The 54,705-nt window shown below is 36.3% G+C and carries 66 protein-coding genes and 1 other RNA gene (2 of these 67 only partly in view); 31 read left to right on the top strand and 36 right to left on the bottom strand.

Going from position 1 to position 54,705, the window contains the following annotated elements:
• The 3 genes from VMY36_01735 to VMY36_01745 form a co-directional block, all read left to right on the top strand.
• Positions 1-401, top strand: the final stretch of a protein-coding gene (locus VMY36_01735; protein ID HUV42606.1) for a hypothetical protein. It extends 1,513 nt beyond the left edge of the window; only the last 401 of its 1,914 coding nucleotides appear in the window; its start codon lies off the left edge, out of view; it ends in the stop codon at positions 399-401.
• Between the two features lie 209 nt (positions 402-610).
• Positions 611-1,042, top strand: coding sequence for a hypothetical protein (locus VMY36_01740; protein HUV42607.1), 432 nt, complete (start codon positions 611-613; stop codon positions 1,040-1,042).
• 208 nt (positions 1,043-1,250) lie between these two features.
• A complete protein-coding gene (locus VMY36_01745; protein ID HUV42608.1) occupies positions 1,251-1,712 on the top strand; it encodes an HIT family protein in 462 nt (153 codons plus the stop codon).
• A 50-nt stretch (positions 1,713-1,762) separates the two neighbouring features.
• On the opposite strand, the gene VMY36_01750 is transcribed toward VMY36_01745, so the two are convergent.
• Positions 1,763-2,425, bottom strand: a complete 663-nt coding sequence (locus VMY36_01750) for a thermonuclease family protein (protein HUV42609.1) — start codon at positions 2,423-2,425, stop codon at positions 1,763-1,765.
• 174 nt (positions 2,426-2,599) lie between these two features.
• Here VMY36_01750 and VMY36_01755 point away from each other — a divergent pair, with 174 nt between their 5' ends.
• The gene (locus VMY36_01755; protein HUV42610.1) at positions 2,600-3,223 is read left to right on the top strand and encodes a class I SAM-dependent methyltransferase; all 624 of its coding nucleotides are present in this window, start codon (positions 2,600-2,602) and stop codon (positions 3,221-3,223) included.
• 34 nt (positions 3,224-3,257) lie between these two features.
• Complete coding sequence (locus VMY36_01760) at positions 3,258-3,725, top strand: GNAT family N-acetyltransferase (GenBank protein HUV42611.1); 468 nt, start codon at positions 3,258-3,260, stop codon at positions 3,723-3,725.
• A gap of 57 nt (positions 3,726-3,782) precedes the next feature.
• On the opposite strand, the gene VMY36_01765 is transcribed toward VMY36_01760, so the two are convergent.
• The gene (locus VMY36_01765) at positions 3,783-4,067 is read right to left on the bottom strand and encodes a hypothetical protein (GenBank protein ID HUV42612.1); all 285 of its coding nucleotides are present in this window, start codon (positions 4,065-4,067) and stop codon (positions 3,783-3,785) included.
• A gap of 399 nt (positions 4,068-4,466) precedes the next feature.
• Here VMY36_01765 and VMY36_01770 point away from each other — a divergent pair, with 399 nt between their 5' ends.
• From VMY36_01770 to VMY36_01780, 3 genes are all read left to right on the top strand, one after another.
• Positions 4,467-5,492: a pesticidal protein Cry7Aa gene (locus tag VMY36_01770; protein HUV42613.1), complete on the top strand. Its 1,026-nt coding sequence runs from the start codon at positions 4,467-4,469 to the stop codon at positions 5,490-5,492.
• A gap of 143 nt (positions 5,493-5,635) precedes the next feature.
• Positions 5,636-7,705: a glycosyltransferase gene (locus VMY36_01775; protein ID HUV42614.1), complete on the top strand. Its 2,070-nt coding sequence runs from the start codon at positions 5,636-5,638 to the stop codon at positions 7,703-7,705.
• 170 nt (positions 7,706-7,875) lie between these two features.
• Positions 7,876-8,235, top strand: a complete 360-nt coding sequence (locus tag VMY36_01780; protein HUV42615.1) for an HIT domain-containing protein — start codon at positions 7,876-7,878, stop codon at positions 8,233-8,235.
• A 171-nt stretch (positions 8,236-8,406) separates the two neighbouring features.
• On the opposite strand, the gene VMY36_01785 is transcribed toward VMY36_01780, so the two are convergent.
• Entirely contained in the window at positions 8,407-9,138 is a 732-nt protein-coding gene (locus VMY36_01785) for a hypothetical protein (GenBank protein ID HUV42616.1), read from the bottom strand.
• Between the two features lie 77 nt (positions 9,139-9,215).
• Here VMY36_01785 and VMY36_01790 point away from each other — a divergent pair, with 77 nt between their 5' ends.
• The gene (locus tag VMY36_01790) at positions 9,216-10,052 is read left to right on the top strand and encodes a hypothetical protein (protein HUV42617.1); all 837 of its coding nucleotides are present in this window, start codon (positions 9,216-9,218) and stop codon (positions 10,050-10,052) included.
• Positions 10,053-10,091: 39 nt separating this feature from the next.
• Entirely contained in the window at positions 10,092-10,670 is a 579-nt protein-coding gene (locus VMY36_01795; GenBank protein ID HUV42618.1) for an alpha/beta hydrolase, read from the top strand.
• 65 nt (positions 10,671-10,735) lie between these two features.
• Here the strand turns inward: VMY36_01795 and obgE are convergent, their stop codons facing one another.
• Complete coding sequence (gene obgE, locus VMY36_01800) at positions 10,736-11,698, bottom strand: GTPase ObgE (GenBank protein HUV42619.1); 963 nt, start codon at positions 11,696-11,698, stop codon at positions 10,736-10,738.
• Positions 11,699-11,821: 123 nt separating this feature from the next.
• Here obgE and VMY36_01805 point away from each other — a divergent pair, with 123 nt between their 5' ends.
• From VMY36_01805 to VMY36_01815, 3 genes are all read left to right on the top strand, one after another.
• Complete coding sequence (locus VMY36_01805) at positions 11,822-12,028, top strand: hypothetical protein (protein HUV42620.1); 207 nt, start codon at positions 11,822-11,824, stop codon at positions 12,026-12,028.
• Positions 12,029-12,110: 82 nt separating this feature from the next.
• The gene (locus VMY36_01810; GenBank protein ID HUV42621.1) at positions 12,111-12,440 is read left to right on the top strand and encodes a DUF5674 family protein; all 330 of its coding nucleotides are present in this window, start codon (positions 12,111-12,113) and stop codon (positions 12,438-12,440) included.
• A gap of 5 nt (positions 12,441-12,445) precedes the next feature.
• A complete protein-coding gene (locus VMY36_01815) occupies positions 12,446-12,751 on the top strand; it encodes a hypothetical protein (protein HUV42622.1) in 306 nt (101 codons plus the stop codon).
• 107 nt (positions 12,752-12,858) lie between these two features.
• Here VMY36_01815 and typA read toward each other — a convergent pair whose 3' ends face one another.
• A complete protein-coding gene (gene typA, locus VMY36_01820) occupies positions 12,859-14,667 on the bottom strand; it encodes a translational GTPase TypA (GenBank protein HUV42623.1) in 1,809 nt (602 codons plus the stop codon).
• A 279-nt stretch (positions 14,668-14,946) separates the two neighbouring features.
• Between typA and VMY36_01825 the strand changes: the two genes are divergently transcribed.
• Together VMY36_01825 and VMY36_01830 are read left to right on the top strand one after the other, a co-directional pair.
• On the top strand, positions 14,947-16,107 hold the full coding sequence (locus VMY36_01825; protein ID HUV42624.1) for an ATP-grasp domain-containing protein: 1,161 nt from the start codon (positions 14,947-14,949) through the stop codon (positions 16,105-16,107).
• A 166-nt stretch (positions 16,108-16,273) separates the two neighbouring features.
• Positions 16,274-16,819, top strand: coding sequence for a GNAT family protein (locus VMY36_01830; GenBank protein HUV42625.1), 546 nt, complete (start codon positions 16,274-16,276; stop codon positions 16,817-16,819).
• A 108-nt stretch (positions 16,820-16,927) separates the two neighbouring features.
• Here VMY36_01830 and VMY36_01835 read toward each other — a convergent pair whose 3' ends face one another.
• Complete coding sequence (locus VMY36_01835) at positions 16,928-17,311, bottom strand: hypothetical protein (protein ID HUV42626.1); 384 nt, start codon at positions 17,309-17,311, stop codon at positions 16,928-16,930.
• 221 nt (positions 17,312-17,532) lie between these two features.
• Here VMY36_01835 and VMY36_01840 point away from each other — a divergent pair, with 221 nt between their 5' ends.
• The 3 genes from VMY36_01840 (at position 17,533) to fabD (ending at position 19,892) form a co-directional block, all read left to right on the top strand.
• The gene (locus VMY36_01840; GenBank protein ID HUV42627.1) at positions 17,533-18,162 is read left to right on the top strand and encodes a methyltransferase domain-containing protein; all 630 of its coding nucleotides are present in this window, start codon (positions 17,533-17,535) and stop codon (positions 18,160-18,162) included.
• 96 nt (positions 18,163-18,258) lie between these two features.
• Complete coding sequence (locus tag VMY36_01845; protein ID HUV42628.1) at positions 18,259-18,798, top strand: GNAT family N-acetyltransferase; 540 nt, start codon at positions 18,259-18,261, stop codon at positions 18,796-18,798.
• A 173-nt stretch (positions 18,799-18,971) separates the two neighbouring features.
• Positions 18,972-19,892, top strand: coding sequence for an ACP S-malonyltransferase (gene fabD / locus VMY36_01850; protein ID HUV42629.1), 921 nt, complete (start codon positions 18,972-18,974; stop codon positions 19,890-19,892).
• 172 nt (positions 19,893-20,064) lie between these two features.
• Here the strand turns inward: fabD and VMY36_01855 are convergent, their stop codons facing one another.
• The 4 genes from VMY36_01855 to VMY36_01870 all read right to left on the bottom strand — a co-directional run bounded on the left by VMY36_01855 (position 20,065) and on the right by VMY36_01870 (position 24,742).
• The gene (locus VMY36_01855) at positions 20,065-20,856 is read right to left on the bottom strand and encodes an ABC transporter permease (GenBank protein ID HUV42630.1); all 792 of its coding nucleotides are present in this window, start codon (positions 20,854-20,856) and stop codon (positions 20,065-20,067) included.
• Complete coding sequence (locus VMY36_01860; protein ID HUV42631.1) at positions 20,828-21,889, bottom strand: ABC transporter substrate-binding protein; 1,062 nt, start codon at positions 21,887-21,889, stop codon at positions 20,828-20,830. The genes VMY36_01855 and VMY36_01860 overlap by 29 nt, the downstream gene beginning before the upstream one ends.
• 4 nt (positions 21,890-21,893) lie before the next feature.
• The gene (locus tag VMY36_01865; protein ID HUV42632.1) at positions 21,894-22,709 is read right to left on the bottom strand and encodes an ABC transporter ATP-binding protein; all 816 of its coding nucleotides are present in this window, start codon (positions 22,707-22,709) and stop codon (positions 21,894-21,896) included.
• 443 nt (positions 22,710-23,152) lie between these two features.
• Entirely contained in the window at positions 23,153-24,742 is a 1,590-nt protein-coding gene (locus VMY36_01870) for a phospholipid carrier-dependent glycosyltransferase (GenBank protein ID HUV42633.1), read from the bottom strand.
• A 134-nt stretch (positions 24,743-24,876) separates the two neighbouring features.
• Here VMY36_01870 and VMY36_01875 point away from each other — a divergent pair, with 134 nt between their 5' ends.
• Positions 24,877-25,209, top strand: a complete 333-nt coding sequence (locus VMY36_01875) for a YkgJ family cysteine cluster protein (GenBank protein HUV42634.1) — start codon at positions 24,877-24,879, stop codon at positions 25,207-25,209.
• Between the two features lie 348 nt (positions 25,210-25,557).
• On the opposite strand, the gene VMY36_01880 is transcribed toward VMY36_01875, so the two are convergent.
• Positions 25,558-25,881 (bottom strand): RNA-binding protein, encoded by a 324-nt coding sequence (locus VMY36_01880; GenBank protein HUV42635.1) that lies wholly within the window; start codon positions 25,879-25,881, stop codon positions 25,558-25,560.
• 384 nt (positions 25,882-26,265) lie between these two features.
• Between VMY36_01880 and pyrF the strand changes: the two genes are divergently transcribed.
• Complete coding sequence (gene pyrF / locus VMY36_01885; GenBank protein ID HUV42636.1) at positions 26,266-27,132, top strand: orotidine-5'-phosphate decarboxylase; 867 nt, start codon at positions 26,266-26,268, stop codon at positions 27,130-27,132.
• 9 nt (positions 27,133-27,141) lie between these two features.
• Positions 27,142-27,822 (top strand): phosphoribosyltransferase family protein, encoded by a 681-nt coding sequence (locus tag VMY36_01890; protein ID HUV42637.1) that lies wholly within the window; start codon positions 27,142-27,144, stop codon positions 27,820-27,822.
• A 29-nt stretch (positions 27,823-27,851) separates the two neighbouring features.
• On the opposite strand, the gene VMY36_01895 is transcribed toward VMY36_01890, so the two are convergent.
• Together VMY36_01895 and gltX are read right to left on the bottom strand one after the other, a co-directional pair.
• Complete coding sequence (locus VMY36_01895; protein ID HUV42638.1) at positions 27,852-29,069, bottom strand: glycoside hydrolase family 1 protein; 1,218 nt, start codon at positions 29,067-29,069, stop codon at positions 27,852-27,854.
• Positions 29,066-30,367, bottom strand: a complete 1,302-nt coding sequence (gene gltX / locus VMY36_01900) for a glutamate--tRNA ligase (GenBank protein HUV42639.1) — start codon at positions 30,365-30,367, stop codon at positions 29,066-29,068. Before gltX ends, VMY36_01895 begins: the two co-directional genes overlap by 4 nt.
• Positions 30,368-30,400: 33 nt before the next feature.
• Here gltX and VMY36_01905 point away from each other — a divergent pair, with 33 nt between their 5' ends.
• Complete coding sequence (locus tag VMY36_01905; protein HUV42640.1) at positions 30,401-31,453, top strand: hypothetical protein; 1,053 nt, start codon at positions 30,401-30,403, stop codon at positions 31,451-31,453.
• Here VMY36_01905 and VMY36_01910 read toward each other — a convergent pair.
• The 3 genes from VMY36_01910 to recJ are packed head-to-tail and all read right to left on the bottom strand — an operon-like array spanning position 31,434 to position 35,463.
• On the bottom strand, positions 31,434-32,420 hold the full coding sequence (locus VMY36_01910; GenBank protein HUV42641.1) for a hypothetical protein: 987 nt from the start codon (positions 32,418-32,420) through the stop codon (positions 31,434-31,436). The genes VMY36_01905 and VMY36_01910 overlap by 20 nt on opposite strands.
• Positions 32,417-33,781, bottom strand: coding sequence for an aspartate--tRNA ligase (gene aspS / locus VMY36_01915; GenBank protein ID HUV42642.1), 1,365 nt, complete (start codon positions 33,779-33,781; stop codon positions 32,417-32,419). The genes VMY36_01910 and aspS overlap by 4 nt, the downstream gene beginning before the upstream one ends.
• A gap of 38 nt (positions 33,782-33,819) precedes the next feature.
• A complete protein-coding gene (gene recJ, locus VMY36_01920; protein HUV42643.1) occupies positions 33,820-35,463 on the bottom strand; it encodes a single-stranded-DNA-specific exonuclease RecJ in 1,644 nt (547 codons plus the stop codon).
• A gap of 23 nt (positions 35,464-35,486) precedes the next feature.
• Here recJ and VMY36_01925 point away from each other — a divergent pair, with 23 nt between their 5' ends.
• Both VMY36_01925 and VMY36_01930 read left to right on the top strand, forming a co-directional pair.
• Positions 35,487-36,896, top strand: a complete 1,410-nt coding sequence (locus tag VMY36_01925; GenBank protein ID HUV42644.1) for a CCA tRNA nucleotidyltransferase — start codon at positions 35,487-35,489, stop codon at positions 36,894-36,896.
• A gap of 11 nt (positions 36,897-36,907) precedes the next feature.
• A complete protein-coding gene (locus VMY36_01930) occupies positions 36,908-37,222 on the top strand; it encodes an RNHCP domain-containing protein (GenBank protein HUV42645.1) in 315 nt (104 codons plus the stop codon).
• A 2-nt stretch (positions 37,223-37,224) separates the two neighbouring features.
• On the opposite strand, the gene secF is transcribed toward VMY36_01930, so the two are convergent.
• The 6 genes from secF to VMY36_01960 are packed head-to-tail and all read right to left on the bottom strand — an operon-like array spanning position 37,225 to position 41,881.
• Positions 37,225-38,097, bottom strand: a complete 873-nt coding sequence (gene secF, locus VMY36_01935; GenBank protein ID HUV42646.1) for a protein translocase subunit SecF — start codon at positions 38,095-38,097, stop codon at positions 37,225-37,227.
• Complete coding sequence (secD, locus tag VMY36_01940; GenBank protein ID HUV42647.1) at positions 38,094-39,440, bottom strand: protein translocase subunit SecD; 1,347 nt, start codon at positions 39,438-39,440, stop codon at positions 38,094-38,096. Before secD ends, secF begins: the two co-directional genes overlap by 4 nt.
• A complete protein-coding gene (locus VMY36_01945) occupies positions 39,437-39,640 on the bottom strand; it encodes an AbrB/MazE/SpoVT family DNA-binding domain-containing protein (GenBank protein HUV42648.1) in 204 nt (67 codons plus the stop codon). Before VMY36_01945 ends, secD begins: the two co-directional genes overlap by 4 nt.
• Entirely contained in the window at positions 39,640-40,230 is a 591-nt protein-coding gene (locus tag VMY36_01950; GenBank protein ID HUV42649.1) for a hypothetical protein, read from the bottom strand. The genes VMY36_01945 and VMY36_01950 overlap by 1 nt, the downstream gene beginning before the upstream one ends.
• 20 nt (positions 40,231-40,250) lie before the next feature.
• Entirely contained in the window at positions 40,251-41,411 is a 1,161-nt protein-coding gene (locus tag VMY36_01955) for a DUF3048 domain-containing protein (protein ID HUV42650.1), read from the bottom strand.
• Positions 41,408-41,881, bottom strand: coding sequence for a DUF4446 family protein (locus VMY36_01960; GenBank protein HUV42651.1), 474 nt, complete (start codon positions 41,879-41,881; stop codon positions 41,408-41,410). The genes VMY36_01955 and VMY36_01960 overlap by 4 nt, the downstream gene beginning before the upstream one ends.
• A gap of 57 nt (positions 41,882-41,938) precedes the next feature.
• On the opposite strand from VMY36_01960, the gene VMY36_01965 reads away from it, so the two are divergent.
• Entirely contained in the window at positions 41,939-42,229 is a 291-nt protein-coding gene (locus tag VMY36_01965) for a hypothetical protein (protein ID HUV42652.1), read from the top strand.
• 68 nt (positions 42,230-42,297) lie between these two features.
• Complete coding sequence (locus VMY36_01970) at positions 42,298-42,438, top strand: DUF5679 domain-containing protein (protein ID HUV42653.1); 141 nt, start codon at positions 42,298-42,300, stop codon at positions 42,436-42,438.
• A 110-nt stretch (positions 42,439-42,548) separates the two neighbouring features.
• Here VMY36_01970 and VMY36_01975 read toward each other — a convergent pair whose 3' ends face one another.
• The 7 genes from VMY36_01975 to miaA form a co-directional block, all read right to left on the bottom strand.
• On the bottom strand, positions 42,549-42,968 hold the full coding sequence (locus VMY36_01975) for a hypothetical protein (GenBank protein ID HUV42654.1): 420 nt from the start codon (positions 42,966-42,968) through the stop codon (positions 42,549-42,551).
• 39 nt (positions 42,969-43,007) lie between these two features.
• Positions 43,008-43,544: a cytidylate kinase family protein gene (locus tag VMY36_01980; protein HUV42655.1), complete on the bottom strand. Its 537-nt coding sequence runs from the start codon at positions 43,542-43,544 to the stop codon at positions 43,008-43,010.
• Entirely contained in the window at positions 43,544-44,035 is a 492-nt protein-coding gene (locus VMY36_01985) for a hypothetical protein (protein ID HUV42656.1), read from the bottom strand. Before VMY36_01985 ends, VMY36_01980 begins: the two co-directional genes overlap by 1 nt.
• A gap of 26 nt (positions 44,036-44,061) precedes the next feature.
• Positions 44,062-44,805, bottom strand: a complete 744-nt coding sequence (locus VMY36_01990) for an undecaprenyl-diphosphate phosphatase (GenBank protein HUV42657.1) — start codon at positions 44,803-44,805, stop codon at positions 44,062-44,064.
• Between the two features lie 65 nt (positions 44,806-44,870).
• An RNA gene (rnpB, locus tag VMY36_01995) (RNase P RNA component class A) lies at positions 44,871-45,164 on the bottom strand.
• 48 nt (positions 45,165-45,212) lie between these two features.
• Positions 45,213-46,199, bottom strand: coding sequence for an AI-2E family transporter (locus VMY36_02000; protein ID HUV42658.1), 987 nt, complete (start codon positions 46,197-46,199; stop codon positions 45,213-45,215).
• Entirely contained in the window at positions 46,192-47,103 is a 912-nt protein-coding gene (miaA, locus tag VMY36_02005) for a tRNA (adenosine(37)-N6)-dimethylallyltransferase MiaA (GenBank protein HUV42659.1), read from the bottom strand. Before miaA ends, VMY36_02000 begins: the two co-directional genes overlap by 8 nt.
• Positions 47,104-47,122: 19 nt before the next feature.
• On the opposite strand from miaA, the gene VMY36_02010 reads away from it, so the two are divergent.
• Genes VMY36_02010 through VMY36_02020 form a run of 3 tightly spaced genes read left to right on the top strand, consistent with a single transcriptional unit; the run spans position 47,123 to position 48,227 of the window.
• Positions 47,123-47,314, top strand: coding sequence for a hypothetical protein (locus VMY36_02010; protein HUV42660.1), 192 nt, complete (start codon positions 47,123-47,125; stop codon positions 47,312-47,314).
• Positions 47,223-47,807: a DNA alkylation repair protein gene (locus tag VMY36_02015; protein HUV42661.1), complete on the top strand. Its 585-nt coding sequence runs from the start codon at positions 47,223-47,225 to the stop codon at positions 47,805-47,807. The genes VMY36_02010 and VMY36_02015 overlap by 92 nt, the downstream gene beginning before the upstream one ends.
• 36 nt (positions 47,808-47,843) lie before the next feature.
• The gene (locus tag VMY36_02020) at positions 47,844-48,227 is read left to right on the top strand and encodes a cupin domain-containing protein (GenBank protein HUV42662.1); all 384 of its coding nucleotides are present in this window, start codon (positions 47,844-47,846) and stop codon (positions 48,225-48,227) included.
• Between the two features lie 9 nt (positions 48,228-48,236).
• Here the strand turns inward: VMY36_02020 and miaB are convergent, their stop codons facing one another.
• The 3 genes from miaB to VMY36_02035 form a co-directional block, all read right to left on the bottom strand.
• Complete coding sequence (miaB, locus tag VMY36_02025) at positions 48,237-49,295, bottom strand: tRNA (N6-isopentenyl adenosine(37)-C2)-methylthiotransferase MiaB (protein ID HUV42663.1); 1,059 nt, start codon at positions 49,293-49,295, stop codon at positions 48,237-48,239.
• Positions 49,296-49,381: 86 nt separating this feature from the next.
• A complete protein-coding gene (locus tag VMY36_02030; protein ID HUV42664.1) occupies positions 49,382-49,774 on the bottom strand; it encodes a hypothetical protein in 393 nt (130 codons plus the stop codon).
• 171 nt (positions 49,775-49,945) lie between these two features.
• Positions 49,946-50,539: a CPBP family intramembrane glutamic endopeptidase gene (locus tag VMY36_02035; GenBank protein ID HUV42665.1), complete on the bottom strand. Its 594-nt coding sequence runs from the start codon at positions 50,537-50,539 to the stop codon at positions 49,946-49,948.
• 57 nt (positions 50,540-50,596) lie between these two features.
• Here VMY36_02035 and VMY36_02040 point away from each other — a divergent pair, with 57 nt between their 5' ends.
• Positions 50,597-50,992 carry a nucleoside triphosphate pyrophosphohydrolase gene (locus tag VMY36_02040; GenBank protein ID HUV42666.1) on the top strand — a complete coding sequence of 132 codons (396 nt, stop codon included), beginning with the start codon at positions 50,597-50,599 and terminating at the stop codon, positions 50,990-50,992.
• Positions 50,993-51,042: 50 nt separating this feature from the next.
• Positions 51,043-51,936 carry a hypothetical protein gene (locus tag VMY36_02045; protein HUV42667.1) on the top strand — a complete coding sequence of 298 codons (894 nt, stop codon included), beginning with the start codon at positions 51,043-51,045 and terminating at the stop codon, positions 51,934-51,936.
• Positions 51,937-51,938: 2 nt separating this feature from the next.
• Here VMY36_02045 and VMY36_02050 read toward each other — a convergent pair whose 3' ends face one another.
• The 4 genes in view from VMY36_02050 to VMY36_02065 are tightly spaced (at most 36 nt apart) and all read right to left on the bottom strand, a layout consistent with a single transcriptional unit that may run on beyond the window.
• A complete protein-coding gene (locus VMY36_02050) occupies positions 51,939-52,724 on the bottom strand; it encodes an ABC-2 family transporter protein (protein HUV42668.1) in 786 nt (261 codons plus the stop codon).
• A 4-nt stretch (positions 52,725-52,728) separates the two neighbouring features.
• On the bottom strand, positions 52,729-53,526 hold the full coding sequence (locus VMY36_02055; protein ID HUV42669.1) for an ABC-2 family transporter protein: 798 nt from the start codon (positions 53,524-53,526) through the stop codon (positions 52,729-52,731).
• Positions 53,519-54,502: an ATP-binding cassette domain-containing protein gene (locus VMY36_02060; protein HUV42670.1), complete on the bottom strand. Its 984-nt coding sequence runs from the start codon at positions 54,500-54,502 to the stop codon at positions 53,519-53,521. Before VMY36_02060 ends, VMY36_02055 begins: the two co-directional genes overlap by 8 nt.
• A gap of 36 nt (positions 54,503-54,538) precedes the next feature.
• Positions 54,539-54,705: the 3' portion of an HU family DNA-binding protein gene (locus VMY36_02065; protein HUV42671.1), read on the bottom strand. 106 nt of this gene lie beyond the right edge of the window; the window shows 167 of its 273 coding nt (coding positions 107-273); its start codon lies beyond the right edge, outside the window — the gene reads right to left on this strand; the stop codon is at positions 54,539-54,541.

The following is a 54,705-nucleotide window of genomic DNA, read 5'->3' on the forward strand; positions in this document are numbered from 1 at the left end:
AACTCAAAGAAAAAGAAATAGAACACCTGAAAAAGAAAGAACAAGGGATAAGACAAGAATTAAATAGCTTGAGGAAACAAATAGAAAAATATGAAAATATCAAGAAGTCAATTAGGAGTCATTGTGAAAAAAAATGGAATTTTATTCTAAATTTCCTAATTTGCTTGATTGCAATAGTAATTTCTAGATTATTGATCTTGTTTATTTTAAAAGTTGGCTTGGGTTTATTTGAGAGCTTAACGTCTCTAACAGTATTTTTAGTCATTTTGTGGTCTACTATTTCTCTCATATCGGAAAAAGATTTCAAATTTTTAAGCTTTATGGTCTCTTTTAAAAAAAAATTAAAACAAAAACTGATTAAAAATTCTATCGATAAAAATTATAAAAAGTTTGGCTTGTAATTTAAAAATACAGAAGCGGTTCTAGACCGACCTGCTCAGCTAGGAAAAGCTCGATTTAACAAACTTTTCCGATTTGTAGTAGAACTTTTGACATGAGAACTAGGTCCCAAATTTTTAGTTTTTTAGAAAGGCATTGTTGACAAATTAAAAAGATAATGTTATAAAAGTTTTACTGCTCCAAAGGCAGTTATTTTTTTAAGAGAAATATCATGTCTGAAACACTGAAACCACCCTCTCAAGAATTCAGTCTACCTAGTACAGAAGAGGTAATAGACTTAATCCATAAACTACGGGATCTAATACTAACTGACTGTAGCGTTCATTATAAACATATACGTGGTTATGGTGACGGTCAGGCTCTAGACGTTGATTTTCCTGACGGTAGCCAAAGAGAATTAGTCTGGATAGACCGTGGAGACGAGGAGGGAATATTAGCGTGGAACGATAGGAAAAAACCTTCTGTTTTTAGTGAAAGAGATAATTATAATTTGATTCATGTTGATCCTGATAAACCTGCCGTTCAAATTGCGGGAATTAGGCCTAATAAAAGTAATCCAATTGGTTTTGCTTGGGTTAAATTTGTAGACTGGGGTGATTTTTGCAATCTTCTTTCCCTAGCACAAAAAATTGAAGAGGCTTAACTTTTTCTTTCATTAAATATTATTATTGTTCAAAAAGTTTTTATAATTTCAGTTAAATTAACCTCAGAATAAGAAAACAAGCCTCAGAAGGTCCTTAGGAAGTACAAAAGTGTAAAAACTTCATCGATTTTTGATAAACTATTCTTGGAAAGATAAATTTATAAGTTCGGAAATCATCAACAAGTGCCAGCCAAGAACCAGAATATTTATGAAACACACAAAGAAAGATCGACCAAATTTTCTATTTGAAACTAAACATTGGAAAGTCTATTTAAATCCAGATCAGTATTATTTAGGCAGGTCTGTCGTGGTAGCAAAAAGAGATGTAGGCAGCCTTTCTGACTTAACCAAAGATGAATGGTTAGATTTTACGGAACTTATTAAAAAAATTGAAGCTACCTATAAAAAATCATTTGGCGCAACAATGTTTAACTGGACTTGTCTCATGAACAATGCATATAAGAACGATCCTCCCAACCCCCATGTTCACTGGCATCTTCTCCCCAGATATAAAAAAGCCGTAACGTTTAAAGGAATTGATTTTGGAGACAATGAATTCGGCAGTCATTATGCTCGAAAAATTGACCGGGCTGTACCAGATGAGGTTTTCAGTGAAATTGTCAAAGTAATAAAAAAATTCTCAAGACAATATAGGACCAAAAAGGCCTAGACCGACCTACTCAGCCAACCCCAACCACCCGTCACTTCAATAATCTTCTCTTAATCACAATTCTTTGACTTTTTAAAACCAGCCTTCAAAGCTTCTTTTTCAGTGCAAAACCATTGTTCCCCTAAACTTTTTTCAACAATTGTCTGTTCATATTGACGACAACCCGGGAAATGATAAATTTTATCACCTGAGTTTTTGTCAATGTTTCCTTTGATTTGGCAATCTGGGTCTTCAGGATTTTCCTTTTGGTAGCATCGGGGGCTAAAAACACCCTTCTCCTCTTCCTGGGCCAAATGAGCGGTTGTTTTTAAAACTTCTCTTTGGGAATTTTTATCACTGGTGTAATAACCCCAGCCTTCCTTTAAAACCTCTTCATTTATAAATTGATTGCCTACATAAACCAAGGCGATGATTCGACCCCAATTATCAACAACAGGTTCTCGAAGAATAACTCTTTTTTCCATTACTAAAGACTCAAGTTTTTCCTTAGCTTCCTGCCCACCACAAAAATCGACCTCTGGGGCGTTAAGGCCAGCCAATCTTACTCGCTGGCTCGTTTCCAAAACAAAAGTGTCTCCGTCAAGAACATTAACCACCAATGATCCCGATTCTGATCCGGCTGTTTTTTGCCACAAGTAATAATTCAATAATAAGGAAGGAATTAAGATCAAAAAACCAAGCCAAACTCGCCAATTCTTCACCATCTTTCTCATAGATATCTATCTTACGTTAAAACAAAATTACTCACAATCTAGAAGACATGTTTTTACTGTCTCATTTGTCTCATCTAGCTTTGAGATGGTAAACTAGGAAAGACTAAGTTATAAGGACTGAAAGATCCCAGACCAGCATTCACAACAAATTTAGAATTTTTCTAGAATATGACCATGAACTACTCTAATTGGGAAAAATATTATCAGAAAACTCCTTTAGAAAAGATTCCTTGGCAAAAAACTCAAGCTAGTTTTTTCACTGAAGTAATAGAATCAGGCAAAATTAATCCCTGTTCAACCTTGGATTTAGGCTGTGGCACCGGAGCAAAATCAATTTACCTTGCCAAAAAAGGCTTTAAGGTCACCGGAGTTGATATTTCTAAAACAGCTATCGAGCATGCAAAAGCAAATGCCGAAAAGGCAAAAGTCAAAGTCGAATTTATAGTCGCCGACGTGACTGATTTGAGTTTTCTTGATGATAAAAAATTTGACTTTGTTTTGGATTGGGCTAATCTTCACGGTATTCCTAAAAACAAACGAAAGAAGTATGTTGATGGAATTATTAGACACACCAAAAAAGGAAGTAAATTACTTTTAAGATGTTTTAGCAAGCGCGGGATTGAAAAAGAATTTACTCACCGTCCCATGGGGACAATCTATCTGTTTTCTAAGAAAGATATTGAAGAGCTTTTCGAAAAGCATTTTAGAATTTTAGAAACTCATAAAAGCAAACCATTTGTGAGAAAAGAAAAAGAACCTCCGGCAAAGTGGCTTGATGAATATTTAATGGAGAAATAGAAAATTTTTAAACTTCTTTTGGTATAATTCAATTATGATAACTATTCGGAAAGCAACAATTAACGATTTACCAGCTATAAAAGAATTGAATAAACAAATCTTCATAAATAATCCTAAATATGACAATGATGCTGTTGAAGACTTTGCTCATACTCCACAGGGAGAAAAGTATTTTAAAGAAGCAATCAGAAGTAAAAAAGGGTGTTTTTTAATCGCTGAAGAAAATGAACAGATGATCGGATATGCAAACGGTGAAGAAAAAGAAGCTTCATATCGCAAAAGCAAGTATTTTGAAATTGATAACTTAGGAGTGATACTTGAAAAAAAGAAACAAGGAATAGGTAAAAAGATATTAAATGCCATAACAAACTGGGCAAAGAAAAAAGGTTTTCAAAAAATATACCTCAATTGTTATGTGAAGAACGAAAAGGCTTTGAATTTTTATCGTAGTAATGGGTATTCAGAAATAGACATTTGTCTAGAAAAGAAAATTAGTGAGTGAACCCTAACCTCCTCCACGAGGTAAGGAAGGAATTTATTTATTCTGTAATATTTCCTATTATTTACCTGTTATACAACTCTCGTCAATTTCAGAAGTGCGGCAAATCAACAACTCACCATCTTCTTCAATAATGTTTCCAATAAGATCACTGCCGCATTTGCACATTTCAATATCTCTTCCTCCATGTCCATCATCACAAAATTCCTTTCTAACCTTGCCTGGTTTAAAGACGGTATCACAACCAATACAAACCCGTCGGTATCCTTGATCGAAAGCCTCTCTTAAAGTTAAACCATTTCCATCTGCTGAATTGTCTTCAAACTTGGAATCTTTTTCGCTCATTTTTAGGTAATTAAAAACTGCCCCTTCGGACAGTGAATGTATTATAACACCTTTCTTCAAATAAATAAATAAAATAGCTCAAGTGATTTTTGATAAACTAACTCGGGAATAAGATATAATATCAACTAATTTTGAGGTTCGGAAATCATCCACGAGTCCCAGCAAGATTGGACACAAAGCGACCGTAAACTCTCAAATAGGTCGATAACACTTGCTAAACCTCTACTTTGTTTTTAGGAGTTTCGGACCGTATCCTTGTTATTTAGGAGATTTTGTTTTTGTTATAATTTCCTTTCTAACCATAAACCGAGGCTCAACAGATTGTATTGGTCTTTTTTGATACAATGTCAGTGTCCTCATGCTCCTTTTGAAATAACGTAAGTTTAAAAGAGTTTAATAATGTTAAAAATTAAAGACGAGGGAATAATTTTAGAGAAAACAAATCTGGAATTTGAAAATAAGGCCGTTTTGAACCCGGCCTGCATCCAAGTGGATGACATTACCCATATGTTCTATCGGGCAGTTAACCATAATGATATTTCTTCCATAGGTTACTGCCAGCTGAAAGATAATAAAGTTGTAAAAAGACTTAAGGAGCCAGTTCTTTTCCCAGAATATGATTACGAGAAAAAGGGCGTAGAAGATCCAAAGATTACTTTTTTAGAGGGAACATACTATCTTTTCTACACTGCCTATAATGGTAAAAATGCTCTCATTGCCTACGCCACAAGCAAGGATCTTGTTCATTTCACCAAACAAGGCCTTATCTCGCCGAAAATCTCCTACGATGAAGCGGAGGACATTTTTCGCGAGTCAAAAGTCAGAGAGAGATACACTATGTTTGAGATGTTCTACAAAGAAAGAGGAGGGAAGGACATTTTGCTATGGGAAAAAGACGCCTCTCTTTTTTCCCAAAAATTCAACCATAAATTTGCTCTTCTCCACCGCATTCTGCCGGGAATCCAAATAATTTACTTTAACAATTTCTCCGAACTTACTGCTGTTCGCTGGCACCATCATCTTAAGAACTTAGGTGATTTTATCGTGCTTGATCCTCTTTTTTGGTTTGAAAACCGCAATGTAGGCGGCGGTTGTCCCCCAATTGAAACAGAAGACGGATGGCTTATTATCTATCATGCGGTGGAGGATACCCCTTTTGGGAAAATCTATCATGCTGCTGCTGCCCTTCTTGATCTCAAAAACCCTCTAAAAGTTTTGGGGCGATTAATAGAACCCTTGTTTTCCCCAAAGGCTCCCTGGGAAAAAAGTGGCGTTACGAATAATGTCGTCTTTCCTACCGGAGCAATAGTAAGAGATAAAAGGCTTTATATTTATTATGGGGCTGCCGATAAGTTAATCGCCGCGAAATCTATTAACCTCACAGAGTTATTGACTAAACTCAAGAAAAGTCCCCTAAAGCTATGAGCACTAACCAGCAAAGTAAATCTTGGATAGTCTGTCTTTCCACCTTCCCGCCACGACAATGCGGTATAGCCACCTTTACTGCTGACCTTACTAATGCTATTGACCAAATATTTGGATCGTCGGTTAAGTCAAAGATTGTCGCGATGAATCTTACTGAAATAAGTCATTTACCCTATTCTGACAAAGTAATTTTCCAGATAAGCCAGCCTCGTGAAGAGGACTATGTTAACGCTGCCTACAAACTCAACCATCTCGAAAAGGTAAGACTTGTCAACATTCAACATGAATTCGGTATTTTCGGAGGGAAATATGGTTCACACCTGCTTCTACTTCTGAAAAAACTTCAGAAACCGGTTGTTACCACATTTCACACCGTTCTTCCCGCTCCAGACGAAAAAATGCGCAACGTTGTTCAAACTATAATGAAATATTCTAAAGGGATAATCGTTATGACTAATTATTCAAAGGAACTTCTCAAGAAGGATTACGGATTAGATCCTGACCGCATCCAAGTCATTCCTCACGGAATTCATCGCGTTTCCTATAGAACCAGTGAACATGCCAAGTCTGTTTTCGGCTTTTCTGGCAAACTAATCCTTTCAACCTTTGGGTTACTTAATCCCAGCAAGGGAATCGAGTATGTAATCGAGGCCCTACCACCGGTAGTAGAAAAGTTCCCTAATGTTCGATTCCTTGTCGCCGGGGTCACTCATCCTAATATTCTGGAACAGGAAGGAGAAAACTACCGTAATTTTCTTATTAAAAAAGTTTATGAACTTGGCCTAAACGACTACGTTCTATTTTATAATACCTATTTTAATATAAATAAACTCCTTAGATTTTTAGAGTCTACCGATGTCTATCTTTCCCCCTCCTTAAACCCAAAACAAACTGTCTCCGGCACTTTGTCTTATGCCCTTGGCAGCGGTCGTCCGATCATATCCACAGCCTTTGCCCAAGCCAAACAAGACATCACGAGTGAGGTCGGCATATTGATTGACTTCAAAAACCCGCAGGCTTTTACCAATGCCATCATTAAATTAATAAGTAATAATGAATTATGTTTACAGATGGGTAAAAACGCTTATTTCCGCACCAGGCATATGACCTGGGAAAATGTTGCCCATTCCTACATGAAATATTTCTCGCAATTTGTGCCGGAGCTAACCCTGGGACAAAGAAAAATTCCATCCATAAAACTTGAACATTTGGCTAAATTGACTGATAATTTTGGCATTATTCAGTTTGCCAAGCTGACCGAACCAGATCTTTCTTCCGGATATACCTTAGATGATAATGCCCGAGCCTTAATCGCGGCCGCTCTTCATTATAAAAAATTTAGGACTCACTCTGCGCTAAAACTTGCCTCCATATATCTCAACTTTCTTTATCGGGTAGCTAAACCTGATGGTTATTTTGATAATTATGTCAATTCAAACCGCGCTATTGATAAGCAAAGAAATGTCCAGGAAAATTCAGAAGATCCCAGTGCCAGGGCCCTATATGCTCTTGCCTTAGTTTCAACTACCAAACAAATCCCCAAACGCTTTAGAAAACAAGCCCATTCTCTTTTTGAACAAAGTTTCCAGAAAAACATTGCTTTCTCCTCGCCTCGCGCTATCGCTTTTTACATTAAGGCTCTCAATTGTTTGCTCTCAAAATGGAAAGAACCCAAGACTCTCGCTGTATTAAGGTCTTACTGTGAACAACTCATGACTCTATATGAAAAAAGTCACCGGCCGGACTGGGAGTGGTTTGAGCATTATTTAACATATTCAAATGCCATCCTGCCAGAAGCACTCATCCTCGGTTACAAAATAACCGGAGAGAGAAGATATCTCGAAGTGTCTGAAAAAACCCTTAACTTCTTAATTAAACATACCTTTAAGGACAGTATCTACATTCCTGTCGGCCAAAGTGGCTGGTTTCCCAAGGAAGGGATAAGACAGTATTTTGACCAACAGCCCGAAGATGTTGCTGCCACCGTAGAAGTTCTTAACATAATGTTTCAGGTAACAAACAGGAAGCATTACAAGGAATTAGCGAACATCGCATTTAACTGGTTTCTAGGGGATAATGTTCTTGGGCAGGTTGTATATGATCGGACCACTGGAGGATGCCATGATGGGATTGGGGAAAAATTTATTAATCTTAACCAGGGTGCCGAATCTACAATCTCTTACCTCTTAGCTCGCCTTTCTTTCGGGGGCTAAAACCAGCACTTGGGTGTCGAACGAAGCCCTTTTTTTATACTGTCTCATTTGTCTCATTTTTTCTAAAATTAGGTTGAGTTATAAGGATAGAAAATTGCTAGACCGAGCTGCCCAAACACATTAAACAAATCTCAAAATTTTATACCATGTGTTTTTGATATACTCTACATATGGAAGGTTGTATTTTTTGTAAAATTGTGAATAAACAGGCTCCCGCAAAAATAGTTTTTGAGGATGAGTTTGTTTTAGCGCTTGTTCCCAAAGGTGAAGTATCAAAGGGTCATACTCTTCTAATTCCCAAATTACATTTTGAAAATATTTTTGATGTTGATGAAAAATTATTTGCTCATTTTGCCAAGATAATGAAAAATTTATCAAAGAAACTGGTAAGAGAAAATAACGCGACTGGAATAAATATCCTTAATGCTAATGGAAGAGACGCACAACAATCAGTCCTTCATTTACACTTCCATTTAGTTCCTCGTTATCCCAATGATGGACTAGATATGTGGATTAAGCAGAAACTATAATATTATCAAAAGCAAGAATAATTATTTGATCAGAAGCTAATATAGTAAGTCCAAATTCAGTTCACGGTTCGCTGCCAAGCACTTTTTTACATTATCTCATTCGTCTCATTTACCCTTGAGTTATAATGACATGAAGGTTCTAGACCAACCGGCTCAGCGAGTCACCCGCTTTCATGTTTGCTTCTCAATTCTCTCAAAGAATTTATCTATATCTGCATCAACATCTTTCCATATTCTTAGACATTTCTTATAATAATCTTTATGTTCTGGATAGGGGTTTGTTTTGATAGAAAAAAGCTTTTGATATTCTTCTGAGTTTAAGAGAATGACATCATGAACTTCTGATAAATCCCAAAGGGGGACTTTGAATTTATTATGTAATTTCTTATTCATTTCCTTTTCTATGGTTCTTTTAAATTTAGGTAAGTATTTTCTTCTAACATATTCAAAGAAAATAAAATGAATCATCTCGTGGGCTGTAATAACTTTCCAATGATCATCATTTCCTAAATCGACCTGAAAAATTTTTTTGTCTAAAAATCTTGGATAAGGAAGAGAGACTGAAAGGATAGCCTTGTATTCCCCTTCAGGCCAGGGAGTATCTCTAAAAATATTATTTGTAATCTTAAAAAAACTTCCACTAATCTTGTCCCAATCTTTTTGCATTCTTTTACTTTTTTTAATTAAGGCATTGCCAAACGAATCATAAAGTTTATTTATATATTTAGTAATTTCTTTTTCTCTTTCCTCCTTTGAAAGATTAATAACAATCTTTAAATCAGGATGCACCCCGAAAATCTTTTTTCTGAAATAATCTTGTTGCCATTCTTTATTTAAAAACTCGTTTATTTTCCAAATATCAAATTCACGATCAACATGGAAGGTAACTTTAGGATTTCCCATATCTTCTTATTATAATGATTAGAAGTATTGAATTACAGGTTATAATAAAAAAGGCTCTAGACCAGCCCGCTTAGCAAATGAATATTTTATTTAATAGGAAATTCCTAAATTATAATCAAAGCAGTAATTATGAAGGTGCATATAGAGTAAGGGGTTTTGAGAACCAATACCCGGACATAACCGTAGATTTTGATCCTGTTTCATACATTATAGAAACCCATTCTAAAAGATACTTTGAAAAGATAAAAAAATCTTGCGAGAAGGAGATTGAACTGGTTGGGCTACATCTTACTAAAGAATGCTTTGAAGCAGCAATATTAGCGGTTGGGCTCACTATTAAAGCTTCAGAAAAGGGAGACTTTGCCGTTGTTAGACCTCCAGGACATCATGCCGGTAGAGAGAAGGCATCAGGCTTTTGTTTATTTAATAACATTGCAATCTCAGCCAATAAACTTCTGGGCGAAGGGAAAAGAATAGGTCTATTAGATATAGATGGTCATCACGGAGACGGCACACAAGCACTATTGGAAAACCAAGAAAATGTTTTCTTTTATTCAATCCATGAATCAGGGGTTTTTCCTGGAACGGGAATAGATTCCAAGAACAACTACTATAATATTCCTCTCCAGCCACCCATTTCCGAGGAGGTATATCTAGAGGCTTTGGAAGATTGTATTCAAAAATTAACGATATTCAACCCAGATATTTTAGGAGTTTCAGTGGGTTTCGATACTTTTGAAAAAGACAAACTTCTTGATTTTAAGCTCAGTTGCAACACATATAGGCAAATCGGATATGAATTAAAACTAAATTTCACAAACATCTATGCAGTGCTAGAAGGAGGTTACCACGATAAAATCAAAGATTGCGCCGAAAGTTTTGTGGTTGGAGTAAATTCTGCTATTAACCAATAGGTTTGAACTCTATCCACGGTTCGCAGTAGAATTGAAATTATGAAAACTAAAAAAGTCAACTGTATTATTATTCATGGATGTCCTTGGGATATTAAAAAGGCAATGGATGCCAAAACTAGAACTTATGATAAACGTTGGATTCCTTGGCTAAAAAAAGAATTAACTTCTCGAGGAATAAAAACCAAAGCTCCCCTAATGCCTAAACCCTGGTATCCAGACTACCAAGCCTTTAAAAAGAAATTCGAAAGATATGAAGTCACCAATAACTCTATTCTAATTGGTCATAGCTGTAGTTGTGCCTTCTTAGTTCGCTGGTTAGGAGAAACAAAAAGGAAAGTAAAAAAACTTATCTTGGTTGCTCCTTGGAAAATTCCGGATAAGAATAATCAATTAGAAAAATTACTCTATGAATACCCTATTGATAAAAAGATTAAGGCAAGAGTAAAAGAAATTGTCATGTTTACCGCCGATAACGAGGAAAAAGATGGTAAAAAGAGTTTAAAAATTTTCCACAAAGTCTTAGGAGGAAAAATAATTGAACTTAAAGGAAGAGGTCATTACACCCTAGAATATATGAAAAATCAAGAATTTCCTGAATTATTAAAGGAAATAGTTTAAGTTATAAGGATAAAAAGAGCCTAGACTGGCCTGCTCAGTAACGAACCACTCGCTATCGCTCGGGTTCATCTCTTCGCCGAGGCAAAAGATTTTAAAATAAGGGTTCTTAGTTTTCCCAAACTATCCCGATCATGAATAGAAACGGGTAATATTTGTTTTTTCAGTTTTTTTAATGCCTTAAACTTTTGTTTTACTTCTTTCTCTGATTTTAAATCTGTTTTGGTAAGAAGAATAATTTCCGGTATCTTTAATAATTTTGGATTATAACTTTTTAGTTCGTTCCTGATTTGTTGATAGTTTTTTTCGGGCTCTTTAAGTTCACAAGAAAGACAATGAAATAAGAGTGAAACTTTTTCAATATGTTTTAAAAATTTGATCCCTAAACCTTTTCCTTTAGAAGCTCCTTCTATAAGTCCTGGAATATCAGCAATAATTTTACCATCCAATTCTCCCAAGTTAGGCTCAAGAGTAGTAAAAGGGTAATCGCCGATTTTTGGATTAGCGTTTGTTATCTCTTTAAGCAAACTGCTTTTACCGGCATTAGGAAAGCCAATAAGCCCATAATCAGCTACAAGCTTAAGATTAATATATAAATCTCTTTCCTGACCTTTAAAACCACTTTGGGCATACATTGGCGTCACATTTCTAGAAGAACGATATTCCCAGTTGCCTTTACCTCCCCAGCCTCCCTGACACAAAAGAAGACGACAGTCTTTGTCAGTCACTTCAAAAACTTCTTTAGAATTCTTATCAGTAATAATAGTCCCAATTGGAAGTTTAACTTCTAAATCCTCAGCAAACTTGCCGTCTTTTTTATTTAACATCCCATGCTGACCATTTTTTGCTTCGATTTTGACGCTTTTTGAAAGATTAGAAAGAGCGTAAATATCTGAAGTAGAGGTAATAAAAATACTGCCACCCTTTCCCCCATTGCCTCCATCTGGACCTCTTCTTCCTTTATAAAAAGAAACTTTTCCATTTCCGCCATCCCCCGCCTTAAACTTAATATTTATTTCTGTAATTAACATTGTTTTCTTCATTATATCAGGCAGGTTGAAATCTGTGAATTCAACCTTCAAAGTGCTTTAGTTATTACACCTTGAAAGTGCTAGAAAAAGGCTGGGTAGATTTAGTGGGAGATAAAGTAGGGTGTGCGAGGTTTTACTCAAGCTCTTACTAAAGAGTATCCGAATCTTAAAGTTTATAATTTTGTTTCTGGTGGTGTAGCCACACGGATGAAAAATTTTAAAGACATCGCATCTGATAAAATTGCCCAATTAATCTTAGATTTTGCTAAAGAAAAGGACACTTTGAAATCAGGTTCAGACATCAACGCGAGAGACTTCATTAAATATTAATACAAAAGCCACACCCAATGACTTTCCTTCTTCAAAATTAGAACTTCAAATAACTTATGAAAATGTTAAAATGGCCTAAATCATGAATATTATAATTAAGAAGAAGGTAACAAAGAAGCAACTCCACGAATTAGGCAGACATTTTGATGGATATATAAAAGTTGTTGTTGACGTTGAAAGAGAAATTCTTGCCGGCGGAGCAGGTAGACATTTCGAAGAAGAGAAAATACTACTAACAAATGGATCAAAGCAGAAAGATTTATGGGGAGGCGGTTTTGATGCTAAAACTAAAGAGATTGATTATAATTCAGTTATAAATTTAAGACCCAATCAGGAAAATCCCAGTAGAGACATTCTTTCTTTAGATATAAGAAAAAAGTTTGATGATATCATTAAAAAACTTTTTCTTTAATATATATGGATAATCGAGCTAAAGTATTAGATATTGCCATGAACTTGAACCGTATAGGTAATTGGGCCGCCGATGATTATTCCGGTAAAAAAGAAAGAATAAAGACTTTTTTGAGAAATACTTCTTCTTATATTCAAGATTTAGACAAAAATTCCTTACCTAGTGCCTTTATGAGTACTTTTAATAATTTTGTGAAGGAATATCACTCTCTTGAAAAAGAGGGTATCAAAAAACCCAAGAATCCGGTTTTTTGGGCAGAGGATATGATGACTTGGGGAAATATTCTCACCCACCGCTCCAAACTTATTTAAAATAAAATCTAGACTTTTTGGACTCGAATATAGGGCTAGAATGGGGCTAGACCGGCCTGCTCAACATAAGAATTTTAACTTTAGAATAAATTTTAAAAAAGGCAGATCTATTTAAGACCTTTTGCTTGGCGTTTGGCTTCATTTAAATCCAAAATTATTTTTCTGATTCTTACTGCCTTGGGAGTAACGTCAACCAGCTCCGTATTATCAATATAATCCAGGGCGGCATCCAAATCCATAATTTTTGGTGTATTTAAATGTCTGGTAACCCCCTCACCTTTGGAACGCATATTGGATAATTGTTTTTCTTTGCAGACATTAACAGACAAATCACCCAGCCGGGAGTTTTGACCAACTACCTGGCCTTTATAAACTTCCACATTTTGACCGATAAATAATTCTCCCTGATCCTGAACATTAGTTAAACCATAAATCCTGGTCAGACTTGACTCATGGGCAACCAAGGAGCCATGCTCTCTTTCTTTCAAGGTGCCTTTTTGGGGTATATATTTATAAAACACGGTATTTAAAATACCTAAGCCATGGGTGTCGATCATAAATTTAGTCCGGTAACCGAATAGTCCCTGAGTAGGAATAATAAATTCAAGATAAACGATATTGTTATTGGTTTGCATTTGTCTTATTTCGCCAAAACGGCTGTTTAATTTTTGGATAACCGCACCAGAATATTCTTCCGGTACTTCGATAAAAACCTCATCACAAGGAATCATTTTTTGGCCGCCAATATTTTTCACAATAACTTGCGGTTGGGAAACTTGCAAAGAAAAACCTTCACGGCGAAGGCGTTCGATAAAAATCGCCAGATGTAGTTCGCCTCTGCCGGAAACAATCCAGCCGCCTTGTGGGCTATCTTCAATACGCAAGGCCACATCATTATCCAGTTCTTTATATAATCTTTCCCTGATTTGACGGGAGGTCGTGTATAAACCTTCCCTGCCGCCAAATGGTGAAGAGTTAACTTCGAAAGTCATCTTTACTGTCGGTTCTTCTATTTGTAAAAGAGGCAGTGCTTGAGGTTTTAGAACGTCAGTAATTGTCTCGCCGATAGTGATATCAGGAATCCCGGCAATGGCGACAATTTCTCCGGCTTGAGCCTGGGGTGTTTCCACTTGTTCCAAACCCTGAAATGTCATTAAAGAAGTTAAACAATATTTTTTCATTATCCCTATGCGATTAATATGCATCACTTCCTGGTTAGCTTTTAGACTGCCATTATAAATTCTACCCCGGGCCACTCGGCCTTTAAAATTATCCCGGCTAATAGAAGTAACCAGCATTTGTAAGGGTTTGCTCAAGTCAGCTTTCGGAGCAGGCACCTGTTTAATAATTTCTTCAAACAAAATCGAAATATCAGTCATTTTACTAAGATCCGGGTCCAGTCCGGCTTTACCAAATTTTGCCGATGCATAAACAATGGGAAACTCAGCCGTTTGCTCATCAACCCCTAAGTTAATAAACAAATCAAAAGTTTTGTTTAAAGCTTTACTGATATTGACATTAGATTGATCAATTTTATTGATGACCACAATAATTTTATGTTTTAACTCCAAAGCTTTTTTCAAAACAAATCTGGTTTGAGGCATGGGGCCGTCATGAGCATCAATTAACAAAAGCGAGCCGTCAGCCATTTGCAAAACCCGTTCGACTTCACCCCCGAAGTCGGCGTGTCCCGGCGTATCAATAATATTAATTTTGACACCACGCCACATAATCGAGGCATTTTTAGAAAAAATAGTGATGCCTCGTTCGCGCTCCAATTCGTTACTGTCCATAATACAGACGGTATCGGTCATTTCTTTGCCAAGATGGGTGGCAGATTGGCGAAGTAAAGCATCCACTAAAGTGGTTTTACCGTGATCTACATGAGCGATAATGGCTATATTGCGAATTTCCATAAAATTAACTCCTATTAATAAAAAATACCTATTTCTAGGCATTTCAACCCGACGCCTATTATACTTCATTTCCGTGTCAAAATAAATTATCTGGATATTTGGCAAACTGTGGAAGGGATTGCTCTTATTTTTATCGACCAAAATTCTGCGAGGACGAATCAAAATTAGAATCACCTATCCCTAGGCTCTAATAAGATGTATAATTAAGAGTATTAACCACATAAAAATATTTCTTCTCCCTTAAGATTTATTTTGTGCTTTATTAGTAAAAACTTTTTTATGAACCAAATTACCACCTTTGACGTTTTGATTGTCTACTCTAAAAGACTCGCCATCAGTGCCAATTCTGTATCCGAAGACGTTACTGCCCCATTTGCCAAAGGGTCTGATAGTGAAAGCTACAACCTAGTTTATGGCTACTTTTTGAAAACCTGCCGAAAAAACAATTTAAAAGCGGCTTTTACAACATCTGCTGATATTGTGGGTGCAGGAAAATGTCGAAGTTATTGGCTCTTCGAAAATGAAACTTGGATAAAGATCCGAAAAACAGGCTTTTCAAAACTGATTTTTGACAAATTCTCTCCGACGAGTAAAAGCATAAAAATAAATCGTAATTTACTTTTTTCTTCAGGAAGAATCAGACCTTTTAATAATCCCTGCCTTTTTAATCTTTGTTTTGACAAACAAAAAACTTACAACAAGCTCCATAAATTTTCTATTCCCACAGTAACTATTGATGATCGTACCAGAAAAGGAGTTGATAAAGAGTGTAAGGCGCTAAAAGAGAAAATAGCCAGACATCCGTACAAAGACGATTTTTCCGAGGAAATTATAATGAAAAACAGATTCGGAGCTGGCGGGAGAAATGTCTACAAATTTAAAGCCAATCAATCCAATATGATGATGGCATCAATGAAAAAGCATAAAAAAATATCATTTGTTATTCAACCATTTGTAAAATTTGATAAAGGCTTCAGTTATCAAAACTCTTCAGTTTCAACCGATATCAGGTTAATATACCTCGGAAAAAAGATTGTTCAAACATACATAAGAATGGCTAAGAAAGGAGACTTTAGATGTAATGAGCACAAAGGTGGATTACTAAAATATATACCAAAGAATGAAGTGCCTTCGAAAGTAGTAGCAGTTTCTAGAAATATTGCTAAGATTTTAGATAAAAGATCTTCTCTATTTGCTCTTGACTTTATTATTAGCAATAACGGTAATGTCTATCTTCTCGAAGCGAATACCGGACCAGGATTGGATTGGAATTTATCAATCAAGGAAAACGAAATTGAAGCCAAGAAACTAATAAGGATTATTATAAAAGAAATAGTTAGACGGATTAGCTCACCAAAAAATACTTCTAAAAGAAAAGCTGTAGTCGCTACAGTAAAGACTCCAATGATTAGCAAGCACCCAGTATCTCCAATAACCTGAATTATTTAATTTTTTTAGTAATTTAAAATTTCCCCTTTTTCATTCTGTTTCATTTGTCTCATTTAGCCTCGGAATGATACAATTAGAGTGTTTAGTTATAAGGATAGAAAGGTTCTAGACCGATCCGCTCAGCTTGAAAACTTAATGTGTAATTATAAGGTTTGATATGTCAAAAATTCTAATTAAAGTTGATAAGGATTTATATCTTAAGACATGGAGTTTAAAAAACTCTGCCGAGTTATTTGCGCTTACTGATAAAAACAGGGCATATTTACAGCCTTGGTTACCATGGGTTCCAAATGTTAAAACTGAAGCAGATTCAAAAAAGTTTATTCGTGAATCACTTCAAGAAATGAAAGACGATAAGGGAATAGAAATGGGAATTTGGTTAGCAGATAAGTTAGTTGGATGTATCGGCTTACACGGATTAAGTAAACCAAATCGTAGGGCAAGCCTGGGATATTGGTTAAGTAAGAATCAACAAAAGAAAGGAATAATGACACGGTCGGTCAAGGCATTGGTTGATTATTCCTTTAAGATACTTAATCTTAATCGTATTGGCTTAGAAGCTTCCACTGAAAATGTTTCAAGTTGTGCTATCGCCAAAAAATTGGGCTTTGTTAAAGAAGGCGTTGTTCGACAATTCGAGTTTGTTGACGGGAGATTTTTGGATTGCCAAGTGTGCAGTGTGTTAAAGTCTGAATGGAAATAAAACTTAACACTGTACTAGTAGTTATAGGATCGGAAGGTCCTAGACCACACTGCTCAGCTTAAAATTTTAAATCATTGAAATTTTGTTTGAAAAAAGAGAATTAGTTTTTTATTTTGGATTGATTATCGATTTAGTTCCTATTTTCTCTCTTAAAAGTTCTTCAAGATCTTCCACAGTAATTGGTTTATCAATATAAAAATCAACCAAACCTTCAAGTATCGGATGAACTATATTAGTTTCTAAACCTATTTTTATTTCTGGGTTTCCAGCTCTAATTTCTTGTAATAAACCTTTTAAGCCAGCCATAGGTCTTAAAGTTCCACTATGAATGATTACTGCATTTTTTCCTTCGCAGTTTTTTAAAATCTCTTCGTCTTCAATTGAATCTAATTTGGTAATTTGAAATTTTCCACTTTGTTCAAGACATTTAAAATGGTCTCCCCACACACTTATATGATCTTGATCTGCCCAAAGCAATTCCATTTCTTTCATACTTGAAATTTTAATATATTATGCCCTATAAGGCAAACTAAACTTTATATTTTAAAAAATTGTAAATTATAGAAATTTAGCTGTCATTTGATAAACTATTCTTGGAAAGATAAATTTATAAGTTCGGAAATCATCAACGACTCCCAGCTAGAAAAAGACCTATTTGTTGGGCTTTTTTGTTTGTGGTTTTGTTAAAAGGCGTGTTTTGGTAAAATAAAAACATGGATGAAATCAGCAAAGACGAATTTCGGGTAAAGCAGATAGATGTAAAAGCCAAAGAAGCAGGCAGGGGAAGATTAGTTTCTACATATAGACCAGTGGAGATAATGTTTGCTGCGACAGGGAAAGAGCCTACAGACTTAAGAGGAAAAGAGATTCTAAACCTAGGGGCAGGAAGAACTCATTGGGGTTTTGAGTTAACGAGTAAGTATAAAGTGGTTGCCAAAAAATTTGAAAATTTTGATATTAGTTATGCCGAGCAATCTGGCCCAAGGAGGTTAGCGGGAAAGATATTTATGGCAGAGTCTATTGGTGATATAAAAAACGAACTACCTTATAGAGATAACTCCTTTGATGTTCTCTGGTGTTCATACGCTCCTACAAATTGGCAAGAATTTGTAAGGATAACTAAGCCAGGAGGAGAAATTTTTGTTTTAGGAGGAAATTATGACGAAGAATTTACAGAAAGATTAAGTCATCAGCTTGGCATTCCAGTAACTTGCCAGAAGATAGACGAAAGGAAAATAGATAAATGGGCAAGCCTAGCTGGGCGTCATAGAAACGCCGTGTCGTCTTTATTAGGTAAAAATGTTCTGGTAGTTAAAAAACCCAAAGAAGAGATTAGAGAGTAGAAATTTAAACTAGTTATAACTTCGTCCACAAGGAAAACCTAAATCTGTAGAAATTTGATTGACTTCTGATAAACTAAGGCAGGATGGTCCAAGTTGATGGTTCGGAAATCATCAACGACTCCCAGCCAAAAAGGTTTTATGTTACAAATTAGAACAAGTCAATCTAAAGATATAATTTTTAGCTCTGAAATTTCTAATATAACCAAATCTGACCAGCACCTTTCATTTAGATCAGTTAAGCAAATTGATAAATCAATTAGAGAAGGTAACTTCTTATTTGCTCTTAGGGGAAAAGAGCTTGCTGGTTTTGCAGAAGTCGTAAGAATTTGGCGGAATTGGTATGCAATTTTTTCTTTCTTTGTAAGACCTAAATATCGTCGTCAAGGAATTTCTAAACTTCTTCTTCATAAAATTATTACATCCAACCAAGACGATTACTTGTACGCCGCTACTTCTAATAAAATTATGTTAAACATTTTAGAGATAAATAGATTTGAGCGATATAAATTTAAATGTTTACCCGTTCTTTTCCTAACTGATTACTTCATTAAAAGATTTCTAAATTTACAATTATTTGGTAATATAGGTCTTCTAGACCAATATTGGTACTACCTAGTTCGATCACCTAATAATTAAGTTATTAGTTCCAGTTATTATTTGTATTTAAAACGGTTATAAGGATAGAAAGGTTCTAGACCGATCCGCTTAGCCAAGCTTTCGCTAAAGCTACAAAATGGCAAGTAAAATTATCAAAACCGAGATTAAAAGAAAACAGTCCCCTTAACGCAAAGCGTTAGGAGTAATGAAATATGAAAGAGGTTTATATATTCCCAGGCCAAGGAAGTCAGAGACTTGGAATGGCAAAAGAACTTCTAGAGCAAAGTGAAGTTGCCAAGGATGTTTTTAGCCAAGCCGAAGTAGTTCTTTCTAAATTAGGTTGGAAGCAAAATTTACAAAGTCTTTGTCTTGAAGGGCCCGTAGATATTTTAAATGAAACTGAAATAGCTCAACCAGCAATCTTAACTGTAAGTATTGCTGGCTTTAAGGATAGAATAATTAAAGGTAGTAAATTATGTGGATTAGTTACAGGTCATAGTTTGGGTGAATACTCAGCACTGACAGCCGCAGGAGCTTTCACTTTTGAGGATGCTGTAGAATTGGTGGCAGAAAGAGGAAGATTGATGAAGGAAGCTGGTAAGCAAAGACCTGGGAAAATGGCTGCAGTTATTGGGTTAGGAGTGGAAACAGTAGAAATGCTTTGTGAAAGACTCTCTAGCGAATATGGTAATGCTCATGTAACCATTGCCAACATTAACTCTCCAGACCAGATAGTTATTTCTGGCGACCAAAAAGCCATAGAAAATGCGGGAGAATTTGCCAAAGAGCTTGGAGCTAAAATGACAAAAGTTTTACCGATAAGTATTGCCGCTCATAGTGGTTTAATGGAAAGTATTCGGCAAGGAATGGCAATTGCTTTAAAATCAACAACCATAAAAAAACCTGAGATTAATTTTATTTCTCCTACTACAAGAAAATATGAAAACGATCCTCAGGTAATTAGAGAGTTGCTTATAGCTCAACTGACTGGGAGAGTGTTATGGCTAGATACTGTAAAACGAATGGTTGAAGACGGGTATGATTTGTTTTTGGAAGTAGGGCCGGGAGAAGCGCTGACAAGACTATTTAAAAGAATTGATAAAAATGTTGAAGCTAGTTCTTTGAATCTTTGACTTTATGGAAAGATTACCAAAACGACTGGCCTATGTCTCTTTTTTAATACTGTTTCGTTTGTCTCACTTCGACTGCGCTCAGTGTAAACTTTTTTGGTAAAATATATTCAGTTATAAGGATAGTAAGGGCCTAGACCGGCCTGCTCAGCCAAACCCAATATAATTTCAAAACTCACGCTTCTTGACTCACGATACCCCATTTTTCTAGAGTAATCGCTTCTATTTTTTTGAAAACAATCGTTTCTATCGTTAGCCCAATGATTGCGATTAATAAAATACCAACTAAAACTTTGTCGAAGCTATATGTCCATTGAGCTGTCCAGATAAATTTTCCTAACCCTCCAGCACCGATCACAAGCATCTCCGCACCGATCACAGATCTCCAAATCGAACCAAAACCAATTCTCATAGCTGTTATGATGTTTGGGAAGGCACCTGGAATAATTACCTTAAAAATAGTTTGCCATCTATTTAGGCCCAAATTCTTAGCAACTAGTATCCAAATGGTATTAATATTGCGTACTCCTGCTATCATGTTGTAAATCATCTTTAAGAAACTGGAGATAAATAACAAGACCCATACTGACAGCCTGGTAAAACCGAATATGATGATGATAAATGGCAACCAAGCCAATGAAGGAATGGGATAAAGAGTAGATATAAGCGGAAAGAATATTTTTCTTATAGTCGCATTAGTTCCAATTAATATTCCAAATACAATTGAAACAACGACTGCAACTAAATAAGGGGGAACAAGATTTGACACTGTATCAATAATAATTTTTACTATCGTACCGTCTTTTATCAATTCTCTAAACGTTAGTATTACCTTCAAAGGAGATGGTAAAAACCAATTAGGCATCCAATTAAAATAAACAACAAGATTCCACAAAAAAAGTATAAAAAGGAATGGAATGGATGCTAGAAGTATTTCTTTAATTTGTCGCGGAGCTATAGATCTCATTTTGAGCTGATTCTAGCAATTCTTTGAATCTCAAGTCATATAAATCATCTAGAGATAGAACACGCTCTGAGAAACCCAAGTCATAATTAATTCGCGCCATTTCTACTATAGAACTCGGGTCTTGCCAAAGGATATATCTTACTGCTTCATCGTTTACTTGCCTCACAAACTCCTCTGGTTTTATATCCATTGCTCCGCTAGTGTTTTCTCTAATATAGTCAGTGATAATAATTGAGGAATCGTTAAGATTATCTCTAAGATAACGATGAGCCTGAATCATTGCTCTATAGAACTTATTAACATTTTCTACATTGTTCTTTAAGAAATCGGTATTGATTGACACTGAAGAACCAGTTGGCACTTTTTGCAGATCTTTCTCATACCAATATGGCAAAACAACAGCGCCTTGTTCCTTAGCTTTATCGACGTAAGCAGGCTCATCAATTAAGGCAGCATCTATCGCCTTCTTGTCCATGAGAGCCATGGGTAAATAGAGTTTTTCAATATCTATAAATTCAATTTTATTAATATCTACTCCTTCAAGCTCTAAAACATATATTATTCTTAATTTTTGGGAGCCAGCGGGGCCAACTGAAATCTTCTTTCCCTCTAAATCCTTAATAGTTACGATATCTGAGTCAGGACGAACAAATAAGTGTGATGGCATATCACTCATTATAGATAATAACTTTACTGGTGCTCCTTTCTCTATTGGACCAAAAAGTCGTCGTGCTCCAGTGATAGTAATATCTACTTGACCAGTACCAACTGCTAAGGCTCCTTCTGAAGATTGTAAATGCACTAAACTGACATCAATTCCCTGCTCACGAAAAAAACCTTTTTGATAAGCTAATATTATCGGGGTTGCATCGAGAGATTGAATGGGAAAGCCAACTATTACTTTTGGTAAAGACGCAGTTTTTTCGTCTATTTTAGGTTTGGAATAATACCTTACCATAAACATAGTTGCTGCAATAGCAACTACCAAAATTACACTCACTGCGATTAAAATCCTTTTAAACTTTTTTGTCATTGGCTCACCTATTGCCTGCTATTATATCATTAATGTCCACTTGTGGTTCCATACGGTTTCTATCGAGGTCAAATTCCATCTGAACATCGTCTTCCACTCTCCTGAGTAATTTAGTAAACCTGGGATTAGACATATCGCGTGGACGAAGAAATTTAATCGAACAAGACTTTTTGATAGTTGTGGGTCTGGAACTCATAACATAAATTGTATCGGCCATATATATCGCTTCATTTATACTGTGAGTAACAAATAATATAGTTTTTTGTGTCTTCTGCCATATTTTAATTAGGCTCTTTCTTAAATGTCTTCTAGTGATAGAGTCTAAGGATGAAAATGGTTCGTCCATAAGTAATATCTCGGGATCGGTTACTAATGCTCTTGCAAAAGCTACTCGCTGTTTCATTCCCCCAGATAACTTATGAATCGGCCAATCTTTGAATTTCAAAAGATCAACAAGATCCAAATATTTTTCAGCCAAAGCAAGTTTTTCATGTTTGTCCAAATTACTGTTAGATAAACCGAATAAGACATTTCCCAATACCGTTTTCCACGGAAAAAGCATGTGATCTTGAAACACCATAATACGATCTAGCCCAACAGAATTAACTTCTAGTCCCTTCGCTAAAATTTTACCGGATGAAGGGGATAAAAACCCTGCAATCGTGTAAAGAAGAACTGTTTTTCCACAACCGGAGGGACCGATAAAGCAAACAAACTCTCCCTTTTTAACCTTTAAATTTATATCTTTAATAACCTTAAAGTTATTATCAAAGGTTTTACTTAAATTTCTTAATTCTAAAATGCAATCACCTGATTCCATAAACTGTTTGTTCCTTTCTTTAGAACTCGATTCATTTATTAATCTATACTAACAGTTACTGCTATTGTCTCATTTTCATCCTAAAGAATAAAGTTTGATGTAAAACCCCATGTCCATTCGAAGGTACTCCTTGCTTTAATGCATTAGACTAAGCAAACAGTTCGAACTTGTTTCTTTTTATGGCCAGTCATTTTTCGACCAGTTTGGAAAGATTAAAATAATACAATAGAAGCAAAACCAGAAAATACAACTGAATCACTGCTACAACAAATTAAAACATTTTAATAACCCCTTTTCCGCGCGCGATTTTAACGAAATCTATCAAGAAGATGCATTTAACATCTTTTTAGGTTAAATAGTTAGCTGGTTAAATTTTGCAACTAAACTAAAGCCTTTTACCTAAATAATTACTAGTTTAGACGCGTTTTGAAGATCCCTTTCTACTAGAATTGCTTTAAGGTAAAAGTCTCTGGAAGATTGCCCCAGTTTTCAATTATAAAAAGTATTGCTCTTGTTGACCATTGATAAGTTTTCAAAAGAAAAACGGCAACAAAGGTAAACCATAAAAAACTTAAAGCTTTCGAAAGATAAACAGGTTTTGTTAGCAACTTAATTCTGTTTTTGGCAATTTTAAAAACAAAATCTGAGATTTTAACTCTCTGTCTATAAATTCCAAAAATAATAACAAACAGGGCGATACAAAACCGATAAAGAGCGATCTGATTTTTTTCTGGGTTAAGACTAAAGTATCCCCAATAAAGTGCCGTGGAGAATGGCAAGGTAAAAAAGACAATCAAGGAAATAATGGTTGGTGATTTTATAAATTTATATAATTCATAACCAGCCGCAATTGAAAAAAACGGAATAAAGGGAAGATAGTACCAAGGATAATTTGCTCCTCCAAAAAACAAAAGGGTTAAAAGATAACTACCGGCGGCCACAAAAACATAATTTAATTTAATTCTTTTCTTTAATTTAATAAAAGCAGTTGAGATAATTCCCCAAAGCCAAAAACCATCCACGGGGAAGTTATTGAAATTTAATCCTTTAGTTATAACCAAAAGGTTCAGCGGTCCAAAAAACTCTCTTGAAGTCTGGCTAAAAAACAAATCATTGAAAAGCGTCGGCGAAAGCCAGAAAGCATAAACATAAAAAGAAGACCCAAGAATAACTGTCGGTGTCAGGAAATAAATAATCTTTTTTATTTTTGCCCTGGAAGAAACCAGGATATAAAGATTAGCAATTAGCAAAAATATTCCCAGTTCCTTAACCATTAAGGCCAGGCCGCTAAAAACCCCGGCAAGAATAATAAATGCTTCCTGTTGCCTTTTTGATCTCACTTTTTGAGACAAAAATAGAAAAATTAAATTGGCCAAAGATATTGGAATTAGAATGTTTTCTAATAAAGCGAATCTTGAGGAGAGGATAAAACTAGGAGCAATTGAATAGATAATAAAAGCAAAGAAAGAAGGTAAGACTTCATTGGTTAAAAGAAATGTTAGGATAAATATTAAAAATCCGCTTACTAATGAGATTGTTAAAGCGACAGCCCTGTAGTCTTCTGATTTAAATTGCTCAAAACTTTCATATTTTTCTTTGATTCCTAGAGAATAGATTAAACTTCCCAAAATGGGGTGATCTAAAAACGGCTGGACAAAGAGAATGTGCTCTTGCCCTTTACCCCTGTCAATTTCTTTAACAACCGAAAAAGGATAATTATATTTTTTGGCATTGATTATATTAGGGACTTGGCCGTTGACTCTTATATTGATTCCATCAAAACCAAATATTTGTTTGGTTTTTCCTGGGCTTTTTAGATAACAACCAAGATTAGACCAAGCAGTTGGAATGCCTGTTTGTCTAAATGAATAACCAGCGTGAATATAATTGAGTTCGTCATAGATATCAGTAGTTGAAGGAATGCTTTCGTAACCAATATATCTGTTAAATTTCAAATCAGACTTGGTAAAAAATATAAAAAGAAGTGCCGTTAAAAGGAAAATTTTTATAACCGCTGTTTTCTTTATAAACATGACAGATAATTAAACATGACAGGTAATTTTATTAATTTTCCGTGCCTTCGCCAGCTGCTAGTCCTACTTGGTGATTTCCAAACTTATGAATTTACCAATCCTGTATAATTATAACAAATTTATCAGTTCTATTTATGATAAACAAATGTTCTCAGTGTGGCCTTTGCTGTTATTTATTCTTAGTGAATTTAACCGAAGAAGAATACCAGTCAGGCAAATACAAAACTCAGTTTGAGGAGTTTGGCTTGATTGATGACTTTCACCAGGCAGCCGCGTGTGGAGCAAACATTCTCAAGCAAAAAGAAGATGGCAATTGCCTCTATCTTCAGGGAAACAAATGTTCTATTCATAGAATCAGACCCCAAGTTTGCAGAGAGTTTTTCTGTACCTCGAAGTTGAAAAAGTTCAAAAAAATGGTTAAGCAGATTGAAAAGAAACGAGCTAATCTGGAAAAGAGAAAGAAGTAAAAGGCTCTAGACCAGCCTACTTAGCAGTTTTAGAATTTCGGTCTCAGATACATGTGCTATAATGAATTTATCAATAATAACAAAGAGACAATCGACAATTTAATAGTTATTTTCTTCGAAGAAGGTGGTCGTATTGACAAATTCTACCTCCAAAAGAGAAAAAGAAACCCCTCGCTGGTTTACTTGAATGGTTGGTTTCGCGGTCGCAATATCCGTGAAGCAATATTAAGAGCGCTTGCGGACCAGTAAACAATTTTATTCCACGCAAAATATAACTACCTTTCTAATACTTTCCAGGTAAAATTTGGCCTTTTATGGTTTTCTTTCTATAAGAAATTAGACCAGGAGTTAACGATAACCTCCCCCTCTTGGTCCTCGACTGTCTCTTGGACCTTCCCTTCTGTTGTCAAAACTCGGTCTTTCTTCTCTTGGTTTTGCAACATTGACAGCAATCTTTCTTCCTCCCATCTCAGTGTCATTTAACTTCTTAATAGCTTCATCTGCTTCCTCGTCGTTTTCCATATCAACAAAAGCAAATCCCTTGCTTTGACCACTATATCTGTCAGTGATTAGATCACAAGAAACAATCTTGCCAAATTTGGAGAATATTTCTTCTATTTGGGAGCTCGTTACAGTATAAGGAAGCCCTCCAACGAATAGTTTTTTGGACATTTATTTTTCACCACCCTTCTGTTTTAAAATACTGTCTCTATCTGGCGACCAGAAAAAACCTTTGGAGGATATCTTCTTATCTGACTAGAAGAAACAGGTGTTAATATATCCCTCCTTAAGGGATACGTTTGTATTATAACACATTATCTTTTCAACTGCATCATTTTCTCAAATATAAGGTAATTAGGTTCTAGACCGACCTGTATGGTTAATTATAAGGCAAGAAAATTTTTAGAATAATTCACTCAGCCATTTCAAAATTACTAACTAAGGTAAAATTCTCTATATTGTTTTTTTACCTCTTGACTTTTTGTGAAAAAGATTTTATTGTCAATTCAATATTCAGTCTGCCCCCTAAAAGTTTAATACGATAAACTAAATAAGATGCCAAGAGAAATTCCTCAATCTGAAACTCTAAAAACCCCTAAATCTGAATTTGTTGCCAAATTAGAAAATCGTTGGCAACAAGGCAATTTTGTTTGTGTTGGCCTTGACTCAGATTTTTCTAAAATTCCCCTGGGAATAAGAACCGACTCCATAGAACGTACAATGACTGTTTTTAATAGAGCAATTATTGAGGCGACTTATGATTTAGTTTGTGCTTATAAACCTAATATTGCTTTTTACGAAGCTCAAGGTGAACAAGGAATGAGAGCTTTAGCGAGAACCATAAATTTTATTAAAGATTTTCATCCTGATATTCCTGTTATTCTTGATGCTAAACGAGGTGATATTGGTAACACTAACCTTGGTTATATCAAGGCCGCTTTTGATGAATTAAGAGCAGATGCAGTCACTGTTCATCCCTATCTTGGTAGAGAAGCCTTAAAACCATTCTTAGACCGTCAAGATAAAGGTATTATAGTTTTAGCCAGAACTTCCAATCCTGGTGCCGGTGAATTTCAAGATCTCCTAGTTGGCGAAAACCCACTCTATCAGATTGTGGCTAGAAATATAGCTGAATCTTGGAATGAAAATGGTAATTGTGCTATCGTTGCTGGTGCCACTTATCCTCAAGAACTAGCTGGAATCAGAGCTGTTGTTGGCGACTTACCAATTCTCATTCCTGGTATCGGCGCCCAAAAAGGTGATGTTGAAGCCAGTATTAAAGCAGGCAAAGATAGCCGCAATTTGGGAATGATTGTCAATTCTTCACGAGGGATTATCTTTGCTTCAGGCGGAGCAGATTTTGCTGAGGCAGCCAGACAAGAGACTGAAAAATTAAGAGAAGAAATTAATAGATATAGATAAGCTACGGATATGGAAAGAAGAGGAAATCAACCTTTAAATCCAGAAAATTTAACAGCAGAGTCACAGTTATGTCTTCAACTATTTGTTATTGGTGCAATTAAATTCGGCGATTTTAGATTAAAAGTACATGATAAACATCCAGAAGCACCCCCGTCACCTGTTTACATTGACCTCAGACTTCTTCGAAGAGAACCTGAAGCTAAAGTTGCAGCAGTTGATGTTTATCAAGAGCTACTCAAACCCCTAAAATTTGACTTATTAGCTGATGTACCTACAGCCGCAACACCGTTAGTCTCTTCTCTTTCAGACAGATTAGGTGTTGGTATGATTACACCCCGAACTGATATAAAAACTCATGGTGCAGGAGTAAAAATAGATGGAATGAGAACGTTTGATAAAGGTAAGACTGTAGTTTTAGTTGACGATCTAATCACCCATGCAGATTCTAAATTAGAAGCGGTCAGGATTCTTAGAGACGAAGGGTTAAGAGTAAGAGACGTTGTTGTCTTAGTTGATAGAAAACAAGGAGGCGAAGAACAACTTGCTGCCGAAGGAATTAAACTTCATGCCGCTCTAACAATGGATAAAATGTTAGCTTTTTATAACGGAATGGGAATGATTACTAATCCAGAATATGTAAGAATAAACCAAGGATTAGCAGATTTAAATGACTTCCTAGCAGGCCTCTAATTTTCTCTTTTCTAAAACTTCTTAAAAAATTACAAAATGATGGCATTTTCCTTGCAAATTTTTGCGTAAGCATAAGCACTCTTTCTTATTTTTCTTTCTTGGTTTTTATAATTAATTTCAATTAAGCCAAATCGGGGTTTAAAACCAAAAGACCATTCAAAATTATCTATTAAAGACCAATAAAGGTAACCACGAACATCCACTCCTTCCTGGATTGCCTGATGAACCCATTGAAGATGATTGATAATAAATTTTTCTCTGTATTTGTCTTTGGCATCAGCCACACCATTTTCAGTGATATAGATTGGGAGATTATATTTCTTTAAACTCGTCAAAACTTCGTAAATCCCTTGGGGGTAAAATTGCCAACCCAAGTCCGAACTTTCGAGGAGAATGGTTTTTTCAAGTTTCTTTTTGTTGACTTTCGTTTTCAAATCCTGAAAGCGAAGTTGGTGAAAAAGGTAGTAGTTTAAACCTAAAAAATCATGGGTTTTTCCGGTCAAACGATAAAAAGAATGATTCAGGAATATTTTGATGAATGAAGGCACCGCTCGGCTTAAAAAATGGTTACCATAATAATGTAAAGCCGGCATATTAATCACGGCCCCCACTTGAGCATTGGGAAATTCATTTTTTATGGCTTGGTAAACTTCTTTGTGGGCTAAAGCAAGATTGCGGTAAACTCGAAGGGCTAGCAACCTATTTTTCTTTTGTGGTGGCCAAAATCCTTGTAGGTAACCGGCGGCCACGATGGTTTTAGGTTCGTTAATGGTGACCCAAAAGTCGACCTTATCAGCCAAGGCCTTAACCGCAAACAGACAAAAGCGTTTGAAATATTCAATGTTCTCTTTTTTTTCAAAACCACCTTTTTTGGCAAACCATAAAGGCAAAGTAACATGATATAAAGAAACAAAAGTCTTTAGCTTTTCCTCTTTAAGAGTTTGAAGGACATTTTGATAGTGTTTTACTGCTTCATCATTCCATTTACCCTCCTCTGGCTCAATTCTTGACCATTCGATGGAAAAGCGATGAGCATTGTGATTGAGTTTTTTTGCCAAGGCAAAATCTTCTTTGAAGCGACGATAGTGATCACAGGCAATCCCTGAAGCCTTGATGTCTTTTCTTTTCTCCCATTCCCACCAATCATTACCTTTATTATTACCTTCAACTTGATGAGCAGCGGTGGCGGCTCCCCAAAGAAAATCTTTTGGAAAGACTAGCTTTTGGCTCTGATTGTCTCTTCTCATATTTGTTTTAATCTCTTAAGGGTCTTCTCTTTACCGATCAGGGCCATAGTTTCAAAGAGAGGCGGAGTGGCGGTTTTACCAGTAAGGGTAATTCTGGTCGCCATAAAATATTTGCCGGTATGCCAATTGTTTTTTCTGACTAAGTCTCTGAACAATTTTTCTAATCTTTTTGCCTCCCAAACTTTGTTTTTTTCTAATTCAATGATTGATTTTTCGAATTGTTCTTTGAGTAATTTTTCTCCCTGACTTTTTTTAATGAGTAATTTTCTATCAACTTTTGGTTCTTTAATAAAAAAATCAATTAAATCAGGATAATCAGAGAGTTTAATCAATCTGTCTTTAATCAAAGGAACAGTTTGTTTGATTAAAGTATCACTCATTCCCTTAGGTGCATATTGTTTAATTAATTGAAGTAGTTCTTTATCTGTCTTTTCCCTAAGGTAAACACCATTCAACCAATCCAATTTTCTTAAATCAAAAACTGGTGCCGAAGTTGAAACTCGCTTAAAAGAAAAGTATTTAATAAATTCATCTAAACTAAAAACCGTTTTGTCTTTGGGATGAGACCAGCCCATTAAACCAAAAAAGTTAACCATTGCCTCAGGTAAATAACCTTGTTTCTGATACCAAGAAAGGGCGACAAGATTTTTCCTTTTTGAAATTTTTGACTGGTCAGGATTTCTTAAAAGAGGCAGATGAGCGAATTCTGGCACCTTAGCCCCCAAAACCTGGTAAAGCATTATTTGCCTAGGCGTATTAGAAATATGATCTTCACCTCGAATCACATGGGAAATTTTCATTAACCAATCATCAATCACCACGGCAAAATTGTAAACAGGATAGCCATTTGACCTTAAGATAACAAAATCTTCGATTTGCCCATTATCGAAACTTATTTCTCCACGAATAAGGTCTTGCCAAGAGGTTTTTCCTTGAGGAACTTTGAATCGAATTGCCCCTTCGTCTTGGTAAGCGAGTTTTTTTTCTAGCAATTCTTGGGCATATTTTTGATAAAGATTAGTTCTTTCTGATTGCCGATAAGGCCCAAACTTACCCCCAACGTCCGGACCCTCATCGTAATTTAAACCCAGCCAGTGCAAACCAGCAAAAATTGCTTTTTCCGCTTTAGGTACATGTCGTTTTATGTCTGTATCTTCGATTCGAAGAATAAATTTGCCTTTGTTTTTTTTGGCAAAAGCATAATTAAAAAGAGAGATGTAGGCGGTGCCAACATGGGCAAAGCCGGTTGACGAAGGCGAAATTCTGACTCGGATACTCATTTGCCTTGATTTTAGCATAGCATCACTTTATACTCAAAATAGATTTTCCAGATGGCAACCCTAACTCAAACTGCCCAAACGACTCGGAAAGCGCTTAAATACGGCGTCATTGCCCTAGTCGCTATCTTTGTTCTGAAAATTGCCTGGGGGGTTGGAACTGATATCTGGAAAAAAATTCACCCACCCCCGCCACCACCACCAACCATGGCTTTTGGTCCTTTACCAAAATTAAAATTTCCAGAAAAACAAACGCCTGAATTATCTTACCGTTTAGAAACTATCCAGGGAGCTCTACCCCAATTTGATAATATTGGTCGAGTTTACCTTTCACCTCAAAACCCGCCCAATCTCTTGGCTTTGGATAGGGCTAAACAAAAGGTTCGCAAGATGGGTTTCACTGGCCAACCGGAAAAAGTTAATGAAAATACTTATCGCTGGACAACCACGACAACTCCAGCAACTACTTTAGAAATGAATATCAATACTGGCAATCTTTATCTTCGTTATCAATTTGAAAATGATCAAGAACTTTTAGTTCAAAAAAACCTGCCAACTAATGAACAGGCCGCCCAGGAAGCCAAAAGTTTCCTTCAAAACAATGGCCTGTTGACCGAAGATTTAGCCACTGGTAGTGCCGAGTTTAATTATCTAAAATATATTCCCCCCAATTTGATTCCCGCCATTTCTCTTTCCGAGGCTGATTTTGTCCGAGTTAATTTCTTTAGAGCTGACCTTAATGACTTGAGAATTTATCCACCTAACCCTAAAGAAGCCCTTGTTTCCTTTCTCTTCTCTGGTAGTCGGCTAATGGGTAAACGGATTATTGAAATTAAATATATTTACTACCCGATTGACCGCAATACTTCAGCCACCTATCCTCTTAAACCAATTAATAATGCCTGGCAAGAACTCCAATCAAAACAAGGTTACATTGCTAATTTAGGTCAAAATGATGACAAACAAATTACCATTAGGAAAATTTATTTAGCCTATTATGACTCTGAAGAACCCCAAACTTTTGTCCAGCCAATTTATGTTTTTGAAGGCGATCAAAACTTCTTCGCTTACGTTCCGGCGATTGACCCTAGTTGGACGGAGAAATAGTTGGAGCGATATTCTCCCAACGATAATTGCTAAAAGCCCAATCAACTAATCTAGCGGTTTCGCCAAAACGATCTTGACTGCCTAAAATAACCGTAATTATTCCCCGACCATCTCGTTCAACATACCCTACTAAACATTCACCCGCTTCCTCAGTCCAACCAGTCTTAACCCCTTTCATCCCTGGCAGCCAAGAAAGTAATTCATTAATATTGTAAAGAACATGTTCAAATTGACCGGTCGTATTAGTGACCACGATTTTTGGAGTGGCCACCATTTCACCTAAAAGTGGCTCTTTAATCACCAAGCTCGCTAATCTCGCTAAATCTAAAGCAGTTGAATAAGAATAACCAACTAATAAATTACCTTTCTCATCAATATCCAAACCCGTAGGGTTAACAAAATAAGTGTCGTTCAGGTTTAATTCCTTAGCTTTCTCATTCATCGCCTCAACAAACCCTTTTTCTCCACCTGGGTAGTTTTGGGCTAACAAAGTAGCTGCGTCATTAGCTGAAGCGACTAACACCCCAAATAATAGACTCTTAACCGTCATCACTTCTCCTCCTTTTAATCTCATATCCTGACCTTGATTATTGATGCCAATAACTGTCAAAGTACTTTCCAAATCATAGTAGTCAAGGACTACTAAAGCCGTCATCAATTTCACAGTCGAAGCCGGTAAAAGTTGAACTCTCTCGTCCTTGGCAAACATCACGACAGCTGAATCACGATCAACAACAATGATTGACTTAGCCGTCAAAGATGGTGCCGGTATCTCAGTAAAATTAACGGGATAATCAGCCACTCTAGGCAACTCTAATTCGATTGGCTGGATTTTAGGTGGTTGGTAAGTAGCTTGAACAATTGAATACCAATTGTTGCTGGGAAAAAGAAAAAAAATTAGCCCAAATAAAAAAAGAAAAGCTCTCTTTATCTTAATAGTAGTCAAATTGGGATTTTTTGGCTTCACTTTTTCATTACTTTGATTTTGAGTTCTTTTAATTGAGCTTCATCAACTTCACCGGGAGCATCCATCACTGATGTTTGACCACCGGCCGTCATCGGAAAAGCGATTAATTCTCGTACCGAACGTTCTCCTAGAGCCGCTAGCAAAAATCTATCAATGCCCGGAGCAATACCACCATGAGGCGGAACTCCATATTCAAACGCTTTAAGAAGGTGACCAAATTTCTTCTCTATCTCTTTTTCCGAAAGGCCTAGAATTTTAAAAATTTTTCGCTGGATCTTGGGATCAGTAATCCTAATACTCCCTCCACCCACCTCCAAGCCGTTACAAACTAAGTCATGCTGCCAAGAACGCGCTTTCATTGGGTCTTTATCTAACAAAGGAAGATCTTCATCTTTGGGAGCAGTAAAAGGATGGTGAGAGGGACTTAATTCTCTTTCTTTTGTCTTTTCAAATAAAGGAAAATCAATCACCCAAGCAAAAGCCACTACCTTAGGATCTTTTTTCTTACGCAGATCAAATTTATCACTGCCAAATTTTTTCATTGCCTCGGCATGACTAAAACGAGGAAAAGGCTTTTTAAAAACTTTCTTTTTTAAAACTTTCTCCGTTATCTCAGTAAAAAGAGCTTCAGTAAGATTAAGAATCTCCTCCTGGGTTGTAAAAGACATTTCCAAATCAAGTTGAGTAAACTCTCCATAAGCCCGATCAATCCGAGGATCTTCATCACGAAAACAGCGGGCAATTTGGTAATACTTTTCAAATCCAGCTACCATTAATAATTGTTTGTATTGCTGAGGCGCCTGGGGTAAGGCGTAAAACTTGCCCGGCTGAAGTCGTGAGGGAACAAGAAAATCACGAGCGCCTTCTGGTGTAGCCTTGGAAAGAATTGGTGTTTCGATTTCAATAAAACCTTTTTCATCAAGCCAATTACGAATGAATCTGATTACCCGATGTCTAATTTCAAGATTTTTTACTAATCGGGGTCGGCGCAGATCAAGATAGCGATACTTTAACCGAGTCTCTTCACCAATTTGATAACCATCACCTCGAATATCAAAAGGTAAATCTTCTGATCGAGCTAGAATCTCAATCTTTTCTAATTCGACTTCTATTTCACCAGTGGGAATTTTAGGATTAATTAAATCCTTAGGTCTTTTTTTAACTTTGCCTTCTATTGTCACTACATCCGAAATTCTTAATTCCCCTAGTTTTTCTTTACCGACAATCTGAACCAGGCCAGTTCTATCTTTCAAGTCAATAAAAACCAATTTACCATGGTCGCGCCGCCGATCAATCCAACCATTAAGTCTAACTTTTTTACCTATCTTTTTAGGTATTTCTTTAATAAGGGTTCTTTCCATATTTTAGATTCTATCCTCTAAAAGGATTTTTTGCAATTTTATTCTGGAATTTTAATGTCTTTAATTCTTAACTCTAACTGCTGGCGGCCATTCCATTGATTAAGAAAAAGATTATAGGCAAGGTCAACTGGTTGTTTGGTTGAAAGTTGAGGTAATAATTCTCCCTGACCAAAAGCAATCACCTCAAAGCCATTAACTCTAAATTTAAAATGTTGATTATCAGCCCCGACTCTTTTAAGATTAGCAATTCTTACTTGCCGGCTGGAAAAAACTGGTTGAGAATTATTCATCCCAAAAGGGGCAAATTTATTAATTTCTTGATAAAGAGCTAAGTTTAAATCAGTTAACTCAACCTCTATTTCAATTTCTATTCTCGGTCCTGATTTTTTCTTGCCTAAATCTTTTTCCGCCTTTTCTATTAATCTCTGTTTAGCTTCTTCTAATTTCTCCTGGCTGACATCAAAACCAGCCGCCAAACGATGACCACCATGGTCACCAATAATATCTTTCAATTCCCGAATGGCCTCAATAATATTAAACTCTTCAATTGACCGGCCCGAACCTACCCAACGATCTTTTCTGGGCGCTAAAATAATGGCTGGTCGATAAAATTCGTCTTTTAATTTGCTCGCTACCAAACCAACAACACCATGCTCATAAGACTGATGGTAAATAAAGATCAAAGGACTTTCGCCATCTTCTTTTAACCAAAGTTCTCGAGCATGAAGAGTGGTTTGTTTCATTAATTCCTGACGCTCACGATTTTTTTGGTCAATTTTCTGGGCTAAACTGATCGCTCGATTTTCATCATTAGTACAAATTAAGCGAAGCGCTTCCATCGGATCGTCCATCCTGCCACTGGCATTGATTCTTGGGCCAATAATAAAACCGACTTCATAGGTATCAATCTCTTTTTTATCAAGACCAGCGAATTGATAAAGAGCTAACAAACCAGCTCGCTTAGTTTTGTTAACCTGGCTCAATCCGAATTTCACAATCGAGCGGTTAAGACCAACCAGAGGGACCATATCGGTGATTGTTCCAATGGTAACTAAATCTAAATCAGGAGGTCTGGCTTTAACTTTAATTTTTTTAACCAGCCACTTGGCCAAAAACCAAGCCACACCACAACCAGCTAATTGGGTGGTATGGATAATGGCTCTTGCCTTAGGTCTCTTTTTTCCAGGCTGATGGTGATCAGTAATAATGACATCAATCCCTGTTTTTTTGGCATGAGCTACTTGACGATAAGTCACGATTCCTTGATCGACAGTAATAATTAATTTGACTCCCTCCTTAACCATTTGATCAATCACCTCAACCTTCAAACCATAGCCTTCTTCTCTTCGAGGGATAAAGGGCAGGACATTCAAACCTAATTTATTTAGAGTTTCCCACATAATCGCCGTCGCGCAAACACCATCAGTATCATAATCACCATAAACAATGACTTTTTCTTTTTTCTTAATTGCTTGTTTAATTCTTTTAAGCGCTTTATTTAATTGAACCAAGGAAATGCCAACATCTTGAGGCGTCAATTGGCAGGGATCTTTGGGATTAAGAAATTCTTTTTGTTGTTTTTTTGTCTTCAAATCACGGTTCTTAAAAAGAGCTTTAACTATTTCTTCTCTTCTTCCTTGGGATTTAGTAGATTTAATTCTTGCTAAAACTTTCCATCTCATTGTGCTATCATAATAACATAGAAATGAGCCAAAAACTCCCAGAAAAATTTAGTAAAAAAATTCCTAAAGAAATTTTGAGTGTCTTTAAAAAATTTACAGACCAAGGCCATGAAATCTATTTGGTCGGTGCTGGTGTGAGAAGTCTACTTCAAAATAAAGTTCCAATTGACTGTGATTTCACAACCAAGGCTACCCCTAAAATTATCCAGGCTTTATTCGATGATTCTTTTTACGATAATGCTTTTGGCACGGTCGGAATTCCTTTTAAAACTAAAAGAGGTGAAGAGGTTTATGAAATTACCACTTATCGAAAAGAATGGGGCTATTCTGATAAAAGAAGACCAGATGAAGTTAAGTGGGGTAAAAAATTAGAAGAAGACTTAAGAAGAAGGGATTTCACTTTTAATGCCATTGTCATTGGACCAATCTTAAAAAATGGCCAGTGGGATCAAAAATCTTTGGAGCTGATTGACCTTTTTGATGGCCAAAAAGATTTTAAAAATAAAATTGTCAAGGCCGTAGGTGATCCGGATAAAAGATTTTCTGAGGACGCTCTAAGAATGATGCGAGCGATCCGTTTTGCTGCCCAACAAGGTTTTACCATCGAGAAAAAGACTTTTCAAGCGATCAAGAAAAACAACCAGTTAATCGATCAAATCAGTAAGGAAAGAGTTAGAGATGAACTGTTTAAGATTCTTACCAGCGATCATGCGGCTGATGGTTATTCAATCCTAAGAAACTCTGGCTTAGCCGAAATAATTCTGCCTGAAGTCAAAAAAATGTTTGGGGTTGAGCAAAAAAGCCCGGGTCGGCATCATCTTGACGACGTTGGCACTCATGCCATTAAATCTCTTAAGGCTAGTAATTCCAGAGATCCAGTTGTTAACCTGGCGATTCTTATTCATGATGTTGGCAAGCCACTAGTGGCTGACAAAGATAAAAAAGGAACTATTACTTTCTACAATCATGAAATGGTTGGGACCCATTTAGCCCGAAACATTGCCCGAAGACTAAAATTTTCTAAAAAGGATGAGAATAGATTGATTACCCTAGTCCGTTGGCACCAATTCAGTGTTGATGAAAGACAAACCGATAAAGCTATCAGGCGTTTTATTAAAAATATTGGCAAGGAAAACTTAACCGATATGCTTGAATTAAGACGAGCAGACCGAGTTGGCGGTGGCGCCAGAGAAACCTCCTGGCGGTTTGAAAGATTTAAGAAAAAATTAGTCGAGGTTCAAAAACAACCTTTCTCTATTACTGATCTCAAGGTCAATGGTCAAGATGTTATGAAAATTCTGGGAATTCGTCCTGGACCAGTTGTGGGCAGGATTTTAAGCCAACTATTTGAAGAGATTGAGGAAGATAAAAGTAAAAATAAACGCGCTTATCTTCTCAAAAGAATCAAACAGCTTGGAAAAAAACTAGCTTGAACAACTCCAAAATGCTCCCAAAGAAAAAATTTATTAAAAAGGTTGAAGATTTTATCTGTGATGTTTGTGGTTTCAAAATAAAAGGTGCTGGTTACACTGATCATTGTCCTCATTGTCTTTTCAGCAAACATGTTGATATTAACCCTGGAGACAGGCAAGCAACTTGCCATGGTTTAATGGAACCAATTGGTATTACTCAAAGAAAAGGCAAACAGCAAATTCTCTATCGCTGTCAAAAGTGTGGCTATCAAAGGTTCAATAAGGTCTCACTAGAAGATAATCAAGAAAAACTTCTTGAAATTTCCTCACTCCCTATTAAAGAATAAATTCACTTTCTTTTGGCAAACTTTTCCCAAATAATTAATAGTGGTGCGGCCGTAAAAGTGGAAGAATAAGTTCCAGAAATTGTACCAATCAACAAAGCGGCAACAAACCACCTAATCGTCGTGCCACCTAATAAAAGCAAAGCAATTAACATAAAGATAATGGTCATCGAGTTATTAACTGATCGATTCAGGGTTTCGGTCACTGCCTTATTAACTATTTCTCTAAAAGGCGTTCTTGGTAATAATTTTTGTGATTCTCGAATTCGGTCATAAACAACAATCGTGTCGTGAACCGAAAAAGAAAGAATCGTTAACAGGGCGGTTACAAACAAAGTGTCAATTTCAACTCCTAAGAAATGGCCTAATAAAGAAAAACTACCAAGGAGAATAAAAGTGTCGTGGAACATCGCTAAAATAGCACAAACCCCAAATTTGACATCCTTAAACCGCCAAGCCACATAAGCGAGAATAAAACCAGCCGCTAAAATTATGGCCCAAATCGTTTTCCTAACCAACTCTTTGCCTAAAGTTGGCCCAACCGTTTCAAAACGAATCTCTTCTGTTTTTTGGCTAAAGCTTTCATTGATAGCTGATTGAATTTCTCCAGCTTGGTTTTTTTCAATTGGCTGAAGACGAATTAAAATTTGATTTTCACCTGATTTTTGAATCGCTGAAACCTCAAAGTTTTTCTCAATCAGTAATTGATCGATCTCTTTAGGATTCAATTCTTGTTGGGCTTTCAATTCCAATAAACTGCCACCAGTAAAATCAATCGCCGGTCTTAAACCAAACAAAATCAGAGAAACAACCCCTGGGACTAAAACCAAGGCCGATAAGGCAAAGTAAAGCCATTTATATTTCATCCAATCAATCATTGTGTCTCCTTCCCGGAAAAGGTTCTTAAAATTGTTCGAGTAACCACCACCCCAGTAAACAAACTTAATAAAACTCCCAAACCAAGAGTTAAAGCAAAACCACGCACCATACCCGAGGTATTAAGAAAAGACCAACTAAAAGGATTAAAAAGAATAAAACAGGTAATCAAGGTAGCCACATTGGCATCCCGAATCGAATCCCAAGCCCGGCCAAAACCTAATTCCATGGCCAGTGATTTTGATTTACCGTCTCTAATCTCTTCTTTCATCCTCTCAAAAATCAAGATATTAGCATCAACCGCCATCCCCACAGAAAGAATGAAACCCGCAATTCCCGGTAAAGTCAAAGTCACGGGAATTAATTTATAAAGCATTAAGGTAATCAAACCATAAATAATCAAACCAATATCAGCTAAAATGCCTAAGCGGCCATAATAGGCCGCCATAAACAAAATCACCATTAATAAGCCAATTAAGCCTGCCTGAACACTCTTTTTGACTGACTCAGCGCCCAAAGTTGCCCCTACATTCCTTTGCTCAACGATTTTAATGGGGATGGGTAAAGCCCCAGCATTAAGTTGGGTTGCCAGTAATTTAGCTTCTTCGGTGGTAAATTCACCACTAATCACCGCTTTACCGGTAGTAATTTTTTCCCTAACTAGCGGTATCGTTACCGGCATTTCATCAAGAAAGATGGCCACTGGCTTACCCACATTCCTAGCTGTTATCTCCCCGAACTTTCTTGCCCCCTCATCACTAAATTCCAAACCAACCACTGGTTCGCCTGTATTAGGATCAAACTGAACTTGGCTTTCATTCAAATCCGCCCCGGTTAAATCTGTTTTTTGATAATCTTCAAGGGTGGCCGCGGCCGTGGCTTCAGGGCTTAATTCCCGAAAATCAAGTTGAGCTGTCTGGCCGATTAAATCAACGGCTTGGTCAACATCAGTCACCCCAGGCAGTTCAACAATTAAACGATAGTTATCTCCCAATTTTGAAGTCTGAACTAAAGCTTCAGCTAAACCAAACAAATTAATTCTTCTTTCAATATTCTCTCTAGCCGCCTCCAAAGCTGCCTCTCGATTATCTTCGCCGATGCCACTCATCTCCGCTTGAAAAACTAAATGGCTGCCGCCAGCCAAATCAATGCCTTGTTTAACTTCTAAATCACGAAAAAATCTGAATTTACCAATCTGAAAATTTAAAATTGGTCTGGTAAGTTCTTGATCTATTTTAAAACCATTAAAACTAAACTTTAGGGGAATTCTCGTGGGTAAATCAACAAAAATCGCCACCACGGTCAGAAGAATAATCAGCCAGAGCAGATAACGGCGATCTCTCATTTCTTAACTTTTCTCCTCTTAGTCAAAGAAACTAAAGGTAGTTGGCGAGTGCCGCTAAAAGAATAAGTCACCTTGCCGGTTTCTGGTTCAACTTTAACCTGAACCGTCTGGCCAGCTTTAACCCCCACATTTCTAACAAAATCTGAAGGAATGGTTACCGCCAAACTATTACCAGTTTTAATGATTTTTTGTTTTCCCACTATCCTTCTCCGTATTTGGCTACTAAGTCTTCTTGGTCACCAATAATCATCACTCTTGAACCCAAAAGGATACTCTGTAAAAAGGGGTCGCGCCTTTTCTTGCGAAAATTAAATTCATCCTTAGTCATCACCGTGTAATTAATTTCTCTGTTCAATTTCGCTTCTTCAGCTCGAACCAATTTAACCAAAGCCTGCATATCAATTTCACCGACAATTAAAAGATCAACTCCGCCTTCTTCGATAGGTAAACGACGGGCAAAACGACCAGAGAACATAACTAATTTAATTCTGCCTAACTTTGATTTATTCTTGATTATTTCTTTGCCTAAACCAGTGGTTTTATTAACCATCGTCAGCAATTCTTCATAAAGAGGATATTCGCGGTTAAAAAAGTAATAAAGGCGGTTACCCCGAGATTCTTTCTTGGCCATACCGGCTTTTTCCATTCGGGCCAATTCTCGCCGAACGGCGTTAATTTCCTCATTAATCTTTCTTACTAACTGGCGAACATAGAAAATCTCATCAGGTTGATAAAGAAAGGTCTGAAGAAGCTTGACCCGGACTTTGGAAACCATTAAATCTTTAAGCATGGTGCCTCCGGGCAGGTTTTTTAATAACTAACTTCGTTGCCAACTGGAAGAGTCTCAATCCAGATAGGACCACGATTGAACTTAATCTCTTCTCCCTTAGCATCTTTGAAAATCGTTCTTGTCTTACGATTGGCTTTGTTCCAGGTCGCCTGGATTACCTGCCCATCTTGAAAAACCAAGGCCTTACCTGTACCGGTGGTCGTATAGAGTAAATGCTTCAACTCATCAATCGGACCTTTTTCAATCATAAACTGAGCCACGACCACCTTAGCAATTAACTGCTTATCATAGTCCAAGTCCTTATGTTCCTGACCACCATTAAAACGCAGATATTGATTATTCCCTTGATCATATTGCCAATCCACTCCATACTCTTGCTGGCCACTCCAAAAACTAAACTCAATCTTATCAACATCACCTTTATCCTGAGCGTCGTCTTTAAATTCCCAAGACTGCCAATCTTTGTCCCATTGATTACCCTCATCATCTTTGGCATCAAGACCCCGATCATGAGCGATTGCGTAGAGTTTATCGGCGGTGGAATACATTGTGTGTTCGGTCGCCACCGGTCGTCCTAAGCGCTCATAATCACGCCAAAAAGTAGGAAAACCAAGAGAAAATTGATTCATGTCATTACCCTTAGCTAGCCAGCCATAATCAGCAATCTGGCCTAAAGCATTGGCTAGACCTGGTTTGTTAGCCCCACCAACATGAGTATAAAGAGGATAGTCGCCATACTCTGAAGTAAAATCCATAAAGTAAGTCCGGGCCGAGCGAACTGGACCAATGATAAAATCTTCAGCTACTGCCCCACAATAGTAAACGGCTAAGAAGCGGGTAATCCCTCCCTCGGCTACGGCTTCGTAAACAACATCAGCTTTAGAAAGACCGGATTGAGGCCGAGAATCAGCATGATTCTCAATCATAATGGTTAAAGGTCGTCGACCCTCCCAAATTCCCTTTTCTCCTTTAGTGAATAGTTGACCATTAAGAGGACAAGCTTCTGTCTTAGGCGCGGTTAAGTCAACCCTTGATCTGGCTTCATCGACAGCCAAAGGTGAAATCATACTAGGAGCAGGACTGACAATAAAATGAAAGGCAGCGTAAGAAACTCCTGTTGAAGCTAAATATAAAAGAAGACCACCAATGATCATCGTTAATTTCTTTTTATTTAAACTCATCTTATTCTTTTTGCTTTTTTAATTGCTTGTTTTTCCTCGGCCGATAAGTCATAACCAGCGGCTTTACTCTTTTTGACTGGCTTGGCATAAATCCTGGTAGTATCTCGACTGTGCAAACTTGAAATAACCAAGCCATTGCCTCTTCCATCTAATAATGATAAACAAAAACTTTGATCTCCGCCAGTCTCTGCAAAAGGATTATAGCGCACTAAACCAACTTTTTGAATATTATACAAATTATTCTTTTCTAATTCTTCTGCAATCCTAACTAGTTTATCAATTTCTTTGGTTTGTTTGTCAAAATCTTTAAATAATTTCTCTAAAACGCTCTTCAAATCTTTCTTAGTTATTCCTTTGGTCAACTTCCATAAAGGTGATAAAAATTTGTAAAAAAGAAAGCTCAAGGCAATCAGCCAAACAAAAATGATACCTATTAAAACAATAAGAAGTTGATCAAAATTGAGTAACATTCTTACCTTATCAACTTGATTTTAAACAGGTTCAATGTTATTGTCAATCTAGGAAAAATGGCAAAAAAACGGAAAACCAGACAGGAAAAGATTATTCTCCAGCTAAAAAGAGAGTTAGCTAAAAAGAGTCAAGTCCCAGCTTCAAAAAACACAGAATCCGAACCTAGTCAAGAGGCAATTTCCCAGCCCAAAAAAATCAAGGCTGAAAAAAAGCTTTCCCTGAAAAAGACCGATATTTCTATCCTTTCTTTTGAACCAAGCCTAATCAGGCACGACCTAGTTAAAACCCTGATTTTAAGTCTAGCTGTTATTAGCCTTGAATTTATGTTATACTTAGCCTTAAGGTAGGCTTGAAAATTTCTCCTGCCCGAAAATAAAAAATATTTAACTTAATTGAGAGGAGGTGAAAAGAATCTATGGCAGACTTTTATTGTGTAAAGTGTCGCGCTAAAAGAAACGGCAAGGACGTTCAGAAAGTTACTATGAAGAACGGCAAACCAGCCAGAAAGGCAGTTTGTGAGGTATGCGGCACAACTATGTTCAGAATCGGAGGCTAAGCCTTCTCTCTGAAAAGTTGTAACTTTTAAAACCCAGCTCTTCTTGGGGTTGGGTTTTTTTAGTTAAGAATATTTTTTGTCCCCTAAAAAATTATACTATTCTATTATTTTTAATTTTTCTGAAGCTTAGCTAATTCTTTTCTCAGTCTGGTCATTTCCTTGGCTAAATCTTTTTGAACTCGTTTAATCTCCGTTAATTGTCTATCGGCTTTCTCATCAAGTTTAATGTCGTGTTCTATTCTCTTTCTGTCTCGTTTTCTTTGTCTAGCTTCTTGCAAATCTCTTTTTACTTCTGCTTTATTAGCGGACATTAAAAGAAAGATGCCAATGAAAATTGCTTCCAAAGAAACACTGAAAGTTAATAGATTAATATCAAAATTAAGAATCAACCAAAGACTAAACCAAAGAGTATGAAAGATAACTGCCCACCAACTACCCAAAAAACAAGAAACAAGATCAGTAAATTTCTCTATTAAACTTTTAGTTTTCTTGGGAATTTTAGTAGTTTTAATTAAAGGCTCAATTGGCATTAGTCTACCCTACTATACTAAAGAAAAAAATAAGTGAATTCAACTTTTCCAACCAAGCTTACTAAAAACAAGTTTGACTTCTTCTTTGGGTGTCATCTTGTCTGTTTCAACAATTAAATGAAAATAGTTTTTATCAAATTGATCTTTAATTTTGTAAAGCCGTTGGTGTTTTTCTATGGTCGTTTTGTCACGAAAAGTAACTTTTTCTCTGGCTTCTTTAAGAGAAACTTTTTCTCTCTGGGCAAATCTTTTAATCCGAACTTCTAAAGGAGCCACACAAAGAACCCGGAAAACATGAGGCATTTCTCTAGTCAACCAACCAGCTAACCAACCCTCATAAACAATCTTTTCTTCTTTCTCCATCATTTTTTTGGCTTTTTCATCCACTTCTTTATCAATTTCTTCAGGGACATCTTGGTATCGCTCAATTGGCCAACTTTTTTTCTGACAGTACTGGCGAAAAATTTCTCCGGCCGTATGAAACCGCCAACCAAGTTTTTTGGCCAATTCCCAAGCCAAAGTAGTTGAACCCGAAGCAATGATTTTGCCAGTCACGGCAATGTTTTTATATTTCATTAGCGTTCAATTAATTCACTGGTTGCCTCATTCCAACATTCAGGTACCATATCAACTGGGAAATAATAAGGTTCAATCTCCTCACACATCACCGTACCGTTACCATCAGCGACAATAATCCAGTCACTACCATCATTGTAAGCCAGCCACCAACCACCACCTATTTCACCAGCAAAACTAACGCCGCCTTTAGCATAAGTACCTGTATTATCACTCATCGTGACATTAACATCATTAAGGGGTTTACTATATTCCTCGGCAAAAGCCTCTTTTATTTGCTCAAGGTCTGATTTAGTCGCTTTGGTTGAAGCTGTTGGTGCTGGTAAGGCGACTGGCTCAAGTGTTGCTTCAGGACTCATCAACGGTGTGGGTAACGGACTAGATTCAGCTAAAGATGAGCTAGATTTCATTGACCAATATAAAGCCACGCCACCTATAACAACTACTAAAACTAAAATTATTCCTAAAAACAAAAAAATCTTTTTATTCATCGAGAAAATTCACCTCCTTTTAAAAACTAACTAAAAAAAACAATCAAACCAATGACCAGACAATAAAAACCAAAAAACCAAAACTTGGCCTTCATCAAGACTCTTTCCAAAATCTTTAAAGCAAAATAGCCAATAATGCCGGCAATTATCATTCCCAGAACACCTTGTCCCAAATAGCCACAAGGTGAATAAATCAAATCCGGAATTTGTAAAACCAAAGCGCCTAGAATGGCAGGCACGACTAAATAAAAAGAGAATCGAAAAGCCGTTTTTCTTTCTGTCTTGCGTCCTAAAGCAGAAACAATTGTTGCCCCTGAACGAGAGATTCCAGGAATAATCGCCAAGGCTTGGAAAATACCAATAAAAAGAGCATCTCGCCAGTTTAATTTATCAAACTGGCGGTTTAATGATTTAAATCGATAAGTGAGAAAAAGCAAAACACTGGTAAATAATAAAGCCAATCCCACTAATCTTAATGAATTGAAAATTTGAGTAATATAATTTTGGAGAAAAAGACCAACGATAGCGGCGGGAATTGTGCCGACAATAATCAAGTAAATGGTTTTCTTAGAAATCTTTAACCACTCTTTTCTAAAATAAAAAATAATCGCTCCTAGAGTGCCAAGATGAACTAAAATATCAAATAAAACCGGGGGTTCGGGTAGAGCAAAGAGTTTTTGGAAGATAACCAAATGACCTGAAGAAGAAATCGGTAGGAATTCTGTTAAACCCTGGACAAGACCAAGAATGATTGCCTGAAGGTAACTCATTAGCCCAATTCTATTAAATTTCTCTCTTTAAAACAAGAAAGCCACCTGACGGTGGTTTCCTTGTTGTTCCTAAAAAACCCGTAAGCCGGATTCTGTTTTAGCAGCCATCTGTCTAGGCCCTCGAACTTTGGTGCTTGGGAAGACGCCTAATAACGCACCCTTCGGAGGTTGCAGCGGGGAGGGTTACCTCTTTTCACCCTCTATCTCAAACCAATTAGGTTTAAGATGAGTTGTTGTCTCTGTGGCCCTATCTAGCTCCATACGACCAGGCGCATGGAGTGACGCCTTTCGGCGCCCACCCTGTCTTCGGCTGTCCGGACTTTCCTCCCGCCTTAAGCGGGTAGCTGCCAGTTTTTTAGGAACGGGGTTATTTTAGCATAAAAAAGCGAAAAAATCCAGTTTTTGAGCTAAAACCGGTTAAATTTTTCGGAAGAAAAAAATTCTGAAGTAATTACTTGAATTAACAAAACACAAGGGACCGCTAAAACTGCCCCTAAAATACCGCCAAGTTTAAAGCCAATTGTTAAAGAAATGATTATTATTAAAGGATTAACGCCAGCTTCTTTGCCAACGATTTGAGGATAAATAAAGGTACTTTCAATCTGTTGAATTAAAAAATAGAGAGCGGCAACTGCTAAAGCCATTAATGGCGAAACAGTTATGCCGGCTAAGATAGCTGGTATTGAAGCCGCTACTGGCCCAATATTGGGAACGACCTCAAAAAGTCCGGCTAAAAGCGCTAAAGGCAAGGCAAATTCAATCCCCAGTAAACGCAGTCCCAAATAGGACATTACTCCAATAATTATCATGGAAACCATTTGGGCTCTTATCCAACCACCAATTTTCTCTTCCATGGCATCAATAAATTTCTCTGCCCTTCTCTCGCCATCACCACCAAAAAGAATATGGAGATAACGATTAAGATTTTTTCTTTCTAAAAGAAGGTAGAAAGTAATCACTAGGAGGGCGACAATCGCCACAACATTAGTTAAAATTCCCACACTTATTTTAACAAGATTAGCTGGGACTGAACCTAGTTGTTGAATCTGACTCTCTATAATTCGCTGATCAATATTAGGAATACGTAGATCCTCAATGAATTTTGGGGTATTGGCAATTAAAGTTGAAGTTTGATCAACCAAGGGTGGAATCACACCAGCAATTACCAGACCGATAATAAACAAAATTAAAATATAAACTAAAATAATTCCCAAAATCCGAGGAACTTTCATTTTCTCCAAACGGTCAATCGTGGGATTAATGGCCGTCATTAAAACTAAAGCAACAAATAAACCAATAATTATTTGTCTTATTTGCCAAAGTAAACCGAGAAGAATTAAAAAAGCAGCGGTGAAGATAATCGTTCGATGAGAAATTTCAATTTTCTTAGGCATCGTTTTTAGAGTACCATTTTTCAACTAAATCTTCTACCTTATTTTCCCATCCTTTTTGATTAATGTCAAACCAATTAATTCGTTTATCTTTTTTAAACCAAGTCATTTGCCGACGAGCAAAAGCGTGTTCGGCCATCTGCCAACGTTCAATAACGGTTTCTCGATTAACTTTTCCTTCAAAAAAAGGTTTCCATTGAAGATAACCCATGGCGTTCATGGCTGGCAAATCCCAAGAATAATCTTGATCAATTAAATCTTTAACTTCTTTTTCGGCTCCCTCTTTGACTCGTTCTCTCACTCGCCTATCTATTCGTTTGTAGAGTTTTTTGTAGTCAGTTTTTAAACCAATAAACAAAACTGATGGTTTTTGATGTTTTTTTGGCTGCCAATCAGGGTTTTCCTTTTTCCAAGCCACAATCTCAATCGCTCGGATTAAGCGCCTAGGATTCTGACGATCAGACTGATTTAAAGAAGCCACTTTAATTGGATCAAGCTCTTCTAAATATTGATAAAGTTTTTTAGGAGACCAATCCTTCATGCCTTCACGAATCCGAGGATTAGGAGGAATATCTTTGGTAGCTAAACTATCGATCACAGCTTTAATATAAAAACCAGTGCCACCCACTAAGATTGGCAGTTTGTCTTTTTTCCAAATCTTTTTAATTACTTGCCACACTAAACGATAATATTTAGAAACACTAAATTCCTGGTCGGGTTTGACCACATCAACCAGATGAATTTTAACTGTTTCAGGATGATCTTTACCCGTCCCAATATCCAAACCCTGATAAACCTGACGAGAATCAGCCGAAATCAACTCACCTTTAAACTTTTTTGACAAACTAACAGCAAGAGCTGTTTTTCCAGTAGCGGTTAACCCGCAAATAATAAGAAGCTTATTCATTTATGTTATATTTTAGCAAATGGAGTCCAGAAAAATTATCAAAAAGCTAAAATCCCTCTCCAATCCCAAGAATGTTGAGGGAATGATTCGTTTTGGGATTAATTCTAAAAATATTTATGGTGTTACTATGCCTTTTTTTAAAGAAAATAGCGAAACAGATTGGCAAAGATCATCAAATATCCCAACAGCTTTGGGATTCTGGAATTTATGAAGCAAGAATTCTGGCTGGGTTAGTTGGAAAACCAAATAAGGTTACAAAAAGACAAATGGAAAAATGGGTTAATGATTTTGATTCTTGGGGTGTTTGTGATTCAATTTGCAGTAATCTTTTTGATAAAACTCAATTTGCCTATTCAAAAGCCTTTGAATGGAGCAAAAGAAAAGAAGAATTTATTAAAGGAGTGGGGTTGGTGATGATAGCTTGTTTGTCAGTTCATGATAAAGAAGCCAATAATAAAAAGTTTGAGCAATTTTTTCCCATTATCAAAAGAGAAGCTGATGATCAAAGAAATTTTATTAGAAAAGCGATCAATTGGGCCTTAAGACAGATTGGTAAAAGAAATATTGTTTTGAACAAGAAAGCAATTGTTGTCGCCAAACAAATCCAAAAGATGGACTCTAAAAGTGCTAAATGGATTGCTAATGATGCTTTGCGAGAATTAACCAGTGAAGCCGTTCAGAAAAGACTGGTTGCGAAAAAATGATAAAATAGTTGTTGAAAATAAAGGAGGTGATAAATAATGACAGGATACGTAGGAAAAATAGAGGAGATTACCGAAAAAAATACTAACTTTAGGCAAGTCCTTTTTACAGGTAAATACTGCCAGTTGGTGGTAATGAGTCTAAAACCAAAAGAAGAGATCGGGATGGAAGTCCATTCTCAAGTGGACCAATTTTTTCGAATTGAAGAAGGGGAAGCAAAGGTAATTATTGATGGGGAAGAATCTCTTATTGGCGATGGCGATGCGATTATTGTTCCCGCCGGCAGTCAACACAATGTTATTAACAACTCAGAGACTGAAGCCCTTAAACTTTATACAATCTATTCCCCACCCAATCATCCTGAGGGAACCGTTCATAAAACAAAAGAGGAAGCAGACGCCGCTGAGCATGAAGGACATTAAGGTAACAACTTAGGATTTTTTGTTAATCAATTTCTCTAAAATTTGCCACCGTTGTTTTTTCTCTTTTGGCAAAACATTGTCTTTTAATTTAAAAGCTGTCGTACCGGGTCTCGATGAATATTTAGCAATGTAGGCTTTAACAAAACCGACTTTTTGGCAGAGTTTAACCGTATTCTCAAAAGCTTCTCTAGTTTCTTCAGGAAAACCGACAATAATATCAGTACTTATCTGAATATTAGGAATTTTCTTTTTGATTTTTACAACTAATTTTAAATATTGAAAGGCCGTGTAGGGTCGATTCATCTTCTTCAAAATCTGATTATCACCAGACTGAACTGGCAAATGAAGTTCCCGACTAATCTTTGGCAAACTCATGGCTTCAATAATGTCATCAGTTAAATCCCAAGGATTGGAAGTAAGAAAAGAAATTTTCTTAATTCCCTTTATCTCGTGAAGTTGACGAAGTAAATCACTAAATTTCCTCTCTGGCTTAAGGCCCTTACCATAACTATTAACGTTTTGGCCTAACAGAATAATTTCCTGGTAGCCTCTTTTAGCCAATGTCTCTACCTCACCAATAATTTCTTCAAAAGGCCGACTAATTTCTTTACCTCGAGCATAAGGAACAACACAATAAGAACAAAAATTATCACAACCTTCCATAATCGAAACCAAAGCACTAACTTTCTTTTTTCTCTTAGGCTTAACTTTTTCAGAGGTGACTAATTCTTCAATAGTTTTAAATTCGTCAACTTGGGGTAACTTCTTTTTCAATTGACGCAAGGTGTAACGTCGTTTCTCACCTAGAGCCGAGCCAAGAATGCAACCAGTTACAATAATTTTTTGATCTTTCTTTTTTTGCTGACTAAGATTATTGATTAAACCAAAAACTCTGTTTTCAGCTGATTCTCGAACTGAACAAGTATTAATTACAATAACCTCAGCCTTTTCAATTTTCTTGGCTAACTGATAACCTTTTTTCTCAAAAACACCAGCCATTCTTTCTGAATCCGCCTCATTCATCTGACAGCCAAAAGTTTGAATGAAATAAGTTTTTAGTTTTAACATAATTCTTAACTCTCGAAATCTCAATCATTTAAATACTTATCTGAGGGAAATTTTGGGTGAAAAAGGAAGGATTTTAATGAGTTGACTCATTTTTCTACGCATGGAGCAATTTTTGCTTTGGAAATCCTCTCATACCCTTCAGGAGTATATTTACCAATTTCTGCTTTTGTAACAATTCCCTTATCACCAGCTCTCAAGGTTTCTCCTTCTCTGACGTCGTAAGCACCTGGATCAAACTCAACAACTCTCTCCCAAAAAAGTGTGCCTATTTCACCACCAACAACTAATCCATGTTGAGCGGCTATTTTATGCATTTTTCGCCAATTTTCCCTCACTTGCTTCTCATAAGCTTTTCTATTAAATTCGGAAAGATCGGGATTTTTCAAAGCATTTCTAGGTCCAGACCAAATAACCTCAGCTTCTCGGAATTCCCCTACTGCCTTCTCTAAAGCTTCCTGGTCTTCTCCGTATTCAGTCATTCTATTACCTCCTCTTTAACTAAAAAATTGATTTACTACTTATTATATTAGTTATAATAACTCCTTCTATATTTTTAATCAAGAATGGATAATAATTTTTTCAAAAAATCGAATCGGTTTCTTCATCATTCATTTCACTCATCCGACAATCAAAAGTTTTAATAAAATATTTCATATAAAACAAAAATACATTATTATTAATCCTATTAAAATATGAGCAATTGTAATAAAAACAACATTTCTTGTTTTCATGAACCACCAGACTACATAAATACCAAAAAAGAAGGAACCTAAAACAAGCTGTGCTCCCCAAGCAAGGTGAAGTAAAGAAAATAAAGTTACACTTAAAATAAAAATGAGTTTTTTGTTTTTCAGAACCATTTCTAAGTGATTTATAAGAAATGGCCGATAGATGACTTCTTGAACAGGAGTATTAATTAAAGCATAAATTAACAAATATAACCAAGTTGGTATTTTTTCTAGGATAGTTAATGGTTCAGGCGGGCAGAAATAGGAAAGTTTAAATCTAATAAACAACATCAAAAGTAAAAATGAAAACGGGATCATAGGAAGAAAAAAAAGATAATCTTGCTTAGTCGGCTTAAAGTAACCAAGCTGTTTAAAATTGTATTTTGTAAAAGTCTGATAAAAAAGAAAAATTACAAAAATAGTGACAAAAAAATATCTGACCCACATTAAAGGCAAATCTTTTATAAGAAGAAAGGGAAAGATTGAAAATAATAAAATAATCAAATATTTCTTCATTGTGACAATTTTACCATTTTAAGGCTCTTTATTTTACTCTTGTGATAAAATCAAACCATGTATCAATTCAAAGTGGCTAAATTAGTTAGAGATAAAATCGCTCAAAGAATGATTGCTAATGAAAATGCTAGTTATCGAGTTTTGAATGATAAGGATTTTATTAGCCAATTAAAAAAGAAGATTCTTGAAGAAGCCAAAGAACTAATACCTGTCAAAGATAAGGAAAAAATTATTAAGGAAATTGCTGATCTTCAAGAGATTATTGATACTTTAATCAAAACTTTAAAATCTTCAAAAAAGGAAATTAAAACAAAACAAAGAGAAGAAAATAAAAAATCAAGTTCTTTTAGAAAAAGGCTTTATATCGAAAAGATTGAATTAGAAAACAATCACCAATGGCTTGATTATTACCTCTCTCACCCTAAAAAATATCCTAAAATCAAAAACAAGTGAATTCTTTTTTTTTAATTGCCTTTTAAAGCTAATTCTGATATTATAGGGTTATGAGTCTTGAAGCTGTCAGACGACTTGACGAACAAGCGATTGAAGCATCTGAATATCTTAGAAAAAATAATAATGTGATTGAAGCAGCCGAGGTGGCTGCTTATGCCTTAGGTTTTCCTGAAAATCCTCTTGATTCAGAAGAGATCGCTCAGATTTGTGAAGACCCAGAACAGCGAGCCATTCTTGGTTGTTTAATCAGACTTCACGTAGATTCTCTAAAAAGTGTTGCTAATGAAAGAATCTTTCCGCCAGGAATCTTAAAACCACTTGCTGAAGCAACTGAGACAATCAATTCTGTTTACAGAGACGAAAATTTTGTGACAGCGATTAGTGATGTTAGTCAAGACCATCGAGGTAGAGATCATAATTTTCTCCCGGAAATGCAAAGAGATGTTGCTAAAACCGCCAAAGTCGCTTCCGTCCTTTTTACTGGCGAAGAGGAAGCCTCTTTAATTGAATACGGAGAAAGACTCTTAGAAGAAACTTACAAGACTCTTCTTGATGGCCATTTAACTAAACCCTTGATTAAAATAGAACTAGAACTAAGTCGACTTAATCGGGGAGCTGAATTTGACCGAGAGGCTTTACTTGAAGAGTTTAATAAATTAATAGTCACCGACCAAGCAGGTAACCCTCACCGAGCGGCGACAGTGGCTTCGTGGTTAGTGGTCCTTGGCCAAAGGAATAATGATGAAGAAATTAAAGAAATTGGTTGGCGAGTCTTTCAAGCAATTGTTTCAAAACACCCAGAATGGCAGTTTATGATTCCCTATGAAAGAAAAAAACAAGTTTTAGCCCAACAAAGAAAAAGATTAGTCACTATTCTTAAACTATTCACTACTTCGCCTCAAACAAGAAGGGAATTAAGAAAAGAGCTAATCGAAGAAAAGTAAAACTAACTACTAGCGCTAGAATATTGAGTCAGAGCATAACGCCAAAGACGAAGTGACCCCCATAAAAACAAACCGTTAACCAAAAAGGCAGCGACTACCCAAGGCCAAGAAATTAAGCCCATTAAGGCTTTAGTGGGAATTGTAAAAAGAAAAACCACGGGAATGGTAAAAGTTAAAACCCATCTAATTACTTCCCTATAAATATCAGTCGGAAAACGAGCCATACCGGTCATATCACGATAAATCCAAAGTAAATGGTCTACTTCCATAGTAATGATACCAACGCTGCAAGCAAAAAGATGAAAAGAAAAACCCAAGATAAAACTATTAAACAAAAGAAGCATCGCTAAAAATAAGTGATTAAAACCAGCAAAGAGTTGTTGGGAAAAGATAAACCAAACAAAGAAAATCAAAAGAGGAATTAAAGTGATTAAATCCAAAATATCGGTGTAACCAAAAATTGGTCGGAAAAAAGAAGGCAGAGGTCTTAATAAATCTAAATCAAAATTACCTGAAGTAATCAGAGATCGGAAATGGTAAGCGCCTCGAAATAAAAACTGGGTAAAGATATCAACGATGTTAAAAATTAAAAAGAATAAAATTACTTGTTCGCGAGAATAACCGGCCAGAGTTTTTGTTTGGGATAAAACTACTAGCAAAAAGACAATCATAAAAAGAAATCTCAAAACCTTACCAGTAATAAAGAAAAAACCTGACGATGAAGTCAGTAATTGCTCTTGGGCTGCATTTTTAGCCATTAAAAGCCAAATTTTAGTCAAGCGTTTCATTAATTTAACCTCCCCAGGCAGAGTAATGCCTTAAACCTTTTCGCCAAACTAATCGCGAAAGATAAAACATCATCACTAACCAGAAAATCATCATCCCCGTCACTCTGATTATTTCGATTGTTGAAACTTGTTCCAACCAAACTTTTAAAGGAAAATAAATTAAATAAGGAAAGGGAGTGGCGAGAATAAAGCGGGTTAGCCAATAAGGCAAAATGTCAATCGGGAAAAAAGCTCCAGACATAAATTCAACCACCACCAACATAATTAACCAGCGCGGCGCCCAAGTAGATTCTGTCCAAAAAGCTAAAGAACAAGCAATCAAATTAATAAAGAAAAAAAGAAAGGCTGATAAGAAAATCAAGAGAATAAAAAAGAGGAGATTAAGCGGATTTTGAGGGAACCAAAAAGGCGGTTTAAAAAGATAAAGAACCAGACCAATCTCAACTAAAACAAAAGAAAGATTCAAAAGTTTGTCAGCCAGATCGCGAGTAAAGTAAAAGCTTCTAAGAGACAAAGGTTTGACCAGAAAACTATTAATCTTGCCACTATAAATATCGGCTTCAAGATCAGTACTTCGATTAGACATTACCAATCCCCTTAAAAAGGCAATCCCAATCACGTAAGTCAACATTTGGGCTTTTTGGTAGCCAAAAATTTCACCCCGGCCTTGATAAATAGCGGCCCAGAAGAAAAAAAGAGTCAAAAAAAGAACAAAACTGCGAAACCGCCAAAGAACAAAGTTTAAACGGTAAACAAAATATTCTTCAAGCGTATTTTTAATTAACTGAAAATACTTAGCCATACTTCTTACCGGTGAATAATTCTCGAATAATATCTTCAATCGCCGGTTCTTCGATATTCAGATCAGCTACCGGTAATTTATCCAAAGCTCTGGCCGCAATCATCGAAACCTCATTCCTCTTAGCAGTAAGAATTAACTCTGGATAATTAAATTCCTTCACCTTCCCTATCGCTTCTAATTTTTTAGGATCCACCTCTTTAGCTAAAATAATTGAGATTTGTTTATGGTCAGCATATTTTTTAGTAATTTCCCTAAGCTGACCGTCAAAAACAATTTTGCCCTTATCAATAATAATGACTCGCTGGCAAAGTTCTTTAACATCACTCATGTAATGAGAGGTGAGGATAATGGTTGATTTGGAGCTCCGGTTGTATTCTTTAATAAAGTCACGCATCCTTTTTTGCATGACCACATCAAGACCAATCGTTGGCTCGTCAAGAAAAAGTACCTTGGGTGAATGAAGTAAAGCCGCCACTAATTCACATTTCATTCTCTGACCTAAGGAAAGTTTTCTCACTTGGACCCTAAGGAGATCTTTAACCTCAAGTAACCGAGTCAGTTCGTCTAAAGTTTTTTCAAACTGCTCATCAGAAATTCCATAAATCTCCTTATTCAATAAAAAAGTTTCCATGGCTGGCAAATCCCACCAAAGCTGATTTTTTTGTCCCATGACTAAAGCAATTTGTTTGAGAAATTCTGGTTTTCTCTCCCAAGGATCAAAACCCAAAACCGAAATCTTACCCGAACTAGGATAAAGTAATCCCGAAAGACACTTTAAAGTTGTTGTTTTGCCTGCCCCATTAGGACCAATAAAACCAATTAACTCACCCTCATCAATAGAAAAGGAAATATTATTAACCGCCTTAACATCAACGTATTTTCTCTTAAAAAGAGATTTAACTGAACCGGTTAATCCCGGTTCTTTCTGATGAACTCGATAGAATTTTTTTAGACGAGAAACTTGAATTGCTGCCACTGCAGTTTAAAGTTTAACATATCTGAAGGAGAAAAATTACCTGACCGCCTTCTTTAATGGTTTTCCTGGAGAAAATCTAGGAGCCCGATGACTTTTAACCATTTTCTTTTCACCGCTTCCAGGAACAATAACTGACTTTTCTTTAACCTTAGCAACTCGAAAAGTACCAAAACCAGAAAGAACGACTTTATCACCCTTTTTTA

This window comes from Patescibacteria group bacterium, from assembly GCA_035529375.1.
Classification (GTDB): Bacteria; Patescibacteriota; Microgenomatia; order PFEM01; family JAHIFH01; genus DATKWU01.

Bases quoted from the DNA above. Each gene is read 5' to 3' on its own strand.
- VMY36_01740 (HUV42607.1), top strand. From the start codon at position 611: ATGTCTGAAACACTGAAACCACCCTCTCAAGAATTCAGTCTACCTAGT.
- VMY36_01745 (HUV42608.1), top strand. From the start codon at position 1,251: ATGAAACACACAAAGAAAGATCGACCAAATTTTCTATTTGAAACTAAA.
- VMY36_01750 (HUV42609.1), bottom strand. From the start codon at position 2,425: ATGAGAAAGATGGTGAAGAATTGGCGAGTTTGGCTTGGTTTTTTGATC.
- VMY36_01755 (HUV42610.1), top strand. From the start codon at position 2,600: ATGAACTACTCTAATTGGGAAAAATATTATCAGAAAACTCCTTTAGAA.
- VMY36_01760 (HUV42611.1), top strand. From the start codon at position 3,258: ATGATAACTATTCGGAAAGCAACAATTAACGATTTACCAGCTATAAAA.
- VMY36_01765 (HUV42612.1), bottom strand. From the start codon at position 4,067: ATGAGCGAAAAAGATTCCAAGTTTGAAGACAATTCAGCAGATGGAAAT.
- VMY36_01770 (HUV42613.1), top strand. From the start codon at position 4,467: ATGTTAAAAATTAAAGACGAGGGAATAATTTTAGAGAAAACAAATCTG.
- VMY36_01775 (HUV42614.1), top strand. From the start codon at position 5,636: ATGAATCTTACTGAAATAAGTCATTTACCCTATTCTGACAAAGTAATT.
- VMY36_01780 (HUV42615.1), top strand. From the start codon at position 7,876: ATGGAAGGTTGTATTTTTTGTAAAATTGTGAATAAACAGGCTCCCGCA.
- VMY36_01785 (HUV42616.1), bottom strand. From the start codon at position 9,138: ATGGGAAATCCTAAAGTTACCTTCCATGTTGATCGTGAATTTGATATT.
- VMY36_01790 (HUV42617.1), top strand. From the start codon at position 9,216: ATGAATATTTTATTTAATAGGAAATTCCTAAATTATAATCAAAGCAGT.
- VMY36_01795 (HUV42618.1), top strand. From the start codon at position 10,092: ATGAAAACTAAAAAAGTCAACTGTATTATTATTCATGGATGTCCTTGG.
- obgE (HUV42619.1), bottom strand. From the start codon at position 11,698: ATGTTAATTACAGAAATAAATATTAAGTTTAAGGCGGGGGATGGCGGA.
- VMY36_01810 (HUV42621.1), top strand. From the start codon at position 12,111: ATGAATATTATAATTAAGAAGAAGGTAACAAAGAAGCAACTCCACGAA.
- VMY36_01815 (HUV42622.1), top strand. From the start codon at position 12,446: ATGGATAATCGAGCTAAAGTATTAGATATTGCCATGAACTTGAACCGT.
- typA (HUV42623.1), bottom strand. From the start codon at position 14,667: ATGGAAATTCGCAATATAGCCATTATCGCTCATGTAGATCACGGTAAA.
- VMY36_01825 (HUV42624.1), top strand. From the start codon at position 14,947: ATGAACCAAATTACCACCTTTGACGTTTTGATTGTCTACTCTAAAAGA.
- VMY36_01830 (HUV42625.1), top strand. From the start codon at position 16,274: ATGTCAAAAATTCTAATTAAAGTTGATAAGGATTTATATCTTAAGACA.
- VMY36_01835 (HUV42626.1), bottom strand. From the start codon at position 17,311: ATGAAAGAAATGGAATTGCTTTGGGCAGATCAAGATCATATAAGTGTG.
- VMY36_01840 (HUV42627.1), top strand. From the start codon at position 17,533: ATGGATGAAATCAGCAAAGACGAATTTCGGGTAAAGCAGATAGATGTA.
- VMY36_01845 (HUV42628.1), top strand. From the start codon at position 18,259: ATGGTTCGGAAATCATCAACGACTCCCAGCCAAAAAGGTTTTATGTTA.
- fabD (HUV42629.1), top strand. From the start codon at position 18,972: ATGAAAGAGGTTTATATATTCCCAGGCCAAGGAAGTCAGAGACTTGGA.
- VMY36_01855 (HUV42630.1), bottom strand. From the start codon at position 20,856: ATGAGATCTATAGCTCCGCGACAAATTAAAGAAATACTTCTAGCATCC.
- VMY36_01860 (HUV42631.1), bottom strand. From the start codon at position 21,889: ATGACAAAAAAGTTTAAAAGGATTTTAATCGCAGTGAGTGTAATTTTG.
- VMY36_01865 (HUV42632.1), bottom strand. From the start codon at position 22,709: ATGGAATCAGGTGATTGCATTTTAGAATTAAGAAATTTAAGTAAAACC.
- VMY36_01870 (HUV42633.1), bottom strand. From the start codon at position 24,742: ATGTTTATAAAGAAAACAGCGGTTATAAAAATTTTCCTTTTAACGGCA.
- VMY36_01875 (HUV42634.1), top strand. From the start codon at position 24,877: ATGATAAACAAATGTTCTCAGTGTGGCCTTTGCTGTTATTTATTCTTA.
- VMY36_01880 (HUV42635.1), bottom strand. From the start codon at position 25,881: ATGTCCAAAAAACTATTCGTTGGAGGGCTTCCTTATACTGTAACGAGC.
- pyrF (HUV42636.1), top strand. From the start codon at position 26,266: ATGCCAAGAGAAATTCCTCAATCTGAAACTCTAAAAACCCCTAAATCT.
- VMY36_01890 (HUV42637.1), top strand. From the start codon at position 27,142: ATGGAAAGAAGAGGAAATCAACCTTTAAATCCAGAAAATTTAACAGCA.
- VMY36_01895 (HUV42638.1), bottom strand. From the start codon at position 29,069: ATGAGAAGAGACAATCAGAGCCAAAAGCTAGTCTTTCCAAAAGATTTT.
- gltX (HUV42639.1), bottom strand. From the start codon at position 30,367: ATGCTAAAATCAAGGCAAATGAGTATCCGAGTCAGAATTTCGCCTTCG.
- VMY36_01905 (HUV42640.1), top strand. From the start codon at position 30,401: ATGGCAACCCTAACTCAAACTGCCCAAACGACTCGGAAAGCGCTTAAA.
- aspS (HUV42642.1), bottom strand. From the start codon at position 33,781: ATGGAAAGAACCCTTATTAAAGAAATACCTAAAAAGATAGGTAAAAAA.
- recJ (HUV42643.1), bottom strand. From the start codon at position 35,463: ATGAGATGGAAAGTTTTAGCAAGAATTAAATCTACTAAATCCCAAGGA.
- VMY36_01925 (HUV42644.1), top strand. From the start codon at position 35,487: ATGAGCCAAAAACTCCCAGAAAAATTTAGTAAAAAAATTCCTAAAGAA.
- VMY36_01930 (HUV42645.1), top strand. From the start codon at position 36,908: ATGCTCCCAAAGAAAAAATTTATTAAAAAGGTTGAAGATTTTATCTGT.
- secF (HUV42646.1), bottom strand. From the start codon at position 38,097: ATGATTGATTGGATGAAATATAAATGGCTTTACTTTGCCTTATCGGCC.
- secD (HUV42647.1), bottom strand. From the start codon at position 39,440: ATGAGAGATCGCCGTTATCTGCTCTGGCTGATTATTCTTCTGACCGTG.
- VMY36_01950 (HUV42649.1), bottom strand. From the start codon at position 40,230: ATGCTTAAAGATTTAATGGTTTCCAAAGTCCGGGTCAAGCTTCTTCAG.
- VMY36_01955 (HUV42650.1), bottom strand. From the start codon at position 41,411: ATGAGTTTAAATAAAAAGAAATTAACGATGATCATTGGTGGTCTTCTT.
- VMY36_01960 (HUV42651.1), bottom strand. From the start codon at position 41,881: ATGTTACTCAATTTTGATCAACTTCTTATTGTTTTAATAGGTATCATT.
- VMY36_01965 (HUV42652.1), top strand. From the start codon at position 41,939: ATGGCAAAAAAACGGAAAACCAGACAGGAAAAGATTATTCTCCAGCTA.
- VMY36_01970 (HUV42653.1), top strand. From the start codon at position 42,298: ATGGCAGACTTTTATTGTGTAAAGTGTCGCGCTAAAAGAAACGGCAAG.
- VMY36_01975 (HUV42654.1), bottom strand. From the start codon at position 42,968: ATGCCAATTGAGCCTTTAATTAAAACTACTAAAATTCCCAAGAAAACT.
- VMY36_01980 (HUV42655.1), bottom strand. From the start codon at position 43,544: ATGAAATATAAAAACATTGCCGTGACTGGCAAAATCATTGCTTCGGGT.
- VMY36_01985 (HUV42656.1), bottom strand. From the start codon at position 44,035: ATGAATAAAAAGATTTTTTTGTTTTTAGGAATAATTTTAGTTTTAGTA.
- VMY36_01990 (HUV42657.1), bottom strand. From the start codon at position 44,805: ATGAGTTACCTTCAGGCAATCATTCTTGGTCTTGTCCAGGGTTTAACA.
- VMY36_02000 (HUV42658.1), bottom strand. From the start codon at position 46,199: ATGCCTAAGAAAATTGAAATTTCTCATCGAACGATTATCTTCACCGCT.
- miaA (HUV42659.1), bottom strand. From the start codon at position 47,103: ATGAATAAGCTTCTTATTATTTGCGGGTTAACCGCTACTGGAAAAACA.
- VMY36_02010 (HUV42660.1), top strand. From the start codon at position 47,123: ATGGAGTCCAGAAAAATTATCAAAAAGCTAAAATCCCTCTCCAATCCC.
- VMY36_02020 (HUV42662.1), top strand. From the start codon at position 47,844: ATGACAGGATACGTAGGAAAAATAGAGGAGATTACCGAAAAAAATACT.
- miaB (HUV42663.1), bottom strand. From the start codon at position 49,295: ATGTTAAAACTAAAAACTTATTTCATTCAAACTTTTGGCTGTCAGATG.
- VMY36_02030 (HUV42664.1), bottom strand. From the start codon at position 49,774: ATGACTGAATACGGAGAAGACCAGGAAGCTTTAGAGAAGGCAGTAGGG.
- VMY36_02035 (HUV42665.1), bottom strand. From the start codon at position 50,539: ATGAAGAAATATTTGATTATTTTATTATTTTCAATCTTTCCCTTTCTT.
- VMY36_02040 (HUV42666.1), top strand. From the start codon at position 50,597: ATGTATCAATTCAAAGTGGCTAAATTAGTTAGAGATAAAATCGCTCAA.
- VMY36_02045 (HUV42667.1), top strand. From the start codon at position 51,043: ATGAGTCTTGAAGCTGTCAGACGACTTGACGAACAAGCGATTGAAGCA.
- VMY36_02050 (HUV42668.1), bottom strand. From the start codon at position 52,724: ATGAAACGCTTGACTAAAATTTGGCTTTTAATGGCTAAAAATGCAGCC.
- VMY36_02055 (HUV42669.1), bottom strand. From the start codon at position 53,526: ATGGCTAAGTATTTTCAGTTAATTAAAAATACGCTTGAAGAATATTTT.